Below are 57671 nucleotides of genomic sequence, written 5' to 3' on the forward strand. Positions count from 1 at the left end.
TTCTTGCCCAAAGTTTTGCTGAAGATTGCTTAACCCGCAATAGTGGCGATGTGGATGTATTCATTGGCATGAATGACGGTACAACGGGTGGATCGGTTGCCGCGCTGATTAGCCAAAAATTCAAGCCAGGCGATAAATTAGTGACCGGCGGCCAAGATGCAACCGTGGAAGCCTTACGCTATGTCGCACAGGGCTGGCAAGACAATTCCGTGCTTAAGGATCTTAAAGTAGAAGCCACCTATGCCGCAAAAGTAGTCAGCTCTGTTCTTAAAGGCGAAGGCGTACCCAAAGATTTGGTAAATGGCAAGGTGAATAATAAATTCATGGATGTGCCCGCTGTATTCCTACCTGTCTCTAATATCACCCTTGATAACTTGGGTGATGTGGTAACTGCCGGAGTGTGGACTTGGAAAGAGATTTGCCAAGGCATTGAACAGACTGAAGTTTGCAAAAAAAATAATAAGTAATCGGGAGAACACTATTCCCCCATCCCCGACCCTTCCCCCTTGCGGGGAAGCGACGGCTTAATCACCAACCCAGAAGGCAATATGGATGGATATGGCTTCCAATAACCTAGATACCCGCACCCCATTGATTTCGATGCGAAATATTCGCAAATCGTTTGGCTCATTACACGCTTTACAAGGTGCATCCATTGAAGTTTATCCCGGTGAGATTGTTGCATTAGTGGGTGACAATGGCGCGGGAAAATCCACCTTAGTTAAGGTAATGGCCGGTGTACATAGTTTTGACTCAGGTGATTACGAGATCGAGGGCAAGCCTGCCAATATTAAAACCCCCTCCGATGCTAACGAACGCGGTATTGCCACAGTCTACCAAGACTTAGCCTTGTGCAATAACCTAGATGCCGTACAGAATCTGTTTCTCGGGCGTGAATTAACAGGCTCATCGTGGTTTGGCAAACGCATCAATCGAGCCGCTTGTGAAGTTCGTGCACGTGAAGTACTCACTAAGATGCGTTTGGGTAATCTGTCATTAACCCGCCCTGTGGGTGCCATGTCCGGAGGGCAACGCCAAAACATAGCGATTGCCCGCTCTATTCTCTGGCAACCCAAAATCGTTATTCTAGATGAACCTACCGCAGCCTTAAGCCATTCTGCCGCTGAGCAGGTGTCTTCACTAATCCGTAGTTTGGCTGATCAAGGACTAGGCATCGTGGTAGTCAGTCATGACATTCACCATTTTGTGGTCAATGCTACCGACCGTATTGAGGTGATGCGCTTAGGGGCTAATGTGGCTAGCCTCAAATCAATGGAGGTAACGGGTGAAATGGTGGTTAATGCCATGGTAGGTGGTAATGAGAGCGTGAATTTGGCTGGCTAGATTAGCCTAAACCTACTGCTTGTTTGCCTTCACACACATCAGGATATAGTTATGACCGCACTAATGACGACGCTGGAAGCACCTGCTACGCCTAAGCTCAAACGCCGCACCTTTGGCGAGCTACTCACCACCGATTTAAGAGCATTGCCTGTTCTAGTAGGCTTGGCCTTCTTATGGATTTTCTTTACTTATCAGAGCGAGGTCTTCCTAACCGCGCGCAACTTGTCTAACCTGCTTCTTCAATCAACCGTGGTTGGCATCATGGCATTGGGCTTAATGTTTGTGCTATTAGTCAAGGAGATTGATCTATCGCTGGCAGCCATTAATGGTGTGACCGCTGTGTTAATGGCTAAACTGATTGTTGAGTTTGGCTTTTCGCCTTGGTTAGCCATTCCCTTGAGCATCCTACTAGGCGCAGCCATTGCTAGCTTTTCAGCACGCTGGGTCAGTTTTGTTGGCGTACCTTCTTTTGTGGTTACCTTAGGCTTGGGTCTCGCTCTCAATGGTATTCAATTGCTTTTGCTACCACCAACCGCACGTTATGGACTGATGGGTACAGGTATCGAGCATATCGCTCAAACTTACATTACTGGACTATGGTCGTGGACACTAGTCACTATCGGTATAGCCCTCTATGCACTACTTATTTTTTCGAATATGCATCGCCGTAGACAGTTGGGGCTGCCAGTTGCGCTATTAACTTCGGCGATAATGCCGCTTTTAGGGGCTGCTTTATTAGGAGCCATCTGTGTTTCTATTTTTAATCAGCATAATGGCATCCCGCTCCCGGTGTTAATCTTTGTGGTTTTATTAGGTCTTGGCGGCTACCTGCTCAAAGAAACACAGTTTGGCCTAAGCCTTTATGCCATCGGCAATAATGATGAAGCCGCTCGTAGAGCAGGCATCAAAGTTCCTGTCATCCGCATGTATGCCTTCGCAATTGCCGGCGGTGTGGCCGCAATCGCTGGCATTATTTCTGCCTCACGCACCTTGGGGGTTGGTGTGTTTTCAGGTGGCGGGGTTGGCGGTGGAACGCTGCTATTAGAATCCATTGCCGCCGCCGTGATTGGCGGTGTCAGTTTGTTTGGTGGTCGTGGTGCGATTTATGCCGCACTATTAGGGGCTTTGGTGATTGGCACAGTGCAGAATGGCTTGAACTTAATGGGTGTGGAAAATGAAATTCGCTTAATTGTGACAGGCGTTTTATTGATTGTTGCGGTGTCCATCGACAAATTAATTGAAAAGTTTACCGGCCAAAAAAGTTTTTAAAGGCTAGTGGGGCTTGTAAAGGTTTTTTTCGGGTGCTCCTCCAGAGTATGGGGACAAGTGAACTTGTCCCTGTGTCTTTTCCTCATTATCCTATCTGTCTTCAATAGATTGGTTAGATTTGAGTGAGTTGCGTTTATCGCGTCACTAAGTCAGTACGACAAGGCATTAACAAGGTAGATTAGCAATGCAGACCAAAAAGAAAACCAGTCAAGCCACAAAGGTACAAGCACCAAATGACTATGAAGCATTTATCAAGTTAATCCATGATCAATATGACTTGCTTAGCAAAAGTTATAAAGGCATCGCGGTTTACTTAACACAAAATCCTAATGATGTGGCGGTACTTTCTGTCAATGAAATTGCCAAGCGTTGTAATATTCACGCTTCTAGCTTTGTGCGCTTTGCTCAGTCTTTCGGTTACGAGGGATTCAAGGACTTACAAACCCTATTCCAAAAACGTTTATCAACCGCGGCTCCGGGTTTTGAAACACGCATTAATGCGCTGGAAAAAGAACTCAGTGAACATACTGATCATACGGACATGGGTTTCCTACGTGATTTGGTCGTGAGAGATATCGCCTCTTTGCAAGAATTACTGGAGAACATGGACAGCAATGCTCTAACACAGGCGGTAGAGTTGCTGCAGCAGGCTAATATTATTTATCTGGCAGGGCAGTTACGTTCTTCACCAGTGGTGGAGTTGCTACGTTACATCCTCACCATGTTGGGTAAACGCTGTATTTTGCTCGACCCCAGTGGGGGCTTAGCCACGCATATGGCGCGCAACATGCAGACAAGTGATGTATTAGTCGCCGTTTCTTTCCGCTTTTATGCTAAAGAAGTGGTCAATATCGTCGAAGAAGCATCCACGCACCAAGTTCCGATTATTGCCATCACCGACAGTACTTTATCGCCAGTAGCAAAATCGGCCAAGGTGTTATTTTCGGTGCCCGAACATGAATATGCTTTCTCGCGCTCATTGGCAGCCCCTATGTGTTTGGCACAGGCTCTCACAGTCGCCTTGGCTAACCGACTCCAAGTTGGAGAGACGGATCAACCTGCCAAGATTCGCACCGTGACGAGATAAGCTAAAAAACTAAGATTTTTTATACTGTTTAATGTAGATGAAAACGAGCGTCTTTAGATAAGGACTCAGTATTAACAGCCGAACAAGCCACCAGACTCATAGAGGCTTTACCTAGCCATATAGCGTTAATCATATGCTTCTCCTTAGCCACTAGACTAAGACAACGGAAAGAGTGATCACAAGTAGATTTCGAAGGGATGGTAGATGGCCTGATCTAAGGCATACGTGAGCTTCATGGCATGTGCAAGTAAGCCCTTGCACGTACTCCAAGAGCTTGGTAGCTGGGAAAGTGTAGAAATGGTTAGGCACTACGCACACTTACGCGTAGAGCATCTAGCTAACTATGCTGAGACAGCATGTCATACATGGCACAAATTCGGCACAGTACTAGAAAACAAATGAGGTGTCTTAGAAAGACAAAAGCCCTGTAAACTATTCATTTACAAGGCTTTAAAGGTGGTGGGTCGTATGCGATTCGAACGCATGACCACCTGATTAAAAGTCAGATGCTCTACCGGCTGAGCTAACGACCCGTCGAGGCGTGCATTCTACACAATCAGAGATAGGTTTCAAGCATTTTTTTAACTGAACCTCTAATTAACTTAAGTTTTCCTGTAAATGGTTAGTTTATGCAGTTAAACCTAAACCTCTAACACCGGCTCGTTCTGCAAACAATGAATGGTTTTTGCTACCGCTACACCTTCAGGAACTTCCTGCATAGTCACCCAAGCTTGTTTCAAGTGTCCGAGTGTCGCTTCTTGCAAACTTTGTAAAGCGGCTGAAGTGCGTTCAGCATCAAAAAATGCAAAGGGTTCATCCAAGAAAATAAATTGGCTTTCGGTGTCATTGCTCTCGACCAGAGAATTCCCCAAAGCCATCCGCATCGCCAAGCTAATTTGCCGCTGAGTCCCAGAGGAAATTTCATCGAAATCGAGATAGTCACCTTTCTCATCCGAGAGAACCCGCAGAGCAAAATCATTATTGATTTCTAAACTATTGTAATGGCTATGAGTGAAATCAGAGAGCAAACCTTGGCAACGCTGCTGCACAATTTGATTAAAACGGGCAATCGAAAACTGTGAAGACTGGCGAAGTAATTCAGAAGCCTTAGCCTTCACTTTCAGCTCCTGTTGATAAGCTGTCATTTGTGCTGTTTGCTCAGCAGCTTCGCGATTCAACGACATAAACTGATCAACCAAACTACGTTCCTTGCTCACATCTTCATCAAGGCTAGTCATACATTGACCAAAGAAGCGCCCACGCTGTTTTAAGTCCTCACTAATGGTATTGCCGGTATAGCGCACTTGATCCGGCAAAGCCGCATATTCGCGGACTTGTTTGGGCATATCAGCTGATAAGGATAAATCACTCGCTAATTTACCGACCTCAGGTACTTGCGAGAATAAATGGCGCTCTTGTAAATACTGAGTGGATTTACCCCCTAACATCGCATCGATTGAAGTATTCGCTTGTTCCCAACCCGTTTGTAGGATGTGACTAAACTGATTGGCTTGTTCGCGCAACGGTTGTAAGCGATAACGCTCTACATACCAACCTCTGAATAAAACAAAGCTAGTAATAATCGCAATGCCTACCCCAACCCATAGTAGTAAGCGCGCAAAGAACGGTTCGTGGGTAAAATCAGGTCGATGAATCCCATCCAGCCATTGAGGCACTAAAGTCAAAATAGCCCAAGCTGCTAACACCAGCAGCAGACTAATCATTCCCAACATACTCCAACGCCCTAGCCAGCGACTTTTGCGCCGATAACGCTGATAGGAGGCATGTCCAGCCAGATACTGTTCACTACCAGTTGGAATGGCACTGACTAAAGCTTGGCTTTGCTTTTGTCGATCCTCTAAAACTTCACGGACTTCTAATAAATCCGGCAAGCGTTGTGTATCCACACTAATCGCTGCTTGAGCAGCTTGAGTCGCTTTGTGATCAGCTTCAAGCTTATCAAAAGACTCTTGAGCACTTTGTAGCTCTTGCTGTAATGCATCATCTAGCTGTGCATAGGCTTTAATGCCTGCCATTTTGTGCAGATTGGTAATATCCGGCTCGCGCTCAGTACCTAACTGCTGACTCCAATAAAAAGTTCGGCTAAAAGTTGAATAATTAAATCCCACTAAGCGCGTTAAGAATTGATCCACTGCTGTTGGTGTAGAGGCAAGTACCTGCTGTTGATCATCCAATAAAGAAGCCTGCTGACTTCCCAGTTTGCTGACCCTACGTTTTAAATGATAAGTGTTGCCAGCATGGACAAAACTCACTGTAATACTCGCCTCTTCAGCCCCCCAATGAATTAATTTATTGGTACGATCTGCAGTTAAATTATCAGTCCGCCCAAATAAGCCAAAACTTAAAGCTTCACCAATACTACTTTTCCCTGATTCATTCCTCCCGGTGACTAAAATCAAACCGAGTTGGGGTAAGTCTTTTAAATGCAGCCGCTCATATTTACGGAAGTTCTCCGCAATCACTTCCGTAATAATCATCCCTGATCTCCTGTGTTAGCCGCTTGCTCTAAGCGCTCAATCACTAATTTCGCTGCTTCTTGATAAAGATTGGCATCAAAATTCTCTTGATTAGCTACCACTGCAAAATTTTGCTGACAAAACTCAGCAAAGCGACGGGCAGCAGTACTTTTTAGCTGTGAAGTATTAAGCCATTCGGCTCGTACGGGTTCAGATGACACTCTTTAGCTCCGTTCCAAGATAGGTTTGTTTAACTATAATGCAAAACCACAAAAAAAGGCGGATTCATCCCTGTTGCCTTTGGGGTCAGCCCTCTAAATGACAGCTCATCGGTTAGATAGGTCGCTTTAGCGGTGAGAAACGTTTAAAACATGACAGCCTCACCTAAATCACTAAGATACTGGCGCTTCCACGGACAAAAGGACCTGTCATGATGGCTAGAATCTTAATCATTAATCTGAATTCCAAACTCACTTACCCTGACTTATCCATTGCTTATTTAGTCACGCCCTTACGCGCTGCCGGATTACAAGTAGAGGTGAAAACCCTAACGACCGCCACCCCTAGTGAACCACCTACAAATCAAAGGCTTAAGCATAACCTTAGCCAGCCTGAGTTGAATCTGACAAATATCCAAAAATATTTAGAGAATACTCATCCTGATCTAATTTTAATTCCTAGTTATTTAAACCATTATGCAACTGTTCAACACTTAGCTAACTACGCGGCTGATTTAGAGCTACCACTGATTTTAGGTGGAGCTTGCTTAACAAGCTGTAGCAGTGAAGACTTACCTTTGTGGTTAAGTTTAAGGGGTATCACTGCGGTTTTCGTGGGTGAAGCTGATTGGGTTATTGTTGATGTGGTAGAGACCCTCCTGCGTAAACAAGATTTAGCTGTATGGCCAGGTATTTGCCAGTCAGGGCTAGAATTGGAAACTTTCAGTGCACCACCGTTACAAGATTTAGAATTATTGCCGTTACCGGATTTATCAGATTTTGCTTGGCAGACGCATCGCTCAGCTTTAATCCCTATCCTTACAGGACGCACGACTCGATTAGAAAATAAGCAATATGTTTATAGCAGTCGTCCGGTACAAAGCGTTTTAGAAGAACTACAGATTCAGGCCGAACGTTATCAGTGCAAAGATTTTATCTTCCTCGATACTAGTCTCAATACCAACTTAGCCATGTGGCATGGTTTAATTGATAATATCCAAGCTGTTGTTCCGGGTTGTCGCTGGCTGGCGACGATTTATTTAGATGGTAAAAATCCTTTAGGCCTCGATTTGAATACTTTTGTTGCAGCTCGTGCAGCTGGCCTAAGGCATTTGAACATTAGCTTAGATACTGCCCAAGCCCTCAGACAAGGCAAACTCTTAAATGCAGCGATGGAACGCAATCGCGAGTTAGTGGCACATGCTTATCAGGCAGGTTTAAGCGTGCATTGTTTGGTGAAAAATTATACTACGCACAATAGCCTTGCCGAGTTACCCAATACAAATGATTTGATACTGCGCAAATTAGTAGAAAATGAGCAAGCGAAACAGGTAGCTAGCCTCCAAGGCAAACACGTTAGCTCAAGCAAAATAGAAACTAACTCTCAGCCCAAACAGAACTCAGCAAAAAGAACTCGCCAAGCTTCAGTTAAAACGCTTAGTACCCCACCAGCAGCACCCACTGCCAATGACAATTTTTGGCGACGTTTCAAAAAAACCTTAGTCCTCCCAAAAGCCCGTAAAACATCTGAAGCAAATCAGCTAGTTTAGAGTGATTTGTATAAATCATTTTAATTAATCAGTCACCGTTCAGGCAGAAACTGCGAGGATGCGCAAGGAGCGGGCAGCTCGTCGGGTAAATTTAAGCAGCTTTGTGAATGATTTTATATTTGGATGACAAATCCTAATAATAAAAACAACGAACGGCAACGACTAATGAAAAAACAAAATCTATTTGCACTGGCTGCAATTGCAGGTATGGGCCTGTCTGCTTGTAGTCAAAATCCCCAAGCGATTCCTGAAGCGGATGCATTAGTAGGTACGTCTGTGGTACGTCCACCATACGCACAACAAGCTGTACGTGTTCCGAAAGACCAACAGCTAGGCTATCAACGCAATATTCCGCATGCTTATCCAAAACCGAATATGAATTACCAAGACCCACAGGGGGGTTATGGTATTCCTTCAATTCCACCGCAAATGGTTAGCAATAATCAAATGCCCCGTTTGTCTAGAGCAGAATTACGGGCAATTGGCGATCAGATTTTCAACAATGAAGGTGGTGGAAATTTAAATAATCTAGTGCATTGGAATGATGGTGAAGACTTTGCTTCCATGGGGATTGGTCACTTCACTTGGTATCCAGCAGGTCGCCGTCAGAGCTTTGGTAATACCTTCCCCGGTTTATTGGATTATATGGCACAAAATGGAGTTCAATTACCCGGTTGGTTACAACAAGCACGGGTACAAGGTGCACCTTGGTCTACCCGTGAAGAACTGATGGCACAGAAAAACTCGCCCCAAGTTCAACAGTTACAAAACCTTTTGTACAACACACGCGAACTGCAAGCTCAATACATTGTAGACCGTACCCGTACAGCCATGCCTAAACTTGTGAAAGCCTCTAATCAACAGTCCACCGTAGCACGTAATCTGAATGCAGTAGCAAATACGCCCGGCGGCTGGTATGCACTCATTGATTATGTGAATTTCAAAGGTGAAGGCCTAGGAAACGGTGGCTATCGTGGCCAAAACTGGGGTTTACGCCAAGTGCTTGAGGAAATGCGTCCGACTGCGCATGGTCAACAAGCACTCCATGAATTTGCTGATGCAGCAATGCGCGTCTTACAACGCCGTGTACAAAACTCAGATCCATCTCGTAACGAAGCACGTTGGCTACGTGGCTGGCAAAATCGGGTCGATACTTATCGCAATCCGATTGTTTAAAGTATAAAGATAGCTAGTAGTATTAGGCTGCTAGCTATTATCTATTGCATGACGGACTTGACGCTGTTTGCGTGCATCTGTACCTGCTTGTTGTACCACTCTTTGGCGCAATCCCGGCACAAAGGGAATCTCACCTTTTTGCCCACTCCGCGCATAATCTAATAATAATTGCTCCGTAAAAGCTTCATCTAGCCCCAAGTCACTTAAAGCAATTTCGTGTACCAATTTAAATAAACGTGGCAAAGCAATTTGATGGGTTTGCCCAGAACGTTGATGAAGTTGCTCACTCAGAATCCAAAAACGTGCAAACGGCGTTTCACCAAGTAGTAAATCCAAACTATGCTCGAAACGCCCTGAATTACCGATTAAATCCCAATAACGCGCAAAGCGATTCATCTTTTGCATAGTGAACGGATCAATCCGATCAGTCGCCAGAATGTTATAAGGCGGATAGGGATTAAAGATGAGGCCGAAAGCTTCCGTATGGCGAATAATCGGTGCACCCCGTAGACGCTTGAGAATTCCTACTTGAATCTCATGTGGATGCAAAGCCACTAACTGATCAAAGCCTTGAGCAAAGCTTGCCAGATCCTCACCTGGTAGCCCAAAAATTAAATCCGTGTGTAAATGTGCAGTACTATGCTGACGCAGCCAGCGCAGGTTCTCAATAGACTTGACATTATCTTGCTTACGACTAATTAACGCTTGTACTTCAGAGTTGAACGTTTGGATACCGATTTCAAACTGTAAGCTGCCAGCTGGAAAACGCTGAATGCATTCTTTTAAAGCATCCGGCAAATGGTCAGGCACTAGTTCAAAGTGTAGGAAGGTTTCAGCATCCAAACGTGCAAGGAAAAACTCTAAAATAGTTTGGGTAGTAGCTATTTTTAAATTAAAAGTGCGATCAACAAATTTAAAATGGCGTAAACCGCGTTGCCACAGTTGTTCCATTTCAGCTAAAAACCGAGTTAGCTCAAAAGGATAAGCGGTTTTATCTAAAGCCGACAAACAAAACTCACATTTAAAAGGGCAACCCCGTGAAGCCTCTACATATACAAACCGTTGCTTAAGATCGGTATCCGTGTAGTAATCATAAGGTAAATTTAGCTGGGCTAAGGGAATCAGTGGGCTTTGAATAAATTTTTCTTTTGGTAACTGTCCATTTAACAGCTGAGTGCATAACTCGCGCAAACTTTGCTCAGCAGCTCCACTAATCACATAATCAGCTTGTTGACTAATGTTTTGCCCTTTAGCTTCATAACTGACTTCTGGCCCGCCTATTATAATGATTAATTGAGGCTGCAGCATTTTTAGCAAACTCACTACCGCCATCGTTTCCGCTACATTCCAAATATAGACCCCGAAACCGATCATTTTAGGCTGTTTGACCAAAATCTGCTCGGCGATGTCTAAAGGACGCATGGCGATAGTGAACTCTAGTAGTTCACTCTGAGCCTGTAAACTGCCCAAATTCGCAAATAAATATCTTAGCCCTAGGGAGGCATGGGTATAACGTGCATTAAGCGTAGAAAGCAAAATTTCGGGCATATAGATTAATGATGGGGGAAGCGAAGCGCAGTCTAGCACAAAATGGATAACGAATCTGATTTTAGGGTTGTTGTAAAGAGATAAGATGTAGTTTTAATGCGACATTTATCGCAACATTTAGTTCAATCAATCTATTTTTTAGATAGTTCATTTTTTTAAGAATCATAATTTTTTATTTTTGTCAAGAGAGGCTGCAAGCCTTATTTTAACTGGCTTCAGTGTTTTTTTATCATTACATAAAAAAAATAAATAAGCATAAAAATCATCCATTTATCGGACAAACTACCATCCAAAAAATGGCGACTTAGCCTATTCATCCTTACAGAAGCACGTGTTACAGTTCGCCCCGATTCATAGCCCAGTCGTAAGACTAGCCATGAATTACCTTTATAAACAAACTGTTAGGTTATTGTTATGACTTTGTTTAACCATTTTCTAGCTTTGCTAGTAATGGCGCTTGTTTGCTCAAGTCCAGCGCTAGCTGCCGGAAAGAAGGAGATGACAATCAGTCTTCGCGTAACTGCGACTGCTTATAATTCTCTACCGAGTCAAACGGATGGAAATCCAGACCTCGCTGCTTGGGGTGATCGTTTACGCCCAGGCATGAAAGCCATCGCTGTATCTCGTGACCTGCTCTATAAATATGGATTAAAACGCAAAGCTAAGGTACGGATCAGTGGGTTTGATGGCGAATTCCTAGTGCTCGATAAAATGCATGAACGCTGGGAAAAAAAGATTGATATTTACATGGGGAAGGATCATCACAAGGCACGGCGCTTCGGGCGCAAGAGTGTGACCATTAAGTGGTAATTCATTAGCTCCAAGGATGGACACAAGCCCGCGTTATGCGGGCTTTTTCTTATCCATACCTATCAAGATTTTCTTCTTTCGCAGAAAAGATGGTTTTGCATAAGTACTTGAATGTAAAACCCCTACTGCAGATACGATCATTTTAACTAAAGAATTTGGATAACGTTTATTAACTGGCAGATCAGTGGTTTGTAGTTAGCTAAACAACAAACGCCCTATAGTTTAAGTTAACAACCAAAGCCCACCTTATCACCCTAAACCCTCGATTAACAAGTTGGACTGATTATTTCTACTTATTAAATAAATATTATTTAACTATAAATTAAAAAAATAACTATTTAGTGAATATCTCAAAAAGTACAAAATGAATAATAAATATGCTTTATCGGTGGGTTCAACTATTGCCTTAGCAACTTGCACAAGTTCTATTCATGTAGCTTATAGTCTAGAGGCTGAACGGCACGCCTTGATTAATCAAAATAGCCTTAACGGCACCTCGAGCATGCCCGAGCTTTGCGTGAAAATGCTAAACAATGATTTCTCCCCCTAAGCAGTCAGTTTTAAATCATTTAGGTTAAAGGCATCTTAACTGAGATGCCTTTTTTCTTAATGCGCCTCATCCCAATGAGTACCAATGCCAGTTTCTACCAATAATGGTACTGATAAACTAACTGCATTAGTCATAAGCTCAGCAATTTTTGGCTGCACTAAACTTAATTCAGCTTCAGGGACTTCAAAGACTAATTCATCATGCACCTGCAGGATCATTTTGGTCTGCACTTGGCTAGTGCGTAACCAGTGATCGACAGCGATCATGGCTTTTTTAATAATATCTGCCGCAGTCCCCTGCATTGGTGCATTAATCGCCGTGCGCTCTGCGTATTGGCGAGTGGCTGCATTACGCGCTTTAATATCAGGTAAGAATAAGCGGCGTCCAAATAAAGTCTCTACATAACCTTGGGCGCGCGCTTGCTCACGAGTATTTTCCATATAGGCTTTCACGCCAGGATAACGCGCAAAATATAAATCAACATAAGCCTGAGCTTCGCGCCGATCCACATTTAATTGCCGTGCTAAGCCAAAGGCAGACATACCATAGATCAAACCAAAATTAATAGCCTTGGCAGCACGGCGTTGTTCAGTGGTGACTGTTTCTAAGCTCATCCCAAATACTTCAGCTGCAGTAGCGCGATGCACGTCCAAGCCATGAGCAAATGCATGGAGTAAGCTTTTGTCACCTGACAAATGCGCCATAATACGTAATTCAATTTGTGAATAATCGGCAGCTAATAATTTACAGCCCTGCTCAGCAATAAAAGCTTGGCGAATCCGCCGTCCTGCTGCAGTACGAATCGGGATATTTTGCAAGTTCGGCTCAGTGGAGGAAAGTCGCCCCGTTGCAGCTACCGCTTGATGATAGGAGGTATGTACGCGCCCTGTACGGGCATTAATCTGCTCAGGCAACCGATCGGTATAAGTCGACTTCAATTTACTTAAACCACGATGCTCCAAAATTAAAGCCGGCAATTGATGACCTAAATCGGCCAACTCCTCTAATACATCCTCGGCGGTTGAGGGCTGTCCTTTCGGGGTTTTGCGTAAAATTGGTAAGCCGAGTTTATCAAAGAAAATTTCTTGAATTTGTTTAGGTGAAGCTAAATTGAATTCTTGACCTGCGGCTTGGTAAGCCTCTTCAACTAATTCCTGCATGCGCTTTTCAAGTTCAAGACTTTGCTTGTTAAGCATTAAAGCATCGACTTTCACCCCATTCCGTTCCATCGTAGACAGAATCGGCACTAAGGGAATTTCCACTTGCTCATATAATTCACGTTGCCCATCCAAGGCTTGCAGTTGTGGCCAAAAATATTGATGCAAACGGAGAGTATAATCAGCATCTTCTGCTGCATACGGGGTAGCTTGCTCTAAAGCAACTTGATTAAAAGTCAGTTGGTTTTTACCTTTACCCGCAATATCTTCGAAATGAATCGTTGTATGCTGTAAATGCTGCTCACAAAGCGTATCAAAATCATGGCGGCTAGCGGTTGAATCCAATACATAGGATTCCAGCATCGTATCCTGCTTAATGCCATTCAAAGTAATGCCATGATTAAGTAGGACATTGCGGTCATATTTCAGATTTTGCCCAATCTTGCCCAAACTTGGGTTTTCTAATAAGGGTTTGAGTTGGGCTAAGGCAACTTCACGATTTAACTGTACCGGTGCACCTAAATAATCATGCGCCAGCGGTAAATAAGCGGCTTCACCAGCCTTCAGAGCAAAGGACACTCCCACAATTTGCGCATCCATATAACTCAAACTAGTGGTTTCGGTATCAAAGGCAAACTCACCAGCCGTTTGTAGGCGAGTAAGCCACTGATCCAACTCAGCTTGGGTGAGAATGGTCTGATACTCGGTGTCAGTGATAGCTTTAACAGGCGGTAAACTTAAGTGCAAAGGCAAGGAAGAGGGTACAGAGACGGAATTGACCGCATTAGGGTTAGTTGACTTAGGCGGCTCTAATTTATCTAAAGCATTCAAGCGCGAGCGGAATTCATAACGTGTATAAAGTTCACGTAAAGCCTCTAGATCTGGTGAGCTAAAGGCTAAATCCTCTGGGCTTAGGTCTAAGGGCACATCACATTTAATCGTGACTAATTCATAAGACAAAGGCAAATGCGCCAAAGCTGAGCGCAGGTTTTCACCAACCTTGCCTTTAAACCCTGCAGCACCCTGCATGATCCGTGCAAGGGAGTCATATTCTTCTAGCCATTTAACCGCAGTTTTTGGCCCCACTTTATCCACACCCGGCACATTATCCACTGCGTCACCCATCAGGGCTAAATAATCACGAATTCGCTCTGGGCGCACACCGAACTTCGCTACCACACCGGCTGGATCTAGATAGGTATTACTCATCGTATTGATTAAATGTACGCGCTCATCGACTAGCTGTGCCATATCTTTATCGCTAGTCGAAATCACTACAGGCCCTGCATATTCCTTAGCAAGTGTACCAATCACATCATCCGCTTCTACACCTTCAACCATCAGTAGGGGATAGCCGAGTGCTTTCACCATATCTAAAAGCGGCTGAATTTGATTGCGTAAGTCATCTGGCATGGGTGGACGATTAGCTTTATAAGCAGGGTAGAGTGCATCACGGAAAGTGTTACCCGAAGCATCAAAGACGACTGCCATATGCTCAGGTTCATAATCCTTCCGCAGCTTATCCAGCATATTTAAGACCCCATGTATCGCACCGGTTGCTTCACCTTTGGAATTGGTTAAAGGCGGCAAAGCATGAAAAGCGCGAAATAGATAGGACGACCCATCCACTAGAATTAGGGGTTTGCTAGGGGAACTCATGGTTTAAGCTCATGGAAAATTTAGAGCCTTAAGGTTAGCGTGCTTTCAGAATCGGAGCGAGTAGAATTAATCAGCGCTAAAAACAAAGCCCCTTACAAGGGGCTTTGCAAAATACACATAAAGATTTAGCTTATAAATCAGCCATAATATTGGCACGACCGACAATCAAAGGATCAATAGATTGGATATTGCGTAGATCTTTACCGGTGTAGTGAACTTTGTGCAGGATATAACGCATCGCATTTAAACGTGCACGTTTCTTGCAATCAGACTTCACTACTGTCCAAGGCGCTTCTGCGGTATCCGTGTGGAAGAACATCGCTTCTTTGGCGGTGGTATAAGAATCCCATTTATCCAAAGAAGCTAAGTCGATCGGACTGAGTTTCCATTGCTTTAAAGGGTGTAACTTACGTTCTTCAAAACGACGACGTTGTTCCGCACGACTTACTGAGAACCAGAATTTAATTAAATGCACACCACTGCTAGCTAAATGACGTTCAAACTCTGGAACTTGGCGTAAGAAATCATCATATTCTTTGTCAGAACAAAAACCCATAACACGCTCAACGCCTGCACGGTTGTACCAAGAACGGTCAAATAAAACAATTTCGCCTGCAGTTGGCAAATGTTGGACATAACGTTGGAAATACCATTGACCACGCTCAGCCTCAGTCGGTTTTTCTAAAGCAACAACACGCGCACCCCGCGGATTGATATGCTCCATAAAGCGCTTAATCGTACCTCCTTTACCGGCTGCATCACGACCTTCGAACAGAATTACAATCCGCTGTCCGGTTTCTCTTACCCACATTTGCATCTTGAGTAATTCAACCTGTAAGCGGAATTTTTCTTTTTCGTAATTTTTGCGTGACATGCGATTTTTATAAGGATAAACCGCAGAGCGCCAATTATCGACTAGCTCATCATCCTTATTCACTGTTGCTTTCGGTGCATGCGTTTGCCAACGTGCCAAAGCAGCTTCTAAAGCTTCTCTGTCATCTGGTGAAGCACCATCAAGCATCACTTGTAAACGTTTGAGCATGGCGGCTGCATCGGCAGGACTCGCCTGTTTAGCTTCCTCCAAGATTTCAGTTGCTGCTGAAATCTGTGCATCTTGAGCTGCATTCACTGCTTGAATAGCACTAAATGCCTCAATGCCAGCCTCTGTACCTGTAGTTAAACTTTCTTCTTTCGTATCCATATGAACTCCAGCTTGCCTTAATCTGTCATAAGACAAGCGTATGTTATTTGTCAATTGAGTTGCGTTGATGAATGTCAAAGGATTTCGAATGCTATAATGAAATTCTTACGCACTGATTATTATAGTGGAGACTAAACGATGAGTTTAAAATTCGGACAGTTTGTTGTTTTAGCGGTAGTGGCTTTATTGGCAAGTAATGCTAATGCAGCAGGTGCTAAAGCAGGGCAACGTTTTGGAGATTGGGGGGTTAAATGTGAAACAACCCCTGATAAATCCGAAGTATGCTATGTCCAACAAGTTTTATCTGAAAAGGGCAGCAAACAGCCTTTAATGATTACTGTTTTAGGTTATGGCAAAGGCAAACCTTTCCCGACCGCAATTTTCGAATTGCCGAAAGGAGTAGATATGAAACAGGGTGTACAATTAAAAGTCGACAAAAACCAAGCGGTCGCCTTCCAAGGTAAATGCGACCAACAAGGCTGCCGTGCAGGCTTTACTTTAGATAATGCCATGATGCAGCAGATTTCTAAGGGGCAACGCGCCTTACTCGCTTATCGTCCAGGCCCTAATAAAGAGCCAGTGATTTTCCCCATTTCATTGAAAGGTTTAGCACCCGGCTTAAAAGCAGTTAAATAAATTAAAGTGTAGAGAAACAAGCTTGCATATACCCCAATCTTTTAACCATTATTGGGGTATATAGATGAAGGTTTACTTTCCAATACAGAAGGAACTAAAAATTTCGCCTAATAAATCATCAGAGGTGAATTTACCTGTAATTTGCCCTAAAGCATCTTGTGCTAAGCGCAACTCTTCAGCCATTAATTCACCTGCATTAAAAACCAGTAATTGCTGCTCAGCTCGCCCCACAGCGGCTTGGGTAATCTCTAACGCTTGTAAATGACGCCGTCTTGCCATAAAGGTATCTTCGCGTTCCCCTTGATAGCCCATGCGTGTCTTTAGTTCTGTTTTAAGTACATCTAAACCTAAACCTTGTTTAGCTGAAATATACAGATGCTGCCCTTGCTTGCCGACTGCTTTACCAGTTAGATCGACTTTATTATGCACTGTTAGTACTGGAATAGTGGCTGGAAGCTTGTCTAAAATCGCATGATGCTCAGCACTTTCTGACTGCGTATCATCGACTAGCATTAACACCAAATCAGCTTTTTCAACTTCACGCCAAGCGCGTTCAATCCCAATTTTTTCAACCGGATCATAACTTTCCCGTAAGCCTGCGGTATCAACAATATGTAAAGGCATACCTTCTAGATTAATTCGCTCACGTAAGACATCACGAGTCGTGCCTGCAATATCGGTAACAATAGCGGTTTCTTGGCCAGCGAGCGCATTTAATAAACTAGATTTACCAGCATTAGGCCGCCCTACAATGACTAGGTGCATACCATCACGCAATAAACTGCCTTGTTGTGCTTTTTGAAAAATTTCCGCTAACTGTTGCTTAATGTTGGTAAGACGTTGGGTGATGGCTGAATCTGCTAGAAAATCTATTTCCTCATCAGGAAAATCTAAGGCTGCTTCTACATAAACACGTAGTTCAATCAGAGCTGTGAGTAAGTTATCCACAGCTTTAGAAAAATCACCTTGTAAGGAACGCAACGCAGAACGCGCTGCCTGCTCAGAGCTAGAATCGATTAAATCGGCAATCGCCTCCGCTTGAGTGAGATCCAATTTATTGTTTAGAAAAGCGCGTTCGGAAAACTCACCAGGACGGGCTAAGCGGGCGCCTAACTCTACGCAACGCTTCAGCAGCATATCCAGCACGACTACTCCACCATGCCCTTGTAGCTCTAAAACGTCTTCACCAGTAAACGAATGTGGTGCAGGAAAAAATAAAGCTAAGCCATCATCTAAAATACTGCCATCTTGAGCACGAAATAAACGGTGGCTAGCGGCACGTGCAGGGGGTACTTGGCCAAGCAACTGCTCAACCAAGGATTTTAGATTTGAACCAGAGAGACGAATAATACCGATACCCCCTCGTCCAGGCGGAGTTGCCACCGCAGCAATGGTATCGGTATTCATCTTTGTCTTAAGCGTGCCCTACGATCTTTTTATTAATAAACCATTGTTGTGCAATGGATAAGACGTTGTTCACAACCCAATACAACACTAAACCTGCAGGGAACCAAAGGAACATAAAGGTAAAGATCAATGGCAAGAATTGGAAAATTTTCTGTTGTACTGGATCCATTTGTGGAGGATTCAATTTCTGTTGTAGGAACATACTTGCGCCCATTAACAGCGGTAGTACAAAGTAAGGATCCATAATCGATAAATCCTTGTACCACAGAATCCAAGGTGCCTGACGTAACTCAACGCTTTCTAAAAGTACCCAATACAAGCCCATGAATACCGGAATTTGAATCAAGATCGGTAAACAACCACCTAGGGGATTAATTTTTTCCTTCTTATACAGCTCCATCATCGCTTTTTGTTTAGCTTGTGGATCACCCGAAAAGCGCTCATTAATCTCCTTCATCTTCGGTGAAACGGCTTTCATTTTAGCCATTGATTTATAGCTAGCAGCCGAAGGCCAGAAGAATAAGAGTTTAATAAATAAGGTCAGTAGGATAATAGTCCAGCCCCAGTTCCCCACAAATGAATGAATCGCCTGCATCAGCCAGAAAATAGGTTTAGAGACAAAGGCAAAAATCCCATAATCAACCGTTAAATCTAAGCCTTTAGCAATCTTTTCCAAATCATCTTGAACCTTAGGGCCAATCCAAATCTGGCTTTTAAAAGTATCCACACCACCTGGTACAATTTCTTTAACTGGGCTGCGTACCCCTAAGATATAGTTAGGCGTACCATTCTGTTGCAGCTCCATACTGTAATAGGTGTTTTGCTGATCTTGGGGCGGAATCCAAGCACTAATAAAATAATGCTCTAGCATACTAACCCAACCACCAGTGGCAGTTGCGGTCAGTGGCTCTTTCATATCTTTGAAGTTCAGCTTTTTATATTTGTCATCCGCATAATAAGCACCCCCTACGAAAGCTCGAACTCCACTGGTGAGCACATTATTGTCTACATGACTCGGCCCATGTTTGAGCTGACGATATTCCGAGCCTACCCAAACTTGGCTAGAATTATTCTTAACCTCTTCTTCTAAACTAACATCGAAACTACCTTTTTTTAGGCGATAACGTTTGGTGACTACCACACCATTTGGCCCTTGCCACACTAAAGGCACCACTACTTCAGCTTGATCAGCACCTAAGGCATATTCAGTTTTTTCGACGCTAAAATCAGCTAGATGATTAGGTGCTAAAGTATCTGCTGCTTGGCCATTAACCGCTTGATGTTGCAAACCTGACTGAGCGACATAACTGCGCCCATTTAAATCTAGAATACGAACTGGCTTATTTTTTTCTTCTAAACTAATGGGATAAGTTAATAAATCTGCAGCGACAATATCGCCACCTTTGGTACTAATTTGTAGATCTAAAACATCAGTTTTAACACGAACAATTTGCCCAGCTCCGGTGGTAATACCACTCCCATTTGGAATAGCAGGTACCGTTTGAGATGCACTAGATGCACTGTTAGCCGTTTGACTAGGCACTGAGCTAGCTTCTGTACTGGTTTGTGTTGTTGGTGTAGGTAAAGGCTTAGGAGCGTGATCTTGTTGCCAGCTAGTCCATAACAAAAACCCCAAGAAAATTAGGGTCAGGTATAGAAACGGGCGTTGGGAATCCATCATGATTCAATCCAATATTGGGGAGTTAAAGCTTTTAAAGGGTCATTTTGGCTTGAGGAGTCGTTTTTAAAGCAGGATATAACCGACTTAATTGCTCCCATAAGATTACAAGCTGCTGCAGTATAGCAGCGTTGTTAAGTTGTGCCACCTCAGACTGTGTGATGATCACAATATCTAATTTAGGTAGGTTTGCACGATGCAGACGAAAACTTTCTCGTACTAAACGCTTAATACGATTACGATCAACAGCGTGTTTTAAAGAGCGTTTTGATAAAGCAAACCCTAATCGAGGCTCGCTACGGGAGCTTTCGCGCACACGGGCAAATAAGCCTTGAACCTGAACTCGTCGATGCAAACCACGCTCAAAAACACGCTGGAATTCGCTAGGCCGAGTCAGACGACAGGTGCGCGGATAAGCAGCCACGCTAATTCTAAAATTATGGAATTAGGTTTTTGCGACCTTTTGCACGACGTGCACTCAGTACTTTACGCCCATCAGCAGTACTCATACGAGCACGGAAACCTTGTTTACGCGCATGACGTAAATTGCTAGGTTGGAAGGTTCTTTTCATTGCAATACACCAACAAAAATTTGAATTAAACGCAGTTTTGCTTGGGTTAAATGCAAAAAGATGCCTTAGCCCAGCCGCTAAAAGGTCAGGCAAATTACTTGATAAGCTTAGTTTTGTCAAGTGAAGAGCTTATCCACAAACAAAGTTCTTAAGCTTGTGGATAACTTCCTGCAGGCTCTATAATAGCCTGATCCATTCTAATCATATTTTCCTGTTCACCACCACGGGACGCTCGTTTATGCTTTGGCAACAATGCCTAACTCAACTCGAACATGAATTTCCTAGCCAAGAAATCAATACGTGGTTAAGAAGTTTACATGCAGTTGAGAAACCTAAAGCCCTGTATCTACTTGCCCCGAATCCAATTGTTTTACAACATATTCATGAAGTTTTTCTGCCGCATATAGTTCGCCATGTACGGAATTTGTCAGGGGATCATAGCTTTGATGTAATGCTGCAAATTGGCTCACGTAGTGCACCTAAACCTATACCTAAAGCAGCCTCACCTGCCCCAGTTGTAGAGCCGTCTATAGCAGCGCCTGTGCTAGCAACACCCCTGCCACTAGCAACGAATATAGCTAACTCTATCGACTTTAGCGCAGCAACCCCAGCTCCGGTTTCAGAACGCTTTGTTAATGCTTTAAATAGCAAGATGACCTTCGAAAACTTTGTAGAAGGTAAATCTAATCAATTAGCACGTGCTGCTGCGTTACAGGTAGGTGAGAATCCAGGTACTTCCTATAACCCTTTATTTCTCTATGGTGGAGTTGGTTTAGGAAAAACTCATTTAATGCACGCGATCGGTAATTGCATTCTCAAAGCTAATCCTGAAGCCCATGTTTTATATGTCTATGCTGAACGATTTGTAAACGATATGGTAAATGCTTTACGTACTTCACGCATTGAAGAGTTTAAACAACATTATCGTAGTGTAGACGCCTTATTAATCGATGATATTCAATTCTTCGCAAATAAAGATCGCTCGATGGAGGAATTTTTTCATACTTTTAATGCTTTATTAGAGGGGCAAAAGCAGATTATTTTAACCAGTGATCGCTATCCACGGGATGTAGAAGGTTTAGATGACCGTTTGCGCTCACGTTTCAATTGGGGCTTAACGATGCAAATTGAGCCACCTGATTTAGAAACGCGAGTAGCTATCTTACGTAAAAAGGCTGAGGATCACGAATTACATTTACCTAAAGATATTGCATTTTTTATTGCTAAACATTTCCGTTCGAACATTCGGGATTTAGAAGGCGCCTTGCAACGTGTGATTGCGAGTATGCGTTTACGTTGTATTTACGAAATCAATATGGACTTCGTGCATGATGTGTTGCGTGATCAGCTAGCGAGCCAAGATAAAATGGTATCGATCAGTAATATTAAAAAGCTGGTTGCTAAACACTACAATGTACGCGCTACGGAAATGGACTCCAAACGTCGCACACGTTCTGTGGCGCGTCCACGTCAGGTAGCAATGGCTCTGGCGAAAGAGCTTACTAGCCACAGTTTGCCTGAAATTGGTACAGAATTTGGCGGGCGCGATCATACTACGGTACTGCATGCTTGTCGGAAAATAGCTGAATTACGCGAGTCTGATCCTCGCATGGAAGAGGACTATCGGATTCTCATACGGAGTCTAACAAGTTAGGGATAAGTATAAGGATAGTTATGGGGAAAAGCTGTGGATAACTTAGAGTGTCAAAACCATCCACATCTTATCCACAGGTTGTTATACAGTTCATTCACCTAGTTTTTAATTAGCTATTAAGCTTTAAATTCAACTAGATAGAGGACTTATCCACAGATTTTGTTGACTCTATTATTATTATAGTAAAGATTTATATATCTAAATGAAATTAATACAAACTCGTGAAACCTTACTCGAAGCCCTGCAAGCAACTCTAGGCGCTATCGAGAAACGTAATACATCAGCGATTTTAGAAAACGTGCTACTGACAATTGCTAACAGCCGTAGCTACTGGCGTGGTACTGATCTTGAACTAGAGATTGCAACGTCTAGTTTTCTAGTAGATGCAACTGAAGGCTCAATTACTCTACCTGCACGTAAGCTTGCTGATATTTGCAAGTCTTTACCTGCTGAAAGCTTAATCGCCATTGAAGTTTTGGATAATCAGCGTGTTTTGGTAAGTTGTGGACGTAGTCGGTTTGAATTAGCTACTTTACCAGCCGAAGATTTTCCTAGCCTTGAGGATATTGGTGAAAGTTACCAATTAGAACTACCTGAAGCAGATTTAAAGGTTTTACTTGATAGCACAGCCTTTGCAATGGCGAATCAGGATGTACGTTATTATTTGAATGGGCTCTTGTTAGAGTTATCCCCAACTTATTTACGCACAGTCTCAACAGATGGACATCGACTTTCTTTGTATACTTATCCACAGGAATTAAATATTGTGGATAAGTCAGTGCAGTTTATTCTGCCGCGTAAAGGTGTAATTGAATTAACTCGACTATTGCGTAGTGACGCTAAAACGCCAGTCAGTTTGCAAATTAGTCAAAATCATTTAAGAGTACAGCTTGATAATTTACAATTTACTACCAAATTAGTCGATGGCCGCTACCCAGATTATCAAGCTGCTGTTCCTGCTAAAGGGCGAATTAGTATTGAAGTGGATCGGAAAGCTTTTAAAGACATGCTGACACGGGTTGCAATTCTTTCTAATGAAAAATTTAGAGGTGTACGGCTAAACTTAAAACCGAATACACTAACGGTTCAATCGAATAATCCAGAGCAAGAAACAGCTCAAGATGAATTAGATATTTATTATCAAGGCGAAGAGTTTAATATCGGTTTTAATGTCAATTACCTTTTGGATGCGATTAATCATATCAATAACGATACTATTGTTTTACAACTTAATTCACCTGAGAGTAGTGCTTTAGTAACCGACCCTCAAGATGAGGCAATTCGTAATGTCATCATGCCCATTCGTCTATAGGTAAAGTTTTTGTCTGTTTGGCTGCAGCACATTGCTATTCAAAATTGCCGCTTAATTCAGCAAGCTGATTTAAGCCTTTCACCTACCGTTAATTTTTTAACCGGGGCGAATGGTTCAGGCAAGTCTAGTTTTTTGGAGGCTTTGTGTGTTTTATCGCGAGGGCGTTCATTTCGTACCCCTCGCATCAATGAGGTGATTAGCCAGCAGGCTGACGCTATTACAGTAACGGGCAAGTTGTTTAACGAGGAGTTGGAAAGCAGTTATCGCTTAGGTATTGCTAAACAATGCAACGGCCAAACACGGATTCGCATTAACCATGCAGATATTAACCAACAAGCAGAGTTGAGTAGTCATTTACCCCTGACCTTGATTCATCCGGATAGCTTAGATCTAATTGCTGGCTCCCCAGTGCATCGACGTAGTTTGCTAGATTGGTTAGCTTTTTATCGTGAGCCTGATTTTCAGTTGGAGTGGAAAAACTATCAACGCATCCTCAAACAACGTAATGCTTGTTTGCGTGATTCGAAACAACGCTACGCTCTAACCGATTGGACCAAACAACTGATTCAAGCTCAACCTAAGCTTTATCAATTTAGATTGAGGTCGACTAAAGCTTTAATTGCAGCTTTGGATTCCGTAAGTTTACTTTATCAAGCTATTGGTCAAGTCCAATTGAAATTACACACGGGTTTCCCATCGCAGGTCGATCCTATGAATCTCCAAACTCTCCAGGAGTTTTACCAAGAACGACAAGATCAAGAGTTGCGTTATGGGATGAGTTTGTATGGTGCTCATAGAGGTGACCTATTGATTACGATTAATGGCGAGCCAGCGGTACGTCGAGCTTCACGTGGGCAGTTGAAGTTATTAGGTATAGCCCTATTACTTGCACAGAATGAGGCTATCAGCACAAACGAGGCAAAACGTGGTATAATAGCCATTGATGATTTAGCTGCTGAACTAGATGTGGATAACCAATCTCTACTGGCTCAAGTCTTACAAAAAACTCAGAAACAATTGATTATCACCGGCACACGTCAACCTTTACCCGAATTTCTACCTGCAGATGCTCACTTGTTTCACGTGGAACAAGGTCAAATTCATCTGTTGAATACTTAGGATTAGTCATGAGCGAGAACCAATACGATTCCTCGAATATTAAAGTATTACGTGGCTTAGAAGCAGTACGTAAACGTCCTGGCATGTATATCGGCGATACGGATGATGGTACTGGTTTGCACCACATGGTATTTGAGGTGGTGGATAACTCCATTGACGAAACATTGGCCGGCTACTGTAAAGAAATTAAAGTAGAAATTTTTAGCGATGGTTCGGTCAAAGTCTCCGATGATGGTCGCGGTATTCCTGTGGATATTCATCCTGAGGAAGGTCGTTCGGCAGCTGAAGTGATTATGACCATTCTGCATGCAGGCGGTAAATTTGATGATAACTCCTACAAAGTGTCTGGAGGCCTTCATGGTGTTGGTGTATCAGTAGTCAATGCTTTATCAGAGCAACTTGAATTAACGATTCGTCGTGATGGCAAATTACATCAACAGATTTATAAAATGGGTGATCCTGTTGCACCTTTAGCAGTGATTGGTGATACCGAAGGCACAGGAACTTCAGTACGCTTTTGGCCAAGTCATACTATTTTTACCCAAACCGAATTTCATTACGATATTCTGGCAAAGCGTTTACGTGAGCTCTCCTTCCTGAACTCCGGTGTGCGGATTCGGTTAGTGGATCGCCGTGGCGAAGGGCGTGAAGAGATTTTTGCGTATGAAGGCGGAATTCAAGCCTTTGTTGCTCACTTAAATAAAAACAAAACACCGATCAACCCAAGTATCATTTATTTTTCTACCGAACAAGATGGGATTGGTGTAGAAGTAGCTTTGCAGTGGAATGACTCCTATCAGGAAAATGTTTACTGTTTTACGAATAACATTCCTCAACGTGATGGTGGAACGCATCTTTCTGGGTTCCGTGCGGCCTTAACACGTACCTTGAACAACTACATTGAAACTGAAGGTTTATCAAAAAAAGAAAAAATTAGTCCAACTGGGGATGATGCGCGTGAAGGTTTGACAGCAGTACTTTCCGTGAAAGTACCTGATCCAAAATTTTCTTCACAAACTAAAGATAAGCTAGTTTCCTCTGAAGTGAAAAGTGTAGTCGAAGCTACGATGAATGAGCGTTTGGGTGCTTTTCTCTTAGAAAGTCCTCAAGAGGCTAAACTGATCACAGGGAAAATGATTGAAGCAGCACGTGCTCGCGAAGCAGCACGTAAAGCTCGCGAAATGACTCGCCGTAAAGGCGCTTTAGATATTGCCGGTTTGCCAGGTAAATTAGCCGACTGCCAAGAGAAGGATCCTGCTTTGTCAGAGTTATTTTTGGTTGAGGGTGATTCTGCGGGTGGTTCTGCTAAGCAAGGTCGTGATCGCCGTACCCAAGCTATCCTTCCGTTAAAGGGTAAAATCCTAAATGTGGAAAAAGCACGCTTTGATAAAATGCTGGCTTCTCAAGAAGTTGGAACTTTAATCACTGCTTTAGGCTGTGGGATTGGGCGTGAAGACTATAATCCTGACAAGCTTCGTTATCATCGTGTAATTATCATGACGGATGCGGATGTAGATGGTTCGCACATTCGTACCTTGCTACTTACCTTTTTCTATCGGCAAATGCCAGAGTTGGTTGAGCGTGGGCATATTTATATTGCTCAGCCTCCGCTCTATAAAGTGAAGCGGGGTAAACAAGAGCAATATGTCAAAGATGAAAATGAAATGGAAAACCATCTCATTCAACTCGCTTTAGATGGGGCGCAATTACATCTCTCTGCGGAGGCACCTGCTATCAGTGGTGAGGCCTTAGATTCCTTATTAAAGCAATACAATTCAGCTCGGCAGATTATTGGCCGTTTAGCCCGTCGTTACGATCAAGATGTACTTACTAGTTTATTGTTTGAACCGATGCTGGCTTCTAGTGAAGAGCTAGTGGCCGATCAATACTTCGCTTGGGTTAAAAATGCTATTGAGCATTTAAACATGACTATGAATGGCGAACGCTTATATAAAGTTGCCTTCCGCAAAGAGGATGACAAGCAGTGGTCGATTGAAGTGAGTCGTCGGCAACATGGTCTAGATCATATCTTAGTGTTGGATCAAGGCTTATTCGCTACACCTGAATTAAAGTTACTCATGCGGGTAAATCAAGAGTTGGATGGTTTATTAGCTGCTGGTGCTTATATTCAACGTGGCGAGCGCAAACTAGAGGTGCAGCGTTTTGATACCGTTGCTCATTGGCTGATGCGTGAAGCGAATCGTGGTTTAACGATTAGCCGTTATAAAGGCTTGGGTGAGATGAACCCTGATCAGCTCTGGGAAACTACAATGGATCCTGCAGCTCGTCGTTTAATGCAGGTAAAGATTGAAGATGCTATTGGAGCAGATCAGATTTTTACGACTTTGATGGGTGATCAAGTAGAACCACGTCGTGAATTTATTGAGACAAATGCCCTAGCAGTGGAGAACTTAGATATTTAAGTTCCACGTGAAACATTGAGTAGTTCAGCACAGATAACATAACAGGTACACGTATGCATAATCCATTATTACAAACAGACGGGTTACCCCAATTTAGTGCCATTCAAGCTGAGCATGTAGAACCAGCTTTGGAGCAAGTACTTAAGGATAATCGTGAGTGGTTGGCTAGGCGCTTAGCAGCACCTATTCAGGCCTCATGGGATAATTTGATTTATCCTTTAGATGAAGTAGGTAATCGCCTAGAACGAGTCTGGTCGCCTGTGAGCCATTTAAATGCAGTGGCGAATACTGAGTCTTTACGAACGGCTTATAATGCTTGTTTACCTAAACTAAGTGACTACCACACTGATATGGGGCAGAACCAAGCCCTGTATGAGGCTGTTAAAACCGTTGCTGATACTGAACAAAACTTAGAGTTAAGTCAAAAGCATGCCTTAGCAAGAAGCTTGCTATCCTTTCGCTTGAGTGGAGTCGCGTTACCTGAAGATAAAAAGCAACGGTATCGTGAAATTAGCCAGCAGCTTTCCAGCTTAAGTTCGAAGTTTTCTGACAACATTCTGGATGCCACTAATGCCTGGTTTAAGCAGATCACCGATCTAGCCTTGCTAAATGGTATTCCCGAGTCTGGTTTAGACATGGCTCAGCAAGCAGCTCAGCAACGTCAGCTAAGCGGTTGGGTATTTACCTTAGACTTTCCGAGTTATTATTCGGTTATGGCCTATGCTGACAATCGAGAACTGAGAGCAGAGCTCTATCAGGCTTATACCACGCGTGCTTCGGATTTAGGTACTAATCTTGCTTGGGATAATACCCAAACGATGCGTGATATCTTAAGACTTCGTCAAGAAGAAGCTGAATTACTCGGCTTTGCTAATTATGCGGAAGTCTCATTAGCCATGAAAATGGCAGACACCACTCAAGAAGTAATCGATTTCTTAGCAGATTTAGCCAAGCGTAGTAAACCTTTTGCAGAGTTGGAGTTTGCTGAGATAAAGGTTTTTGCACAAGAGCAGCTAGGCCTTAATGATGTGCAGGCTTGGGATGTTACCTATATTAGTGAAAAAATGAAGGAAGCTCGCTTTGACTTCACGGATGAAGATTTAAAGCCCTATTTCCCTGTGGATAAGGTGATTCAGGGGTTATTTAGTCTAGTAGAACGTTTATATAATGTACGTATTCAACAATCGACAGCAGTGGATATTTGGCATCCTGATGTGACTTTCTATCAAGTCTATGAGGTCGATGGGAGTTTGCGTGCAGAGTTCTATTTAGATCTTTATGCCCGTCAGCATAAGCGGGGTGGTGCATGGATGAGTGATTATTGCGGACGGTTTAAACGCAAAGATGGCTTACAAATTCCAGTCGCTTTTATGACTTGTAACGGTACCCCTCCAGTGGGTGATAAGCCTGCACTTTTTACTCATGATGAAGTAGTGACCTTGTTCCATGAGTTTGGGCATGGTTTACACCATATGCTAACTAAAGTGGATTACCCTGATATTGCAGGTATCAATGGCGTGGAGTGGGATGCAGTCGAGCTACCCAGTCAATTCATGGAAAATTGGTGCTGGGAGCCTGAAGTGCTTAATCTGATTTCCGGCCATTGGCAAACGGGTGAACCCTTACCCAAGGATTTATTTGATAAAATGCAGGCTGCACGCCACTTCCAAACTGCCATGATGATGGTGCGCCAATTAGAATTTGCCTTATTTGATATGCGCTTACATATGGATCCACAAGCATCTGAACCTGGGCATGTGGAACAAATACAAGCGGAAGTACGCCAACAAGTAGCTGTAGTTCAGCCGCCTGCCTTTAATCGCATGGCTCATAGTTTCTCGCATATTTTTGCAGGTGGCTATGCGGCAGGCTATTACAGTTATAAGTGGGCAGAAGTACTCTCAGCCGATGCTTATGCACGCTTTGAAGAAGATGGTTTGTTTTCAGCTGAGGTAGGCCAAGCTTTCTTAGAAGAGATTTTACAAGTAGGTGGTTCGCGTCCAGCGATGGAGTCTTTTGTGGCTTTCCGTGGGCGAAAGCCACAAATTGATGCATTGTTACGGCATAGTGGTTTGGTGCAAGCTGCTTGAAAGCTGTTACGCTGCTGTTAGTTATTTTTATTTTAGGAGTGGGTGGCTATCTTGCTTTACAAGCTTGGCCACCTTTTCAATCAAACTCTCCCAAACGCATTACCCTCATTTCTTCAAAAAATTGTTGGCTGAACGAAAGTATTTGTACAGCAGAACATGAGAGTGTACAGCTTAGCTTAGAGCTAGCTCCACATCCAGTACCGTTAATGAAGCCAGTGCAGGTGACAATGCAGTTAAAGGCCGTAAATAATCTAGAAAGTGCCAGCCTTAAAATTGAAGGCGAAAATATGTATATGGGCTTTCAAAACGTACTGTTGACTAAACAAAATGACAGTGAATGGCAAGGAAATTTTAGCCTACCTGTTTGTAGCGAAGCTGAGATGCATTGGCGGGTAACGGCTACACTGAACGCTTCACAACAAGTCTATCAAGCTAGCTTTAAGCTAGCCACTCAGCGCTAATTCAATTTAATCTGAACCCTAGCTGAGCTATTTCTAAGGCTCAAGCCGTCAGGCGTATAAACCTGATTCCCCATCGGTTTTTGGTAGTCACCTTTCTGAAAAATTGCTTAGATTAAGCTATACCAACGACCCCACAAAACGAATGATTACAAAAATAATGGCCGCAGGCGGGTTTTGCCATGCTTTCAAGCTGTCTAAATTTTCCAGAATAATTTTTTATCTCAGCCTAAGTAGTAGTGGATTAGCCAGTTTTGCTGCGCTTGCTGCCCAACAAATGACTAGTCCTGATCTTAACTTAAGTATTCTTGATCCACGCTTTTCTTCACTCAATGAGCTGACTGCGGCGGAGCAAAGTAATTTACTTTTACAGGCACAACTTCCGGATGGTGTTGAACTACCCTTAACAGCTATTAAGTGGCGCATTGATAACAGTAAAGGTGTACCGGTACGGCAACTGCAAGGGCAAGAGCAAGCTGTACAATTAGATGCAGGCACTTACAAAGTGCAGCTTAGCATTGGTCAATTTACTAGTACTAAATTATTAAGCATAAAAGCAGATGTACTGAGTAAGCCTTATTTTAAGGCCAATATCGGACATCTTGTGATTGAAGCCAACCATTCAGCAGATTGGTTAATTACTAGTTTAAGCACCGCCAATCCTAGTTTTGCTGTGAAAGCAAGTCAAGAAGTAGACACTTGGGTCCCAAGTGGATTTTATGAGGTTACACCCGCACATAGCGGTGTAACACGTCGTCAAGTGGTGAATGTACTCGCCGGTGAAGTCAATACCTTAACTATTGATATCCCCTTAGTTGAAGTCAATTTAATCGCAGTGGAAAACAATCAACCTTTATTTAAGCCAGTCGAATGGGCGGTATTTCGCTTAGAAAAAGGTGAGCGTCATTATATAGGCAGTTATTATCAACACTCACAAGGTATTACCGTTCCAGCAGGGTATTATGAAGTGGTAGCGACTCATGCTTCAACGGTACGAAGTCGACAATTCTGGGTGAAAGAAAATACTAGCAATAAAATTATTCTAGCGATGGACTAAGGTCAAGGCAGCAGCTTTATGAAGCTGCTGTACGTTGCGCTAGTTTGACGTAGTAATTGGATGAATAGGTAAAAAAGGCACGCTCTTTATCAGTAATGGGTCTGAGTTGCTTAACGGGGCTACCCGCGTATAAATAGCCGCCTTCAAGTTGTTTACCGGGTGGTACTAGGCTACCTGCTGCAATAATAGTTTCATCAGCTACTACTGCACCATCCATCACAATCGCTCCCATACCAATCAAGCAGCGATTACCAATGGTACAAGCATGTAAAATGGCTTTATGCCCCACGATCACATCATCACCAATAGTTAAAGCAAGGCCTTCGGGGGTTGTAAAGGGTCCGCCATGCGTGACATGTAATACTGAGCCATCTTGAATATTAGTGCGTTCGCCAATGGTGATAGGATTAATATCTGCTCGAATCACTACCATAGGCCAAACAGAACACCCTGTACCTAAACGAACTCGACCACTCACATAGGCTGTTTCATCGACCCAAGTACTGGGATCAATCTCCGGGTAATGTCCTTCGAATGCTTTAATGGTCATGTTAGCAAGCCTTCTCTTCGCCCGGCGGTAATTGCAGGAAAAAGCCATTTTCTTGGATATTACGTTTCACTTCACTGGCTTCAGCCAAGACCATCTTTCGCTCGGAAGAAAGTTCGAATTCAAATGAGAATTCGGCTTCTCCGAACAGCTTTAATAAAGAGGCAGGCACTTGGGTAAAATCATCTCGTTTAGGAAGAAATAAATAAGTCTGCTGTTTACGCCGACTCCGGTAAACATAACATTGCATCAGGTAATCCTTTTACTCGCGGGTCATTACTTCGCTAGAGATTATATCCGCAAAGCTCACCTTATGCTCTACCAAGCCACCATTCAACCGTCTTTCAATGCGTAAAGAATCCCCTTCAGTACCCAATAGCTTACCTTCATATTGACGACGATCTTTTTGTGTAAGGCGAATATATTGCCCCTGATAATCCGCTAATTGCTTTGGTTCTACCGATTTATAAGACATGCTAAATAAAGCAGTTTTAGGCAGCTCTTTGCCTGTGGGTAAAGGTTCGGCCGGTTTGCTAGGATCGCTATTAGCGGTAGTACTGGCGGTTGGAGTTTGAGTATTGGCATTTGGCAATCTAACAGCGACGGTTTCTTGGTGAGCAGGTAGTTCGCCAGTAGCGACCGGCTCAGTCACTTGTTTGGAGGGAAGTTGAATGCCTGCTTGTTTTGCATATTGATAAACTTGGTTATCAGCACCCGCAAACCAAGTTGCAATTGCTAGTAACAAACCAATAAATCCAGCCATCACCCAACCATAAACTTGATGCCAGACACTAGGTAAAACGAGGACATTGACAACAGGAATAATAGCGACAATACCAGTCAAAAAATGATGCACAAAGCCTGCAATAATCACCCTTAACCAGCTGAGTAAAAATAAAAATAGCCCTATTGCAAATGCAATAATTAATAGATACTCCACAGCAAACCCTCTGAGTATTTTTAATCTTCTAAATAAGTATAACCGATTAAACCTGCTTCAATTTCACGCAGCAGCATTTTCTGACGATCGGTATTATCTACGGCAGCGGCTAGTTTTTTCCGGCATTGTGCCAACAAGTCCTTAGGTTCAAAGTGAATGGAACGTAAGAGTTCATCAATGGTATCACCACGCTCTGGTTCACTGATTTGATAGCTTCCATCAGGAAACAGTTCCACATTAATGGAATCAGTATCTCCAAATAGATTATGCAAATCGCCTAAAATTTCTTGATAAGCCCCTACCATAAAAATGCCGAGTAAATAAGATTGCTCTGGTTTGAGAGCGTGCAAAGGTAAGGTAGTTTCTAAGCGCCCATGTTCGACATAACGTTCAATCGTACCGTCTGAGTCACAAGTTAAATCTTGCAAAGTCACTCGACGTGTAGGGGCTTCATCTAACTGATGTAAAGGCATAATTGGGAAGATTTGATCAATTGCCCAAGCATCTGGCATCGACTGGAAAAGCGAGAAGTTGCAGAAGTATTTATCTGCTAAGCGTTCACGTAAATTGGTCTGAATTTCGTTTTCAAGGGAGTTGAAAATTTCAGGATTGGCAATCAATTTTTGGCTAATCGCTCGATGCAAGCTTTCAGCTTGAGCACGCTGTTGCAGATTAATTGCCCCGTGCGCGTACAAACCATGAGCCTCCCCCAACCAATAAGCGGCATCGTGATAAATCTCTGAAGGTGGCAGGGTATTTAGGTTTTGGAGTAAGCGATAAAGATTATGCAGAATAGTCGGATCGGTGTCTTGCGGCTTGTGAATGACGGGTGCTTGCTCAGGTTGTTCTGGGTCGGTATCAATCACATTGGTAATGAGCACCGCATGATGCGCCGTCATCCCTCGCCCTGATTCAGTAATAAAATCAGGTAGTGGCACATTATAATCTTCACAAGCATCTAAGACGCTGCGTACTACCGTGTTTGCGTACTCTTGTAGGGTATAGTTGATAGAGCATTCACTACGCGAGCGTGAGCCTTCATAATCCACCCCTAACCCCCCCCCTACATCGACAACGCGAATATTCGCCCCGAGTTGATGGAGTTCTGCAAAATAACGACTGGCCTCACGCATACCCCGTTGGATATCTTGGATATTCGCAATTTGCGAACCCATATGAAAATGCAAGAGTTGTAAGCAATCAAGTTTACCGGCTTGCTTGAGCGTATCGAGCATATGCAGAGCTTGCGCTGCAGATAGCCCAAACTTGGATTTCTCTCCACCCGTGTTTTGCCACTTACCTTTGCCCAAAGAGTACAAGCGTACCCGTATACCTAATAGTGGTTCGATTTGCAGTTTTTCAGCTTCTTCTAAAGTTTCTAAAAGCTCAGAAGGTTTTTCGACCACAATATAAATCTTATGCCCCATTTGCCGACCAATCAGGGCAAGACGTAAATATTCGCGGTCTTTATAGCCATTACAAACAATAGTGCAGCCTTCAGGGGCTGAACCTAGTACCGCCATTAGCTCCGGTTTACTACCCGCTTCTAAACCAACTTGCTGTTTGCCACCAGCGAGAATTTGCTGCACTACACTGCGTTGCTGATTAACCTTAATTGGGTAAATAGCGGTATAGCGACTTGAGCGTCCTGATTCAGCAATTGCTTTATTAAAAGCAATTTGCAGGCGTTGTACGCGGTCATGTAAGACATTTACAAACCGTACCAACAGGGGAAAACGCATGCCATTTTCTTGATGCACACGCTGAGCAAATTCATACAGATCCACTTGTTGTTGACTATGCGGTAAACACATAGCGACATGACCTTGGTCATTAATATCAAAATAACCATTGCCCCAATTACGAATTCGATAAAGCTGGCGGGCAGAATCCAGATTCCAAGTGCTGTCTGTACGCATATTAATCCTGCTAAGTTTGAAATTATTCGCTGCAATTCGCGCAGAATACTCGCAAAGTTTCTTAGAGGCTATCTTCGTTATTCACTCTAAGGTTTCCAAACCAAAATTAGCTCAAAAGCCAAAATTATTTTTGCTGAAAAACATCTTGTGCTAAGCACCAAAATCCTTATGATGCTGGAGTATCCTGTACAACAGACACACACAAACTTCACCTCTTCTGCTGATTTTCAGAGCCAAGCTAACGGATAGGACGAGACTTATGGGCACACCCTTCGCTGTTGATACCACCGATCAATTTGATCCCTTAGAACTACAAACAAATCTCAATAAAGCTTTTGGACTTTGGCAACAGTTTTTACTGCGTGCCACGGGTGCTGCTCTCAAAGCTAAACCACGGGTTTCTGCGGGTGATATGGCTTTCCAAAATTCAGCGCTGCGTTGGGCTGCCAATTTAGTCTGGCATCCGTTTGCAATTGCTCAGGCCAATTACCAGTTTCTGCAAGATCAGTCACAACTTGGGCAAAGAATGGGCATGCGTATGCTCGGTTTTTCTGGGGTGAAGATTAGTGATGAAGCGAGCCTCAAAGACCGTCGTTTTAAAGACCCCGCTTGGCGCGAAAATCCAGTTGGCGAAACTTTAATGCAGTCCTATTTAAATATAGCTGACTATTGTAAAAGCCTGATCCATCTCACCGATGGATTACCAGAGCACGAAGCTAAAAAAGCGGTTTTCTTTTTAAATAGCCTGGTAGATGCACTCTCACCTAATAATTATGCTGCCACCAATCCACAGGTCTGGAAAATGGTGTACGACACCCAAGGTGCTAATTTAGTGAAGGGTATGGAAAATCTGTTAAATGATTTTCAAGATGGTGAACTACGTATTCGTATGACGGATATGAAAGCCTTCGAACTAGGTAAAGATATTGCAACCACACCGGGTAAAGTGGTGTTTCGCAATGATTTGATGGAGTTGATTCAATATCATCCTAGCACTGATAAAGTTCGTAAACGCCCACTCTTAGTGGTTCCGCCGTGGATCAATAAGTTTTATATTCTTGATCTGCGCGAGCAAAACTCTTATGTGAAATGGGCGGTTGATCAAGGCCACACTGTCTTTATTATCTCTTGGGCTAATCCCGGTTCGGCACAACGTAACTTAAGTTTTGATGATTATCTGCAATCCGGTACTTTAGCGGCGCTAGATGCAATTGAAGCGGCGACGGGCGAGCGTGATGTGAATGTTGCGGGTTATTGCTTAGGGGGTACTTTAACAGGGGCAAGTTTAGCTTGGCTGACCGCGAAGCATGATGATCGGATCAAAAGTGCTACCTTCTTTACGACGCTATTAGATTTTTCTGAGCCAGGTGAAATTGGTGTTTTCTTAGATGAACCACAAGTTGCGGCTTTAGAGCAACGCATGGAAGATAATGGTGGCTATTTAGATGGCAAAAATATGGGTTCTGCCTTCAATATGCTGCGCGCCAATGATCTGATTTGGTCTTTCTTTGTAAATCTCTATTTATTAGGTAAAGACCCCATGCCCTTCGATTTATTATTCTGGAATTCAGATAGTACTCGGATGCCCGCAGCCATGCATAGCTTCTATTTGCGCAATATGTATCTGGAAAACAAACTTTGCCAACCGAATGGCATTCAGCTGCTGAATACCCCGTTAGATATTACCAAGGTGAAAACGCCGGTTTATTTCGTATCGGCTTACGATGATCATATCGCCCCTTGGCGCAGTACTTATGATGGTGCACAGCTATTTGCTGGCCCTGTACGCTTTGTCTTAGGGCAATCGGGGCATATTGCTGGAATTATTAATCCAGCTTCAGCGGATAAATACGGTCACTGGGTGAATGAGCAACTGCCTGCCTCTGCTGAGGAGTGGTTTAAAGAAGCGCAACTAGTGAAAAAGTCTTGGTGGCATGATTGGGATCAATGGGTTTCGCAATACGCTGAGGGTGAAGTTGATGCGCGTGTACCTGGTTCAGGGCAATTAAATCTACTCGGTGATGCCCCCGGCACTTATGTACGTGTCAAGGCGAGCTAACATGAGTGAAGCTTCTAATCGTCGTCTAGTTTATAGCTGTACTCTGCCAGTACGTTGGGGGGATATGGATGCTTTCGGGCATGTGAATAATGCGATGTATCTGCGCTATTTAGAGGAAGCGCGGGTACAGATGCTAGTGGCTATGCTCGGCAATCAAATCACTGAGGGTGATTTCGCCACCGTCGTCATCAATGTCGGTTGTACCTTCCTCAAACCCATTACTTATCCAGATAGTGTACGTATCGATTGTTATGCGGGTGAACTGGGGCGCTCTAGCTTTATGACTTGGTATGAGGTAGTTGCTTTATCTGCGCCAGAGCAAATGGCTAGTGAAGGTTATGCCAAAGTTGTATGGATGGATCGCCGTAGTGGTAAGTCTGCCCCTTTACCCGAACATATTATCAAAGCAGTAACAGGCTAAACCAAACTTGGCGCTTAAGCTCTTAACTGGTTTAAGCGCGCCCTCTTTCTTTTAGAGGCTTGACCCTCAGAATGAATTAGTGATCATATGCCCCTTTTAGCCTAAGCTTCAGGGGTTATATGGATATTCAAGCACAGCATCAGTATCTCCAACAACAAATTGATGCCTTGACGACTGTCCTGCCGATTCAAGCCCCCTTACCCGATTTTGTCCACTTTAATCCACTGATGCACTATGAGCAGCTCCCCTTCGCGGCTGCACTCAAACAGGTTTATCAGCGTACCGGTGCACTTGGCTACTTGAGCCAAAACGAATACAAACGCTTTTATGAGCAAGGCCGAATTAATGATGCTGATCTACAAGCAGTGCTTAGTACAGAGGTTGATTTCAACTCTCAAGAAGTTGTAGTAGAAGGCTGGACAGCACGTGAACTCAGCCAACTGATACTGCTGAATCCAATCAAAAAACTTAGTTATCGCCAGGTACGTTGGAAGATTGAAGAAGAACAGGCTCTCGAACGATTCCAAGCAGAGGTTTCGCCATCCAGCCAGCAGCGTTTATTAAAAGCGGCGGGTTTAGATGCCAGTCAAACTCAACAAGCTCTCAATAATTTATGGCAAGCGACTTTGCGAACTTTAGATGTGCATGAAGATTTTACTCATCCTGAAGCAGTCACTTATTTAAGTGCAAGCAATTTAAGCCATCTTTGGCAGGAGATTAAGGAAAGTGCACATTTAGATGAAGCAGATATGGAGCAGCAGGTACAGCACGCCGGGCATGAGCGCTTACAAGGTTTAATGGATTTAGTAGGGCCAGTGACTACCTTACGCGGTTTTTTGAAAACACTGACCGGTGAGGATGTCTTGCATGAACTCTGTCCTTTATTGTTTCGCCAATTAGGGCAATGGCTCGATTTAGAACTATCGGGTTTAACGGAGAAACCCGATAGCTTTTTGAGCTATTGGAAGCAGTTAGCACTCAACGATCATTTCCCAGGGTTCAGTGAATTAGACCCTTGGCATGATTACATTATTTCTCTAGATGATAATCCTCTAGTGATTATTCGCACTGAACTGATGCGGATTGGTATCGCGCGTGAAAATTGGGGGGCTTATTTACGTAGCTTAGCACTCGAAATCCCAGGTTGGTCAGGGATGGTGAATTGGCGAGTACAACACCCTCATTATGCAGAGCAAACCAATTCCATCGTAATGGCGGATTATTTAGCGGTACGTTTAGTTCTAGAGCACCTACATTGCCGCAAAGTAACACGTGAGCATTGGAATATTGAAGCTTCTCTGCCGGAATTGCGAGGCTACTTTAATCACAATTTATCTGAGCTATTAGTGCGCTTTTATGCTTGGCAAGCCCGTCTTCCTGAACACCTACAAATGCTGGCTTCAGGGGTATTAAGTGGGATTGGCGATGAGGTCTCACGTACTGAATGGCATCAGCTTGCCCATATGATTATGACTTGGAAGTTAGCCGCAGGTACTACCCTACCGGTACGCATGGATATGTACCAAGTCGTGTGGCGTATGTTTGTGTTGTCCCAGCATTTAGGTCTCAGTGCACAGCAATTAGAAAGGGTCACGCGTGAGCAAATTGGGCGTGTAAGTTTATTAATGCAGGCGCTAGACGAGCCTAATCGACGGGGGCATTTATGGTTGCGTGCATATGAGCGCCATTATCGTTTGCAAGTCTTCAATGCACTTATGAGTCCTATCCAGTTACATCTCCCAAAAAAGCCTTTAGCACAAATCTTGTTCTGTATGGATGATCGCGAAGAAGCTATGCGTCGCCATTTAGAAGAAATTGAACCACGCTTTGTGACTTTTGGAGTAGCAGGGGTCTTTGGCTTGCCGAATAATTGGCGAAGTTTTAATAATCCGAAAATGCTTAAACTAGCCCAACCGGTAGTTACCGCTGTGCATGAATTCCGTGAAGTTCCTGATGTACAGGAGACACCCGCTGCTATTCAAAGCTATCGCAAAAAAGCCAGCTGGTTAGAACAGTTAAGACGATTTAAGAGTCATGCACTGCGCCAAAGTGGTTTAGAAGCTTTCCTCAGCTTGCCAATGATGAGTAGTTTCGCCTTGAGTGAATTAGTGGGGCGTAATCTAGCAGCTGGGCGCTATCAACAGCTGACACAGAAGCTAAACGAACAGGTGTTAAAGCCTGTGCAAATGAGGGTGCAGTACACTGCCATTGAAGCTAAGGCGGCGCATGATTCGATGCAAATCGGTTTAAGTTTGGAGGAAAAGGTCGAAAAGATTGCTGCCTTTATCAAAGCAGCTGGGTTTACCCAAAAGTTTTCCCGCTTGATTTGTTTATTAGCGCATCGTGCGCAACATTTGAATAATCCGCATTTACTGGCCTATGGTTGTGGGGCTTGTAGTGGGCGTTTTGGTGGACCGAATGCGCGAGCATTTGTGGGCAGTATTAATGAGCCAAGCGTGCGCGCTGCTTTAGCCATTAAGCATCAAATCCATATACCCTCCGACTGTTGGTTTGTTGCTGCGGAGCATGATACGACGAGTGATGAGATTCGTTGGTTCGACACCGATTTGATTCCAAACAGTCATCAGGCAGAGTTTGCTCATCTGCAAACTCAGTTGACTAAAGCTGCACAGGCTTCTGCTCATGAGCGCTGCCGTAAATTTGCTACGGCTGCTTTAAATATTACGCAAGCACAGGCTTTCCAACATGTACAAGCGCGTGCCGCTTCTCCTGACCAAGCGCGTGCCGAGTTAGGCCATCAAGGTTGTGCGGTTGCCTTTATTGCAAAACGTACTATGAGTCAGCAGCGTTTTTGGGATCGTCGCTCTTTCTTAATTTCTTATGATTATGCTCAAGATCCTGATGGGCATTTATTAGAAGGGCAACTTTTAGGAAACGGTGTAGTTGGGGTAGGGATTGCGCTCGATTATTATTTTTCTCGGATTCAAAATGGCTATTTGGGTTCAGGGAGTAAAGTGCTGCACAATTTAGTCGGTGGTTTTGGGGTTATGGAAGGCACTGCGAGTGATTTACGCACGGGCCTGGCTCAACAGATGACTGAATTACATGAACCCATGCGTTTATTAGTGGTGGTGGAGGCTTTAGTGGAAACGGTGACTGCGATTTATCAACGCCAAGCTTATTTAAAACAGCTATTAGATAATGAATGGTTACAGTTGGCAGTAAAAGATCCTAAAGCTGATGCACTCTATGAGTTTATTCCGCATAAAGGTCTGATAAGATGGGAGAATATTACCTTGCCTTTGCCAGTGACTAGTAGCTCTCTGGATTGGTATTTGGGTAAACGAGATTATTTACCCCCCGCCCGAATTATGAGTGTCGCTGCCTAGAGTGGAACTATTCCATTCAAACTGAGTCCATAATGGGTTTAGGGAAGCAATCAATCTAAGACTTTATGGAGGCTCTAGATTAAGATGAAACCGATTGTATTGTTATTTGGGTTCTTAGGTTTAGTGACCAATCTAGCCTTAGCCGACACCAGTAGTCTTTTGCCGGTGCAGGATGCCATGGCGGCGGAAGCAACGCTGGTCGATTCAGATAGTAAAAAGCTCATGCAGGAATTGTGTGAGAGCTATGCTGATGATGAGGGGTTAAAAGATGCTGCCCGTGAGAGCAATATCAAAGATTGTTTGGCGAGTATGACTACCGATCTCTCAGACATGGAAACGACTGCGAGTTCTTCAGCAGAGCCAGCTGATCAACCGATAGATGAAAATGCGAGTCATCCAGAGGCGCTAATTGCGAATGAATTGGCAGAAAAACCTTTACCAGGTGCTGAAGAGCTAGTACCAAAAACCCCCTTGAAAACCGAATAGCTATTGACCTCCTAGAAAATAACTCTTAAGGTGTTTGCATAAATATATCAAAGACCTAAGGGTTAGGGTCTATACACGGGGGCTTAAATGTCTGGCAATCCAATCCTCTTTGAGGATGCAAGCGATCTCACTAATAACTTGCCGCAAGCGCAAGCATTTGAGGGTGGACGCTTTTTATTAGAGCAAGGCGTTAAAGGCGATTTAGCTAAATTAGAGCAAGTCGCGCAAAACTTTGATAATGATCCTTTAACTTTACGTTTACTCAGTACTTATTTACGTCGCTGGTATGCTGGGCGCTTAAATGGTTTAGAAAGCATTCCAATCCTCTTTGATCAACGCCCGACAGGACGGGCGCTACGTCGGTTATTAGCCGCTTTTGAAATGAAGCTAGCGGGTGCTTCAGATATCACCTTGTTATATCTGTTAAGCTTAAGTGATCGACCTGTGCCACAGCAGCCAATGAAGTTTATCTTCCGCTCCACTTTTGTGGAACGTTGGTTAAGTCGGCGTGATGATTATGTACGTTTTTTAGCTCCGCTCGGGCGCTTAAATGAAGATCATTGGCATTGGGTGCTGGAAAATCTCCGCCGCTTAAATTTGCTAGAACCACCGATTGAAGGCCATCAGGATTTGCTGTTAGTGCCTGAGCGGATTCGCCTGTATTTGCGTGAAGAGCTGCGCATAAAAAATCCAGTCGCCTATAAACAAGGCAGATTGGATATGGACAAGCTCTTCCGCGAAAATATTGTGCCACTTGCGATTCTTGAGCCGGAAGTCGTTGAAGAAAAGCCTAAACCTGTTTTGTGGGAAATGAATGAATTGGATTCTGCGCAACAACAAGTCTTGGCTTTACGCTGCTCATTAGCTTCGTTGCGTCAGCATAGTCATGATCTGAACCAACACTTATTGAGTATGCGTACTGCCAATTTGATGACGGCAACTCAGGAAAATAATCCTATATCAGCCTAGTCAGGTGAAAAGCGAGCTGAGATAATCCGCCGCATGGCATTATTACATCTACGCAATATTCACCTCGAAAACGGGGATAATCGTCTGTTCGATGGCATTGAACTGCAAATCGAAGCAGGTGAACGCTTATGTCTAGTGGGACGTAACGGTACAGGCAAATCAACGCTCATGAAGCTCTTGTGCCGTGAGGTACTGGCAGATGACGGCGAAATTATCCACTCGCCTGATTTAAAAATTGCTCGTTTGCAGCAAGATGTACCACATGGCAACAGTGCTAAAGTCTTTGATATTGTGGCTGCTGGCTTCGGGGACTTGCATGCTGAAGAAGAGTGGCAAACTCAATGGCAAATCGAAGCAGTGCTAAGTCGCTTAAATTTGGATGGTGATCAAGCCTTTGATGATCTATCTGGTGGCTGGAAACGCCGGGCTTTATTAGCTCGCGCTTTAGTGGCTAACCCTGATCTGTTACTGCTGGATGAGCCGACTAACCATTTAGATATTCCCGCTATTGAATGGTTGGAAAACTTCCTTCTGAGTTATAAAGCAACGCTGCTTTTTGTCAGCCATGATCGGGCGTTTGTGCGTAAATTGGCGACGCGGATTATTGAGTTAGATCGTGGGCGTTTAAGCAGTTGGACAGGTAATTTCGATAAATATGTCGAAAATAAACAAGCGGCTTTAGATGCTGAAGCTCAACAGGCGGCACTATTTGATAAGCGCTTAGCGGAAGAAGAGGTGTGGATTCGCCAAGGGATTAAAGCCCGCCGAACACGGAATGAGGGACGGGTGCGGCGCTTAGAGGCAATGCGTGAAGAATATCGGCAGCGGCGTAATTTACAAGGTAAAGTTCAAGCCCAAATCGGCCAAGCGGAAGCTTCCGGTAAAGTAGTTTTAGAAGCTAAGCAAATCAGTTATGGGTTTGAGCAACAGCCTTTAATTAAGAACTTTAGTACTACCATTTTACGTGGCGATAAGATCGGTATTATTGGTTCAAATGGTGTTGGTAAAACGACCTTAATTAAATTGTTGTTAGGCGAACTGACTCCTCAAACTGGCGAGATTAAGCAAGGAACCAATTTACAGATCGTCTATTTTGATCAGCATCGCTCTCAATTCGAGGATGAAAAGAACCTGCGTGAGAATATTGCTCCTGGTTCTGATTTTGTGGAGATCAATGGCCAACGCAAACATGTGATTAGTTATCTACAGGATTTTCTCTTCACACCTTTGCAGATTCAAAAGCCAGTTAAAGTCTTATCGGGGGGTGAGCGCAATCGCTTATTATTAGCCCGTTTGTTTGCTCAGCCTTCCAATTTATTGGTGCTTGACGAACCTACTAATGATCTAGATGCAGAAACTTTAGAGCTTCTCGAAGAGTTATTGATTGATTATGCAGGTACTTTAATTCTGATCTCGCATGATCGGAGCTTCCTGAATGCGGTAGTAACGCGCAGTATCGTGTTTGAAAATGACTCAATCTGTGAGTACGCAGGTGGTTATGACGACTGGCTCATACAACGTCCTGAGCCGCTTGCTGAAAAGCCTACCGAAAAAGCAGTGCCCAAACCGAATACAGCTGCTAAAGAAGAAGCTAAACCAGCTGTGAAGGCTAAGAAGCTTAGCTATAAAGAACAGCGTGAGCTTGAGCAATTACCGCAATTAATTGAGCAACTTGAGACCCAGATGGCTGAATTACAAGCAGTGATGGGTACTGCGGAGTTCTATCAGCAGGATACGGCTAAAATTACCGCAAAACAGCAAGAATTAGAGCAATTAGAAGCTCAACTTGAAACAGCCTTTGCGCGTTGGGCAGCTTTGGAAAACACTTAATAAAGCCACCGCCTGTCGCTTTTTTGCTTTTATATCAATAATTAATTGTGCCTGAAAGAGGCTTTTGCTAATTTAGCTCTAGCCCTCAACTCATAAATAAAAATAATCATTAGGCATGAATCAGCTCAAGCCCCTTATCTGCTTTTTAGCTAGTCTTAGTTGGCTAGTTGCCCCTAGCGTGCAAGCAGCTCAATCGGTACAGCCAGTGGTGACTACAGTATTTGCTGATTCGCAGGCTACTGTGCCAGTGAATCTGAGTTATACAGTCACTAGTCCTGATACTGAAAATACAGTTGGTTTAGCGCTGCGGGTACATTACAACTCCACCGCTTTAGATTTTGTCAATCAAACGCCGTATGCGAGCCAGTTACAACCCATTGGCACACTAAGTGATGATACGCAAAATTTGGATGGTGATCTAAGTACTGATAAGTATTGGGTGTTAGCTTGGGTGGATATTAATGCCACTTGGCCAGGGACAGGTAAAACACCCTTAAATTTACTTAGTAGTAACTTTAAAACCAAAGCCGGTTTTGCTGGTTCAACCGCTGTGCGTTTGACTGCAGCAAGTACCGCAAATAATACGAATTTTCAAACAAGTCCTTTAGTAATTTGTGCTAAGCCAACCGTCTCTATCAGTGCCTCAGATGCGCTTGCCAATGAAAAAAATACCAATACCGCTAGTTTTCAAGTGAGTCTCGCAGCGGCTCTACCACTGGAGTGTGGCAACTTAAAAGTTAATTATCAGGTAACTGGTACCGCTACAGCCGGTAGTGATTATACGGCTTTAACCGGTAGTGTGACGATTCCAGCAGGTAGCCAGCAAGCGACTATTCTAGCGACGCCACTTGCGGATAGCTCAACGGAAGCCGATGAGTCGATTATCCTAACTTTACAGACTAATAATAACTATCAGTTAGCTAGTAGTACTCAAGCGAGTGCTATTCTGCAAGATGCAAGTGTTAGCTCTTTACCAACCGTCACATTAACCAGCGCCAAAACGCAAGTGCTCGAAGGCACTGATACGAGTCTGAATCTTACGCTAACGCGTCAAACCAATGATCTTAGCCAAGCACTAACTGTTTATTTACAAACCAGTGGTTCAGCTACTGTTGGCAGCGATTACCAAGCCTTACCTAGTTCAGTCACTATTCTTGCTGGCCAAACACAGGCGAATTTGGTTCTAAATCTATTGAACGATACTCAGCAAGAGCAACAGGAAAGTCTAAAAATTAACTTAACAACCAATTCTGCTTATCAGTTAGCTGATCTGAGCCGTTTAGATTTAACGCTCCTAGATGATGAAACTTTGAGTAATACGGATTTAGCTTTAAATTCAAACAACGCTCAGTCTATTCCCAGCTTAAGCCAATCAATGTTGATCGTATTAAGTACACTCTTAGCGCTATTAGCCTTTACCCAAGCGCGGTTGCGCCAGCGTTTAAAGCTAGGAGCCAAGGCATGAGCAAACCCCTTTTGCAAAGATTGGCCTTAGGTTTAAGCGTAGTATTTAGCCTTCTGCAGCCAAGCGCAGCGGATGAGCTAGTAGAACCAGAAATTTATCAACCAGCGCCTTATGCTTTGTCTGCTAAGCAAGCTCAACTCAAGCTAACCAGCTTAAACCCTGCTCAGCGTGGTTTAACTCGCTTACTCTTCCCTGCGCAGTCGATGCATTTGGGTAAACCTAGTGCAGCCGAGCTAAGTGCACTCACTCAGCAAGATACGCAACATAGAGCTTTAAAAATTGGCATTGAACGCCCCGTACCAGCTTTACCTGCGGTACAAGATTGGGTGTGGCAGCCGGTTTTAGGTGGGCAGGCTGCGCAATTTATGCTTAGCTCGGAAGGAGCTGCTAGTTTGCGTGCTTTGATTCAGTTGGAACAAGCCTTACCGACTGGGGTAGAGCTACGCATCTTTGCTCCCGAACAAGATGATGAGGTTTATGGCGCTTATCAATCCAGTGATTTTAAAGTATTAGAGGGTGCTAAACAGCTTCAACTATGGACACCTACTATTAGCGGTAGCCAATTAGGTGTAGAGGTGTTTGTACCTGAAGGGGTTGATTTAACCCAGATTCAGCTCAGTATCCCGCAAATTTCGCATATTGATTATGACTTTAAAACCGCCCAATTTAAGTTAGCGAATGAGGCTATTTTAAAGTTTTCCAGTTGCGATGTGAGTATGGCCTGTGCACCGACGGCTTGGCAGCCCACTGCCCAAGCCGTAGCACGCTATATTTTTACGAATAGTACAGGTAGCAGTTTTTTGTGTACCGGTACACTCCTGGCTGATAAAGATACAGGTACACAAATTCCCTATTTTATTACCGCAGCCCATTGTATTAATGAGGCTACTTCGGCAGCTAGCATGGACTTTTACTGGTTCCATCAAGAAACTAGTTGTGGCTCTGGTACTTCATCTTGGGTACGTACCACAGGTGGTGCTGATTTATTAGCCTCAAGAACTGAATTAGATAGTACCTTAGTGCGTTTACGCACTTCCCCACCAGTAGGGGCGATGTTATCCGGTTGGGCTTTAAGCAGTTTGGCAGCCAATGCTCCTGTAGTGGGTATTCATCATGGTTCAGGTTATCCCAAGCAGTTTAGCCAAGGCAATTTTGTAAGCTATGCGAATGTGAGTACCACTACGAGTGGCTTTATGGTGACTAAAGATCCAGCCGGTAGTTTCACTCAGGTAGCTTGGACTCAGGGGATTACGGCACAGGGTAGTAGCGGTTCTGGTTTATGGACAACTATCAATGGAACACCCTATTTAAAAGGCACTTTAGTGGGCGGTTCATCCAGTTGTACTACGCCCAATTCGCCCGATGAATATACTCGTTTGGAGCGTTTTCATCCTTATGTGACAACTTGGCTTGAGGCTACGGGGGGCACAGTAACGAGTTTAGTCAATCCTAATCAACCTTTAACGGCTTTAGTGGATGGCGTGATTATGGCACGCTATTTAGCGGGGAAGCGTGGTGCGGAGTTAACTGCCAATGTCACAACGGCTAGCGTTGATTATACTCAGCTTGAAACTAAACTCGATTTACTGAAACCAACCTTAGATTTGGATGGTGATGGTTTGTTGGAAGCAAACAAAGATGGCGTTTTAATGGTTCGCTATCTGGCAGGATTAACCGATGCCGCGCTAATTGGGCAATTTGATTTTACTAATTCGAAAAGAAAAACCGCTACAGAAATTAAACAATATATTGAAACGATTTTATTTTGAGCGAAATTAATTAATGAAAATACGGCTCGGATTCAAGTTAATGTTTCCGAGCCAGAATGCGCTACAGGTTTAGTGCACCGTAGCTAGTTTCCTCACTAGCGGTTGAGGAATGAAAAACTGATAAAGTGAAGTGTCAGATCTAGACTTGAGTGTAGTCAAAAAATTGTAGAAGTCAAATCTATCTTACCCATAAAGCATTGATTTCAAATATTTTAGTTTATTAGTGAATTCTAAAATATCGAAGCTTTAGTAATTCCACTATACTAACCGATTCCTTTCTCGCAGTAGCACTCATGGCCGAATTTGAATACATTGATAAATCAGAACAATTAAATAGGTTTTTAGAAAAAGCTCAGTATTCTGAGTGGATTGCCTTAGACACTGAATTTATTCGAGAAAAAACTTATTATCCGCGTCTTTGCTTAATTCAATTGGCTACTGCTGATGATTTAGTTTGTATTGATCCTTTAAATATTGAGGATTTATCGGTTTTTTTCATGTGGTTACAAAATCCCAAAATGCTAAAAGTCTTTCATGCGGCTTGGCAAGATTTGGAGATTTTGTATCATCTCAGCGGTCAAGTTCCCGCCCCTATTTTTGACACACAGATAGCGGCAGCTGTGCTCGGTTTGGGGGATCAATTAGGCTATGCCCGTTTAGTGGAGGAGTTATTAGGCATACAGTTGGATAAATCGCAATCGCGGACTGATTGGGCACGACGCCCCTTGACTCATCAGCAGCTCGATTATGCGATTGATGATGTACGTTATCTACGTCAGATTTATCCCTTGCTTAAACAGCGCTTACAAGAAACTGGACGCTTAAACTGGCTGAATAAGCCGTTTGAGCGCTTAGCTGAAGCAAGCGAATATACACCTGATCCTTGGCTGAGCTGGGAACGGGTCAAGGGTGTGCAGCTCTTAAAGCCTAAACAATTAGCTGTGCTACGTGAGCTTTCAGCTTGGCGCGAAGAGTTAGCTATTCAAAAAGATTTACCCCGCCGTTGGTTATTAACTGATGAAGTGCTAGTGGATATGGCACGGATGAAAAATCGCGATTTGCATGATTTTGCGGATATTCGTGGTTTAAGTACTGAGCAAATCGCTCGTTATGGACAAGTTTGGCTAGATTTAATTCGGCGTGCGCAAGCTTTGCCTGCAGAAGAATGGCCGGATTTACCTCGTCGGCGTAAATTGGATGCTGAGTTATCCTTAGTGGCGGATTTATTGATGGTGATCGTTAATCAGCAGGCCTTAGCTCATAATATTTCCGCAGCAATGCTTGCGAGTCGGGCGCAAATTGAAAAAATGCTCACCGAAGGTCGCACACAGCTCTCAGATGATTGGCGAGGCAGTTTAGTGAATGATTTATTCGCCCGTATTTTAAGTGGTAAAGCTTGTGTGCGAGTACAAGATCAATCCTTAACGATCGACACCTAATCTTCTGCAGAGCTGTGTTAAACTGCGCTTTTAGCAGTTTGAACTTATAGGCGATGGTATGACCGAGCGTATTGCTACCGTAGAGCGAAATACTTTAGAAACTCGTATTTCTGTGACCGTCAATTTAGATGGCACAGGCAAATCTAGTTTTAATACAGGGATTCCCTTTCTGGAGCACATGCTGGATCAAGTAGCACGGCACGGCATGATTGATCTCACCATTACTTGCCAAGGTGATCGCCATATTGATGACCATCATAGTGTGGAAGATATTGGGATTACCTTAGGTCAAGCGCTCAATAAGGCAGTAGGTGATAAGAAAGGCTTGCGTCGTTATGGTCATGCTTATGTACCCTTGGATGAAGCTTTATCTCGGGTAGTGATTGATTTCTCTGGTCGACCCGGCATTGAGCACCATGCAGATTATCGTCGCTCCCACATTGGTCAATTTGATACCGACCTCTTCTTTGAGTTTTTCCAAGGTTTTGTCAATCATGCTTTAGTCACGCTGCATATTGATAATTTGCGCGGACATAATGCGCATCACATTGCTGAAACGATTTTTAAAGCTTTTGGCCGTGCCTTGAGAATGGCGCTAGAGCTAGATCCGCGGATGGCTGGGATTATGCCTTCGACTAAAGGCAGTTTGTAATGAAAGTAATGAAAGTTGCGATTATTGATTACAATATGGGCAATCTGCATTCCGTTGGGCGTGCAGTGAAGCATGTAGCTCCCGGCGGTACTCAGGTCGAAATTACCGCAGACCCTGATTTTATTCGCCATGCAGATCGGATCGTTTTTCCAGGACAAGGTGCAGCACGTGATTGTATGCGTGAGCTTGAAACCCGTGGTTTAAGTGAAATTGTGCGTGAAGTTGCTAAGACCAAACCCTTTCTAGGTATTTGCATGGGTATGCAAGTGCTGATGGAATTCTCAGAGGAGAATGCGGGTGTGGAGTGTATGGGCGTTTATGCAGGTAAAGTGAACTACTTTAAGCACTTAAATATTGCGCATTTAAAAACGCCACAAATGGGTTGGAATCAAATTCAGCAGAAAACGGCGCATCCACTCTGGACTGGGATTAAAGATGCTGCACGCTTTTATTTCGTGCATAGCTATTATGTGGAACCAACCGATCAAAGCTTAGTGAGCGGTGAAACCTTCTATGGTTTGAATTACGCTTCAGCCATTGCGAAGGATAATGTATTTGCGATTCAGGCTCATCCTGAAAAATCGGCAGAGGATGGCTTACGGCTGCTTGCAAATTTCATGCAGTGGCAGCCGTAATAGAGTGGGTTTAGACCAGCTTATCGTCGAAATCCCACATGACTGTTTCTTTTTGTTTAGCTGCTTTCTTAAGCAGCTCAAGCACCGGATAAGCACGACGGTTAACAGACACCGTTTCTTCTTCATCCTCATGCTGCTTCGGTGCAAGATGCTGATTTTCTTGTTTAGCCGCTTCGGTCAAACCTGTTTGAAACGTCTGCAAGGTTTTTTCTATCTCAGTACCTAAAATGGCTCCTGGAATCGTGTCGCTATGCCCCATGAGCTTGATCATATGGCGTGCATCCTTTTCAAACATGGAGAAGGTACCGACTTTGCTATCAAAACGAACTAACATGGTTTAACTCCTTATCAAGATATGCGTGGGCTATTTCTGACAGATCAGGCCTTTCAAATAATAGCCCTCAGGAAAAGCTAAACGGGTGGGATGATCGCTCGCTTGATCCAATTTACGAATGATTTGTGCATCACAACCCGCATCAACCGCAGCATCCGCTACAATTTTTTGGAACAAATTGCTATCCATTAAACCAGAACATGAGAACGTAAATAGTAGCCCATTCGGCTTCAATAACCTAAAGCCTAGTAAATTTATGTCCTTATAGCCACGCGCTGCTTTCTCAATTTGGCTTTTATTTTCGGCAAATTTGGGTGGGTCTAGAATGATTAAATCAAACTGTCGACCTTCATCTCGGTATTGGCGCAATAGCTGAAATACATCGCCTTGAATATTGTCCATTTGCTCAGGATTAAAGCCATTGAGTTGAGCGGCTTGTGCCGCTAAATCCAAAGCAGGTTGGGAAGCATCAATATTAATCGCTTTGATTGCTCCCCCTTTGAGAGCCGCAATTGAAAAGCCTCCAGTGTAGGAGAAGCAGTTAAGAACCGTTCTACCTTGCGCATAGTGCTCTACAGCGGTGCGATTGTCTCGTTGATCTAAATAGAAACCAGTCTTATGCCCATTGAGCACATCAACGCGATAGTGACGACCTTCCTCAAGAATATCGATAAAAGCTGGTGGCATTTCTCCAAGCAATAAACCTGTGGTTGTGCTTAAGCCTTCTTTCTTGCGGATCTCTACATCGGAGCGTTCATACACCCCTTTGCAGGCAAGCTGCTCCATTAATAGCTCGGCAATCACATGCTTCCAATGCTCAGCCCCAGCGGTAAGTGCTTGCATAATCAGCCAATCACCAAACTTATCAACAACAACACCTGGTAAACTATCTGATTCAGCATTGAGTACACGATAAGCAGTGTTACGTGCGCTAATTCCTAGACTTTGGCGTTGCTGTAAAGCGGCTTGAATTTTTTCAGCGAAAAAAGCACGATCAATCGTTGCTCGCCCCACCGCCCATAAGCGTACTTGAATTTGTGATTGTGGCGACCAAGCGCCCATGCCGAGTAGATCGCCATGTTCAGAGCGTACTTCTACCGTTTCCCCTAAAGCGGGTTCACCTTTGACACTAGCAATCGCACCAGAAAAGACCCAAGGATGGCGGGCACGAATATTTTTATCCCGACCACGCTGTAACACAACTTGTGGATAAGAGGGGCGAGAAGTAGCAGATTTGATAGTCAAAACGAGGTCTCCGATGCACAGCTTGCTTGTTATACCTGCACGCTTTCCCTTTGGTCAAATAAGATCGTATCAGCTTTTTGTAAGTCGCTAACTTGCTCTCGTTTGAACTGAGGCGTAGAGTGCTTTTTTGTAAATAGCAAGTTAAATCATGTCTGAGTTTCTCGCCTCTTTGGCCTTTTCCCTGAATGTCACTGGCCCCATTTTTCTGATTTTAATGCTGGGCGTGTATTTAAAACGCATTGGCCTTTTAACTGATGCTTTTGTCGAAGCAGGTTCACGCTTAGTTTTTAATGTAACTTTACCAGCCCTATTATTTATTAGTGTAAGTAAAACGCATATTAGTGAAAGTGCTAATTTTGGGTTGATTGGTTTAGGTGCCTTACTAAGTATTATTACTTTCCTTATCTTAGAAATATTTGCTTATTTTACGGTAAAGCCAGCTGAGGATCGCGGTGTGGTTGTACAGGGTGCTTTCCGTTCCAATATGGGGATTATTGGTCTAGCCTATTGTGCGAATGCTTATGGGGAAGCTGGAGTAGCGGCTGCGTCTTTGTATTTGGGCTTGATCACGATTCTTTTTAATATTCTTTCAGTGATTACCCTGAGCCGCTCTCTGCACAAAAAGGGGCAAGGGATTATGCCGATTCTGAAGGGTATTGCGAAAAATCCACTAATCATTGGTATTTTGCTCGCCTTACCCGTTTCCTATATGGAGTGGAAACTACCAGAGATGGTTCTGAAATCGGGCGAATATTTTGCCCAAATGACTTTACCCCTCGCCCTACTGTGTACCGGTGCTTCCTTGAGTTTTAAATCCATGCGCCAAGATATGCACAATACGGTAAGTGCCAGTTTAGGTAAGTTAATTTTTATTCCCCTCGTGTTTACTGCCTGTGGGATTTGGGCAGGATTTAGTGGCATTGAATTAGGTGTTTTAGTCTTAATGTCGTTTGCACCAACCGCCGCAGCTAGTTATGTGATGGTTAGAGCGATGGGGGGGAATAGTGCGCTGGCTGCAAATATTATTGCTTTAACCACAGTCGGTTCGGTGTTAAGCACGAGCATTGGTATTGCAATCGTGAAGGGGTTGGGTTTGATGTAAATCAGGTTTAGACGGTATCGTCGACCTGCAAGGTAAAATCTCGTTACAATAAGCGACTTTCTGTTTAAGTGAACACGAGCATTCCACTATGACCCAACCGAATATTGAAGCGGTTAAGCGCTATTTACTGGCTTTGCAAGATGATATTTGTGCGCAACTAAGCGCTGAAGATGGTCAAGCCCCATTCGTTGAAGATGCGTGGGAGCGTCCAGGTGGCGGCGGTGGGCGTACTCGAGTATTAGCGGGTGGTGCTGTCTTTGAACAAGGGGGAGTGAATTTCTCTCATGTCTTTGGTTCAACACTGCCACCTTCTGCTACAGCGGCTCGACCAGAGTTAGCCGGGCGTAGTTTCCAAGCAATGGGCGTGTCCTTAGTGATTCACCCGAATAATCCTTTTGTGCCAACTTCGCATGCGAATGTGCGCTTTTTTATTGCAGAGCATCCTACAGAGGCGCCTGTGTGGTGGTTTGGTGGTGGTTTTGATTTAACTCCATATTATGGGTTTGAAGAGGATTGCATTGCTTGGCATCAAACCGCTAAAAATGCTTGTGATCCGTTCGGTTCTGAGGTTTATGCTAACTATAAGCGCTGGTGTGATGATTACTTTTTCTTAAAACATCGCAATGAACCACGTGGTATTGGTGGCCTCTTCTTTGATGATTTGAATGAATGGGGTTTTGAAAAGACTTTTAACTTTATGCAAAGTGTGGGTAATCACTATATTCAAGCGTATCGCCCCATTGTGCAAAAGCGTAAAAACTTAGCTTTCAATGCAGTTCAACGGGATTTCCAATTATACCGACGTGGGCGCTATGTAGAGTTTAATCTGGTCTATGACCGTGGCACCTTATTCGGTCTACAGTCAGGTGGTCGCACCGAATCGATTCTGATGTCGCTGCCGCCTTTGGTGAAATGGCGCTACGATTGGCATCCCACACCAAATTCCGCCGAGGCTCGTTTATACACTGATTTCTTAAAGCCTCGGGATTGGTTGAATTTAGACGGCAGCTAAAGTGACTTGCAGGACTCACCAAGATTTTTCGCCGGGTTGGGGTTTATGATTCGATAGTTTCATAAACTTCCAAAACAGATAAGCAAGAAAGCCTAAAATGAAAATAATGGTAAGGCTCGACATAAACAGAATGCCAGTTAAACTGCTGAAAAAGCTCGACATAACTTGTCTCCTAGTGGACTTATGACAAGTTTAATTTTGAGCTTAGCCTAAAAATCCACTTTGATTTCAATCAAAGGCCAGATGCCCAGTTGCAGGTTTATTGGCTTATATCAAGTTTTGGTGAATTAAATTTTAATGCGCAGCACGCAAGGCGGCTAAGGCACGATCTACATTGACTAAGCCGTAGCCATAATCATTATCGCGACCCTGAAGACCTAAATCGATAGCAGTTTGTTCTAGCAGTCGAGGTGTAACACCCTGCTTATTCACTGAGAGTAGCAGCGCAATGAGGCCAGTTACATGTGCAGTTGCCATTGAAGTACCTGTGGCTAAATCAAAGGTGCCTGCGGGGGACGTGGTAAAAATATTAACCCCAGGTGCTGCGACATCAATATAGGACCCACGGTTAGCCCGTCCAAAGATACTTTCTTGTTCGTCGACAGCGGTGACTGCTAACACATTATCAAAAGCAGCCGGATAAGCCGGCTCAGCATTAGGGCCGCCATTACCTGCTGAAGCCACCACAATAATATTGTTTTCGACCGCTTTCTGGATCATTTTGCTTACTAAGGGATCCGTTTTACCCGCAAAACTAAGGTTCAGTACATCAACCTTTTCTTGAATACAAAGATCAATCGCTTTGGCTACTAAACCTGCGGTACTGCTACGGGCATTGGGATTTTGCTGATCAGAACTAAAGGCGCTAACCGCATATAAAGAGGCTTCCGGCGCAATCCCAATCCGTGGATTTTGCCCAATCAAGACACCCGCAATCGCTGTACCATGCTTTTGATTATTGCTATCTCCAGCAGGGATCAACTCAACACGTCTAACCTTGGAGTTGTCTAAGGAACGATGCAAAATATCGATTGGCGTATCCACCATGCCAATTTTGACTCCAGCGCCCTTAGTAAATTGATGAGCTTGAGCAATACCTGTTAAATCGAGCGGATAACCGATTGAGCCTACTGCATTAGTGTTAGCACTTGCTGCTGTAAAGAATAAATGACTTAAATTCGCTTCAACTTTATCTTCCTGTTTATTAATGGTATCTACTAGGGACTTGGGATCTTGGCCATTAGTAGCTACCGTGAGCATTTTGGTACGGACAGCTAATAGCTCATCGGTACGTTTTTGTGTCAAGCGATAACGCTGCAGTACCTCTTCAGCAAACCGAGCTGACTGCCCAGCATCATATAAGAGGAGTAATTCGTTCTGTCGATAGTCACGGTTATTATCAGGTAGGTTACCTACACACCAAGCACTAGAGATTTGGCAAGCTGGCGAGTCATAGCTAATCTTTTTATCCGCTGGCGCTGCAACTACTAAACTTGCAGTACTTAAACCTATCAGAATAAAGCCAAAACGCTGAGCTTTCCGTTTTAAAGCCTCAGCTACTTGGAAGGCAAGTCTAGTCACTGTGGCGTTTTATCCTCAAATTGTGGGCCTAAAAATAATACAGGTGAACTTTGCTGAGCAGTCTGCTGCATAATGCTATCGGCTAAGGCAACTTTATCGATATTGGGAGCTACCGGCATTTCAATCGTAAAAATGCTTTGAGCATTTGGCCCTGCAACAATATGTGCCTGCCATTTATTTAAGAACTCACAAACTTCTTGGTGCTTAGCATTGTCGGCAAATTGCACTAAGAAGCGGCTCAGTGCAGTTTTACCATCAGCAGTAAAGTTCACCGTATGCGGAGTTTCCACACTGGCAACTGTAAACTGGGAGTCAGCCTTGGTATTAAACTGGTTATAAGCCAAGACAGCAACTTGGGCAATCACTAAGCTTGCGAACACTGCATTCGCTGGAGTGAACCACTCAAGATTAAATAAGGGTTGGCGCCATAAAAAATCGAACCAGTTTTTCTTAATTTGAGTTTTTGGCTGATTCATAACTGAAGTGTTATGACTATTCGAAGCAGGCCTAGTCGCTTGGCTTGGAAGAGGTTCAGGCTCAACTACTAATTGAGTCGCTTCAGTAGGCTCCTCCAGCTTTTCGTCAGCACGGTCAATGCGTACTAACAGTTTATTTAAACGTTGCTCAGTGGTATCAAGTGCGGACAACTCTAATAGGCTTGTATTGGTGCGCACGATCCGCATCATTTTTTCTTCTTGTGCAAGCTCATGTTGCAGCTCTGGATATTGCTCCAAAGCTTGATTAACTAATCCCTGTTCTGCTTTGCTAAGCTTATCGGTGAGATACCACGGAAGTAAGCGGCGCGCTTCTTCTAAGAGTTTATTGGACTCAAGATTACTCATAAAGATGACCAGTTTATATATCGAATTCCATGATTCCAGCTTTTTCAAGCATTTGACCTAAACGCTTGCGAGCATAGAACATGCGTGTTTTGACGGTGTTCTCGGAGATGTTAAGAAGATCAGCTACTTCTTTGACTGACTTATCTTCAAAATAAGTGAGCTTTAATACATCTCGATGTTCATCTGTCAAATGGTTCATCATGCGCAGTAATTGATCCTTCATGTCTTCCTCAATCCGGAGTTCTTCTGGATTGGGAGCACTATCTTCCATCGCCAACATGAGAGCATCATCATCTAAAGTGACTTCAGATGTTTTTCTTAGCCAAGAAATGAGCTTATTACGGGTAATAGAATAAATCCATGTAGACGCTTTGGATTTACCTTCAAACTTATCAGCGGATCGCCATACATCAAAGAGTGCATCATCAACAATATCTGCCGCTTGTGCGACATCATCTTTCAGTAAGCGAGCACAATAACTCACTAGTCGAGGTTGATATTTCAAATACAAACGCCTAAACGCTTGTCGATCCCCTTGAGCAATTTGGCTTAAAAGTTCCTCGTCGCCAACATTCCTAATGTTTTGCTCTGCACTATTGCTATCAGTTTCTTGGTGCTTGATTGAACCGTTCATAAGCTTCGTCGCCCTGAATCATTATTTGGTTTGAATTTCTTGTAATTTTTTCTTGCAGCCTGAGCTAGGTAGAAAAAACAAATGAACCGACGGTTGTGATGGCACGACAGAGAGTCATTAGCTGCACACTATTGTAGAACTGAGCGTTCTACCAAACAACACCTCGGCTTCATAGAACAGTGGCTTACATCCTAATCAAGGATCATTACACACTCGAACTAGTCATCATAAAATTATAATACTCCCTCGCAAATCTATCGGGCCTTCGGGCCCGAGTTTTTTACACCGATTGATCTATATCGTTGCATAAAGGCAAGCTGCTATTATTCTTGAACATTCATGATCGGGCAAGGTTGTTCTGTCGCCTCGCTCATTTAGCGATTTTTATTCTGTTTTAGGATTACTTCTATGTATCAAATTGGTACAACACTCACTCAATATATTATTGAAGAACAACATACTTATGAGGGAGCTAGCGGGCATTTCACCGGGCTATTAAATGATATTGCGACCGCTTGTAAAAAATTGTCTGGTTTAACCAGAAAAGGTGCTTTAGTCGGGGTATTAGGTGCGGCTAGTTCAGAAAATGTCCAAGGTGAAATTCAAAAGAAAATGGACATTATTTCCAATGATGTTTTTATTGAAGCCTTAGAAAATAATGGGCATGTAGCTGCTTTGGCGTCTGAGGAAATGGAAACCGTTTATAACCTCAAAGAAGGTAAACGGCGTGGCGGGTATTTAGTGACCTTCGATCCCCTCGATGGCTCTTCAAATATGGATGTGAATGTGTCGGTGGGGACCATCTTTTCTGTGGTCAAGGCTCCCAAAGGTGTATTAAACCCCACTGCAGAAGACTTCCTTTTGCCCGGTACTAAACAAGTTGCTGCTGGTTATTGTCTGTATGGGCCTTCTACCATTATGGTGATTACTACCGGGCGCGGTGTCAGTATGTTTACCCTCGACAATAGCTGTGGTGAGTTCATTCTGACCCGTGATGATGTGAAAATTCCCGAAGATACCAAGGAATTTGCTATCAATACCTCTAACCAACGCCATTGGGAAGCACCCATCCAGCGGTATATTCAAGAATGTGTGGCTGGCAAAGAAGGTGTGCGCGGTAAAGATTTTAATATGCGCTGGGTGGCCTCGATGGTAGCAGAAGTCCATCGGATCCTGTCCCGTGGGGGAATTTTCATGTATCCACTGGATGAAAAAATGCGTAAATCCGGTAAGGAAGGCAAATTACGCCTACTTTATGAAGCTAATCCTATGAGTATGGTAATTGAGCAAGCCGGTGGTTTAGCTAGCACAGGGCGCGAACGAATTTTAGAGATGCAGCCTTATGCTTTGCATCAACGTGTACCAGTGGTGTTAGGCTCGAAGAATGAAGTCCAACGTGTGATTGATTATCACCTACTCTAATTAACCATAGTTGCCCATTAGTGGAGTAGGCTGCGAGCTTGCTCCACATCCAGTTTAATCTGTTGTTTGAGTAACTCAAAAGATTCAAAACGCTGTTCAGGGCGAATGAAGTCAGTTGGCTCAATCGTCCAATGCTCACCATAAATTTGCTCAGAAAAATCAAATAAATGAACTTCTAAACGGCTTTCTAAACCATTGACCGTAGGGCGTGAGCCTAAGTTGGCAATTCCTTTTACCTTTGCTTCAGCCGCTCGATAAGCCTGCACTGCGTATACACCTTTACACAATGCAATATTTTCTGGAATCCGCAAATTTAAAGTGGGGAAACCAATCGTCCGACCCAATTTATTCCCATGTCGCACGCGACCCGATAAAGAATAAGGTCGCCCAAGTAAGGTTTTAACTGTGGTTAAATCGGCCTGAGCTAAAGCTTGGCGTACCCAAGTACTGCTTACGCGATCATTAGTATGTAATAAAGTTGAGGTTTGAATGACCTCCATACCTTGTTGAGCACCCATAGCTTGTAATAGGTTATAATCCCCGCGGCGCTTGCGGCCAAAACGGAA

Annotated in this window: 49 protein-coding genes, 1 tRNA gene and 1 pseudogene (2 of these 51 running past the window's edge); 30 read left to right on the plus strand and 21 right to left on the minus strand. The window is 43.7% G+C overall.

Annotated features, from left to right (window positions below; genetic code table 11):
• The 5 genes and pseudogenes from Q0230_RS09865 to Q0230_RS19690 form a co-directional block, all read left to right on the plus strand.
• A protein-coding gene (locus Q0230_RS09865; RefSeq protein WP_298609820.1) for a sugar ABC transporter substrate-binding protein crosses the window boundary here: on the plus strand, positions 1 to 467 show its end. The gene continues 616 nt to the left of window position 1, outside the view; the window shows 467 of its 1083 coding nt (coding positions 617–1083); its start codon lies off the left edge, out of view; its stop codon occupies positions 465 to 467.
• An 85-nt stretch (positions 468 to 552) separates the two neighbouring features.
• Complete coding sequence (locus Q0230_RS09870) at positions 553 to 1344, plus strand: ATP-binding cassette domain-containing protein (RefSeq protein ID WP_298609821.1); 792 nt, start codon at positions 553 to 555, stop codon at positions 1342 to 1344.
• Positions 1345 to 1395: 51 nt separating this feature from the next.
• Entirely contained in the window at positions 1396 to 2613 is a 1218-nt protein-coding gene (locus Q0230_RS09875; protein ID WP_298609822.1) for a hypothetical protein, read from the plus strand.
• A gap of 184 nt (positions 2614 to 2797) precedes the next feature.
• Positions 2798 to 3700: a MurR/RpiR family transcriptional regulator gene (locus tag Q0230_RS09880; protein ID WP_298609823.1), complete on the plus strand. Its 903-nt coding sequence runs from the start codon at positions 2798 to 2800 to the stop codon at positions 3698 to 3700.
• Between the two features lie 196 nt (positions 3701 to 3896).
• Positions 3897 to 4102: pseudogene (locus tag Q0230_RS19690) on the plus strand (tyrosine-type recombinase/integrase); the annotation flags it as partial.
• 55 nt (positions 4103 to 4157) lie between these two features.
• Here Q0230_RS19690 and Q0230_RS09885 read toward each other — a convergent pair.
• The 3 genes from Q0230_RS09885 to Q0230_RS09895 form a co-directional block, all read right to left on the minus strand.
• Positions 4158 to 4233 (minus strand) — tRNA-Lys (locus Q0230_RS09885).
• Between the two features lie 108 nt (positions 4234 to 4341).
• Positions 4342 to 6198 carry an AAA family ATPase gene (locus Q0230_RS09890; RefSeq protein ID WP_298609824.1) on the minus strand — a complete coding sequence of 619 codons (1857 nt, stop codon included), beginning with the start codon at positions 6196 to 6198 and terminating at the stop codon, positions 4342 to 4344.
• Positions 6195 to 6398 (minus strand): hypothetical protein, encoded by a 204-nt coding sequence (locus Q0230_RS09895; protein WP_298609825.1) that lies wholly within the window; start codon positions 6396 to 6398, stop codon positions 6195 to 6197. Before Q0230_RS09895 ends, Q0230_RS09890 begins: the two co-directional genes overlap by 4 nt.
• A 209-nt stretch (positions 6399 to 6607) precedes the next feature.
• Between Q0230_RS09895 and Q0230_RS09900 the strand changes: the two genes are divergently transcribed.
• Both Q0230_RS09900 and Q0230_RS09905 read left to right on the plus strand, forming a co-directional pair.
• A complete protein-coding gene (locus Q0230_RS09900) occupies positions 6608 to 7945 on the plus strand; it encodes a hypothetical protein (protein WP_298609826.1) in 1338 nt (445 codons plus the stop codon).
• 165 nt (positions 7946 to 8110) lie between these two features.
• Positions 8111 to 9121: a hypothetical protein gene (locus Q0230_RS09905; RefSeq protein WP_298609827.1), complete on the plus strand. Its 1011-nt coding sequence runs from the start codon at positions 8111 to 8113 to the stop codon at positions 9119 to 9121.
• Positions 9122 to 9151: 30 nt separating this feature from the next.
• Here the strand turns inward: Q0230_RS09905 and Q0230_RS09910 are convergent, their stop codons facing one another.
• Complete coding sequence (locus tag Q0230_RS09910; protein WP_298609828.1) at positions 9152 to 10669, minus strand: DUF4080 domain-containing protein; 1518 nt, start codon at positions 10667 to 10669, stop codon at positions 9152 to 9154.
• Positions 10670 to 11167: 498 nt separating this feature from the next.
• Here Q0230_RS09910 and Q0230_RS09915 point away from each other — a divergent pair, with 498 nt between their 5' ends.
• Positions 11168 to 11479, plus strand: a complete 312-nt coding sequence (locus tag Q0230_RS09915) for a hypothetical protein (RefSeq protein WP_298609829.1) — start codon at positions 11168 to 11170, stop codon at positions 11477 to 11479.
• 606 nt (positions 11480 to 12085) lie between these two features.
• Here Q0230_RS09915 and polA read toward each other — a convergent pair.
• Positions 12086 to 14845: a DNA polymerase I gene (gene polA / locus Q0230_RS09920; RefSeq protein ID WP_298609830.1), complete on the minus strand. Its 2760-nt coding sequence runs from the start codon at positions 14843 to 14845 to the stop codon at positions 12086 to 12088.
• 130 nt (positions 14846 to 14975) lie between these two features.
• Positions 14976 to 15719 carry a polyphosphate kinase 2 gene (ppk2, locus tag Q0230_RS09925; RefSeq protein ID WP_298609976.1) on the minus strand — a complete coding sequence of 248 codons (744 nt, stop codon included), beginning with the start codon at positions 15717 to 15719 and terminating at the stop codon, positions 14976 to 14978.
• A gap of 465 nt (positions 15720 to 16184) precedes the next feature.
• On the opposite strand from ppk2, the gene Q0230_RS09930 reads away from it, so the two are divergent.
• Positions 16185 to 16682: an invasion associated locus B family protein gene (locus Q0230_RS09930; RefSeq protein ID WP_298609831.1), complete on the plus strand. Its 498-nt coding sequence runs from the start codon at positions 16185 to 16187 to the stop codon at positions 16680 to 16682.
• Positions 16683 to 16754: 72 nt separating this feature from the next.
• Here Q0230_RS09930 and mnmE read toward each other — a convergent pair whose 3' ends face one another.
• Genes mnmE through rpmH form a run of 4 tightly spaced genes read right to left on the minus strand, consistent with a single transcriptional unit; the run spans position 16755 to position 20339 of the window.
• On the minus strand, positions 16755 to 18089 hold the full coding sequence (gene mnmE, locus Q0230_RS09935) for a tRNA uridine-5-carboxymethylaminomethyl(34) synthesis GTPase MnmE (RefSeq protein WP_298609832.1): 1335 nt from the start codon (positions 18087 to 18089) through the stop codon (positions 16755 to 16757).
• 7 nt (positions 18090 to 18096) lie between these two features.
• The gene (yidC, locus tag Q0230_RS09940) at positions 18097 to 19770 is read right to left on the minus strand and encodes a membrane protein insertase YidC (RefSeq protein ID WP_298609833.1); all 1674 of its coding nucleotides are present in this window, start codon (positions 19768 to 19770) and stop codon (positions 18097 to 18099) included.
• A gap of 31 nt (positions 19771 to 19801) precedes the next feature.
• Positions 19802 to 20191 (minus strand): ribonuclease P protein component, encoded by a 390-nt coding sequence (gene rnpA / locus Q0230_RS09945; RefSeq protein WP_298609834.1) that lies wholly within the window; start codon positions 20189 to 20191, stop codon positions 19802 to 19804.
• A gap of 13 nt (positions 20192 to 20204) precedes the next feature.
• Positions 20205 to 20339 (minus strand): 50S ribosomal protein L34, encoded by a 135-nt coding sequence (gene rpmH / locus Q0230_RS09950; protein WP_298609835.1) that lies wholly within the window; start codon positions 20337 to 20339, stop codon positions 20205 to 20207.
• Positions 20340 to 20577: 238 nt separating this feature from the next.
• Here rpmH and dnaA point away from each other — a divergent pair, with 238 nt between their 5' ends.
• The 7 genes from dnaA (at position 20578) to Q0230_RS09985 (ending at position 30452) form a co-directional block, all read left to right on the plus strand.
• Entirely contained in the window at positions 20578 to 21993 is a 1416-nt protein-coding gene (gene dnaA, locus Q0230_RS09955) for a chromosomal replication initiator protein DnaA (RefSeq protein ID WP_298609836.1), read from the plus strand.
• Between the two features lie 202 nt (positions 21994 to 22195).
• Positions 22196 to 23305, plus strand: a complete 1110-nt coding sequence (gene dnaN / locus Q0230_RS09960) for a DNA polymerase III subunit beta (protein ID WP_298609837.1) — start codon at positions 22196 to 22198, stop codon at positions 23303 to 23305.
• A 9-nt stretch (positions 23306 to 23314) separates the two neighbouring features.
• Complete coding sequence (locus tag Q0230_RS09965) at positions 23315 to 24424, plus strand: DNA replication/repair protein RecF (RefSeq protein ID WP_298609838.1); 1110 nt, start codon at positions 23315 to 23317, stop codon at positions 24422 to 24424.
• An 8-nt stretch (positions 24425 to 24432) separates the two neighbouring features.
• Entirely contained in the window at positions 24433 to 26847 is a 2415-nt protein-coding gene (gene gyrB, locus Q0230_RS09970) for a DNA topoisomerase (ATP-hydrolyzing) subunit B (protein ID WP_298609839.1), read from the plus strand.
• A 53-nt stretch (positions 26848 to 26900) separates the two neighbouring features.
• On the plus strand, positions 26901 to 28937 hold the full coding sequence (locus Q0230_RS09975) for a M3 family metallopeptidase (RefSeq protein ID WP_298609840.1): 2037 nt from the start codon (positions 26901 to 26903) through the stop codon (positions 28935 to 28937).
• On the plus strand, positions 28934 to 29398 hold the full coding sequence (locus tag Q0230_RS09980) for a hypothetical protein (RefSeq protein ID WP_298609841.1): 465 nt from the start codon (positions 28934 to 28936) through the stop codon (positions 29396 to 29398). The genes Q0230_RS09975 and Q0230_RS09980 overlap by 4 nt, the downstream gene beginning before the upstream one ends.
• A 274-nt stretch (positions 29399 to 29672) precedes the next feature.
• Complete coding sequence (locus tag Q0230_RS09985; protein WP_298609842.1) at positions 29673 to 30452, plus strand: hypothetical protein; 780 nt, start codon at positions 29673 to 29675, stop codon at positions 30450 to 30452.
• A gap of 16 nt (positions 30453 to 30468) precedes the next feature.
• Here Q0230_RS09985 and Q0230_RS09990 read toward each other — a convergent pair whose 3' ends face one another.
• From Q0230_RS09990 to speA, 4 genes are read right to left on the minus strand one after another with little or no spacing between them, the layout of a single operon-like run.
• On the minus strand, positions 30469 to 31002 hold the full coding sequence (locus tag Q0230_RS09990; RefSeq protein WP_298609843.1) for a gamma carbonic anhydrase family protein: 534 nt from the start codon (positions 31000 to 31002) through the stop codon (positions 30469 to 30471).
• 1 nt (position 31003) lies between these two features.
• Positions 31004 to 31249, minus strand: coding sequence for a YcgL domain-containing protein (locus Q0230_RS09995; RefSeq protein ID WP_298609844.1), 246 nt, complete (start codon positions 31247 to 31249; stop codon positions 31004 to 31006).
• 12 nt (positions 31250 to 31261) lie between these two features.
• Positions 31262 to 31939 (minus strand): hypothetical protein, encoded by a 678-nt coding sequence (locus Q0230_RS10000; RefSeq protein ID WP_298609845.1) that lies wholly within the window; start codon positions 31937 to 31939, stop codon positions 31262 to 31264.
• A gap of 20 nt (positions 31940 to 31959) precedes the next feature.
• A complete protein-coding gene (gene speA / locus Q0230_RS10005) occupies positions 31960 to 33858 on the minus strand; it encodes a biosynthetic arginine decarboxylase (RefSeq protein ID WP_298609846.1) in 1899 nt (632 codons plus the stop codon).
• A 259-nt stretch (positions 33859 to 34117) separates the two neighbouring features.
• On the opposite strand from speA, the gene Q0230_RS10010 reads away from it, so the two are divergent.
• From Q0230_RS10010 to hisH, 11 genes are all read left to right on the plus strand, one after another.
• Positions 34118 to 35917 (plus strand): class I poly(R)-hydroxyalkanoic acid synthase, encoded by a 1800-nt coding sequence (locus Q0230_RS10010; protein WP_298609847.1) that lies wholly within the window; start codon positions 34118 to 34120, stop codon positions 35915 to 35917.
• A 1-nt stretch (position 35918) separates the two neighbouring features.
• Positions 35919 to 36338, plus strand: coding sequence for a thioesterase family protein (locus tag Q0230_RS10015; RefSeq protein ID WP_298609848.1), 420 nt, complete (start codon positions 35919 to 35921; stop codon positions 36336 to 36338).
• Between the two features lie 119 nt (positions 36339 to 36457).
• The gene (locus tag Q0230_RS10020; RefSeq protein ID WP_298609849.1) at positions 36458 to 39688 is read left to right on the plus strand and encodes a putative inorganic carbon transporter subunit DabA; all 3231 of its coding nucleotides are present in this window, start codon (positions 36458 to 36460) and stop codon (positions 39686 to 39688) included.
• Positions 39689 to 39772: 84 nt separating this feature from the next.
• Positions 39773 to 40174, plus strand: coding sequence for a hypothetical protein (locus Q0230_RS10025; protein WP_298609850.1), 402 nt, complete (start codon positions 39773 to 39775; stop codon positions 40172 to 40174).
• Positions 40175 to 40261: 87 nt separating this feature from the next.
• Positions 40262 to 41143, plus strand: a complete 882-nt coding sequence (locus Q0230_RS10030; protein ID WP_298609851.1) for a hypothetical protein — start codon at positions 40262 to 40264, stop codon at positions 41141 to 41143.
• A 33-nt stretch (positions 41144 to 41176) separates the two neighbouring features.
• The gene (locus Q0230_RS10035) at positions 41177 to 42973 is read left to right on the plus strand and encodes an ATP-binding cassette domain-containing protein (protein WP_298609852.1); all 1797 of its coding nucleotides are present in this window, start codon (positions 41177 to 41179) and stop codon (positions 42971 to 42973) included.
• Between the two features lie 115 nt (positions 42974 to 43088).
• Positions 43089 to 44438 carry a Calx-beta domain-containing protein gene (locus Q0230_RS10040; protein ID WP_298609854.1) on the plus strand — a complete coding sequence of 450 codons (1350 nt, stop codon included), beginning with the start codon at positions 43089 to 43091 and terminating at the stop codon, positions 44436 to 44438.
• The gene (locus Q0230_RS10045; protein WP_298609855.1) at positions 44435 to 46207 is read left to right on the plus strand and encodes a trypsin-like serine protease; all 1773 of its coding nucleotides are present in this window, start codon (positions 44435 to 44437) and stop codon (positions 46205 to 46207) included. The genes Q0230_RS10040 and Q0230_RS10045 overlap by 4 nt, the downstream gene beginning before the upstream one ends.
• A gap of 293 nt (positions 46208 to 46500) precedes the next feature.
• Positions 46501 to 47646, plus strand: coding sequence for a ribonuclease D (rnd, locus tag Q0230_RS10050; RefSeq protein ID WP_298609856.1), 1146 nt, complete (start codon positions 46501 to 46503; stop codon positions 47644 to 47646).
• A gap of 58 nt (positions 47647 to 47704) precedes the next feature.
• Positions 47705 to 48298, plus strand: coding sequence for an imidazoleglycerol-phosphate dehydratase HisB (gene hisB, locus Q0230_RS10055; RefSeq protein WP_298609857.1), 594 nt, complete (start codon positions 47705 to 47707; stop codon positions 48296 to 48298).
• Complete coding sequence (hisH, locus tag Q0230_RS10060; RefSeq protein ID WP_298609858.1) at positions 48298 to 48933, plus strand: imidazole glycerol phosphate synthase subunit HisH; 636 nt, start codon at positions 48298 to 48300, stop codon at positions 48931 to 48933. Before hisB ends, hisH begins: the two co-directional genes overlap by 1 nt.
• A 10-nt stretch (positions 48934 to 48943) precedes the next feature.
• Here hisH and Q0230_RS10065 read toward each other — a convergent pair whose 3' ends face one another.
• Both Q0230_RS10065 and Q0230_RS10070 read right to left on the minus strand, forming a co-directional pair.
• Positions 48944 to 49267 carry a DUF1840 family protein gene (locus tag Q0230_RS10065; protein ID WP_298609859.1) on the minus strand — a complete coding sequence of 108 codons (324 nt, stop codon included), beginning with the start codon at positions 49265 to 49267 and terminating at the stop codon, positions 48944 to 48946.
• A gap of 30 nt (positions 49268 to 49297) precedes the next feature.
• Positions 49298 to 50512 carry a class I SAM-dependent rRNA methyltransferase gene (locus tag Q0230_RS10070; RefSeq protein WP_367274132.1) on the minus strand — a complete coding sequence of 405 codons (1215 nt, stop codon included), beginning with the start codon at positions 50510 to 50512 and terminating at the stop codon, positions 49298 to 49300.
• A 148-nt stretch (positions 50513 to 50660) separates the two neighbouring features.
• On the opposite strand from Q0230_RS10070, the gene Q0230_RS10075 reads away from it, so the two are divergent.
• Both Q0230_RS10075 and hemF read left to right on the plus strand, forming a co-directional pair.
• A complete protein-coding gene (locus Q0230_RS10075; protein ID WP_298609860.1) occupies positions 50661 to 51614 on the plus strand; it encodes an AEC family transporter in 954 nt (317 codons plus the stop codon).
• Between the two features lie 88 nt (positions 51615 to 51702).
• Positions 51703 to 52626: an oxygen-dependent coproporphyrinogen oxidase gene (hemF, locus tag Q0230_RS10080; RefSeq protein ID WP_298609861.1), complete on the plus strand. Its 924-nt coding sequence runs from the start codon at positions 51703 to 51705 to the stop codon at positions 52624 to 52626.
• 15 nt (positions 52627 to 52641) lie between these two features.
• Here hemF and Q0230_RS10085 read toward each other — a convergent pair whose 3' ends face one another.
• The 4 genes from Q0230_RS10085 to Q0230_RS10100 all read right to left on the minus strand — a co-directional run bounded on the left by Q0230_RS10085 (position 52642) and on the right by Q0230_RS10100 (position 55683).
• Entirely contained in the window at positions 52642 to 52788 is a 147-nt protein-coding gene (locus Q0230_RS10085) for a hypothetical protein (RefSeq protein ID WP_298609862.1), read from the minus strand.
• Positions 52789 to 52920: 132 nt separating this feature from the next.
• On the minus strand, positions 52921 to 54207 hold the full coding sequence (locus Q0230_RS10090) for a S8 family serine peptidase (RefSeq protein ID WP_298609863.1): 1287 nt from the start codon (positions 54205 to 54207) through the stop codon (positions 52921 to 52923).
• The gene (locus Q0230_RS10095) at positions 54204 to 55049 is read right to left on the minus strand and encodes a hypothetical protein (RefSeq protein WP_298609864.1); all 846 of its coding nucleotides are present in this window, start codon (positions 55047 to 55049) and stop codon (positions 54204 to 54206) included. The genes Q0230_RS10090 and Q0230_RS10095 overlap by 4 nt, the downstream gene beginning before the upstream one ends.
• Positions 55050 to 55062: 13 nt before the next feature.
• Positions 55063 to 55683 carry a sigma-70 family RNA polymerase sigma factor gene (locus Q0230_RS10100; RefSeq protein WP_298609865.1) on the minus strand — a complete coding sequence of 207 codons (621 nt, stop codon included), beginning with the start codon at positions 55681 to 55683 and terminating at the stop codon, positions 55063 to 55065.
• 408 nt (positions 55684 to 56091) lie between these two features.
• On the opposite strand from Q0230_RS10100, the gene Q0230_RS10105 reads away from it, so the two are divergent.
• Positions 56092 to 57105: a class 1 fructose-bisphosphatase gene (locus Q0230_RS10105; RefSeq protein WP_298609866.1), complete on the plus strand. Its 1014-nt coding sequence runs from the start codon at positions 56092 to 56094 to the stop codon at positions 57103 to 57105.
• A gap of 17 nt (positions 57106 to 57122) precedes the next feature.
• Here Q0230_RS10105 and ribF read toward each other — a convergent pair whose 3' ends face one another.
• Positions 57123 to 57671 carry the 3' portion of a bifunctional riboflavin kinase/FAD synthetase gene (gene ribF / locus Q0230_RS10110; RefSeq protein ID WP_298609867.1) on the minus strand. 363 nt of this gene lie beyond the right edge of the window, so the window shows 549 of its 912 coding nt (coding positions 364–912); the start codon falls outside the window, past its right edge; the stop codon is at positions 57123 to 57125.

It is taken from the genome of uncultured Thiothrix sp., assembly GCF_937876535.1.
Lineage (GTDB): Bacteria > Pseudomonadota > Gammaproteobacteria > Thiotrichales > Thiotrichaceae > Thiolinea.

Excerpts from the sequence above, each read along its gene's own strand:
- Q0230_RS09870 (WP_298609821.1), top strand. The coding sequence starts at position 553 with ATGGATATGGCTTCCAATAACCTAGATACCCGCACCCCATTGATTTCG.
- Q0230_RS09875 (WP_298609822.1), top strand. The coding sequence starts at position 1,396 with ATGACCGCACTAATGACGACGCTGGAAGCACCTGCTACGCCTAAGCTC.
- Q0230_RS09880 (WP_298609823.1), top strand. The coding sequence starts at position 2,798 with ATGCAGACCAAAAAGAAAACCAGTCAAGCCACAAAGGTACAAGCACCA.
- Q0230_RS09890 (WP_298609824.1), bottom strand. The coding sequence starts at position 6,198 with ATGATTATTACGGAAGTGATTGCGGAGAACTTCCGTAAATATGAGCGG.
- Q0230_RS09900 (WP_298609826.1), top strand. The coding sequence starts at position 6,608 with ATGATGGCTAGAATCTTAATCATTAATCTGAATTCCAAACTCACTTAC.
- Q0230_RS09905 (WP_298609827.1), top strand. The coding sequence starts at position 8,111 with ATGAAAAAACAAAATCTATTTGCACTGGCTGCAATTGCAGGTATGGGC.
- Q0230_RS09910 (WP_298609828.1), bottom strand. The coding sequence starts at position 10,669 with ATGCCCGAAATTTTGCTTTCTACGCTTAATGCACGTTATACCCATGCC.
- Q0230_RS09915 (WP_298609829.1), top strand. The coding sequence starts at position 11,168 with ATGACAATCAGTCTTCGCGTAACTGCGACTGCTTATAATTCTCTACCG.
- polA (WP_298609830.1), bottom strand. The coding sequence starts at position 14,845 with ATGAGTTCCCCTAGCAAACCCCTAATTCTAGTGGATGGGTCGTCCTAT.
- ppk2 (WP_298609976.1), bottom strand. The coding sequence starts at position 15,719 with ATGTCACGCAAAAATTACGAAAAAGAAAAATTCCGCTTACAGGTTGAA.
- Q0230_RS09930 (WP_298609831.1), top strand. The coding sequence starts at position 16,185 with ATGAGTTTAAAATTCGGACAGTTTGTTGTTTTAGCGGTAGTGGCTTTA.
- mnmE (WP_298609832.1), bottom strand. The coding sequence starts at position 18,089 with ATGAATACCGATACCATTGCTGCGGTGGCAACTCCGCCTGGACGAGGG.
- yidC (WP_298609833.1), bottom strand. The coding sequence starts at position 19,770 with ATGATGGATTCCCAACGCCCGTTTCTATACCTGACCCTAATTTTCTTG.
- rpmH (WP_298609835.1), bottom strand. The coding sequence starts at position 20,339 with ATGAAAAGAACCTTCCAACCTAGCAATTTACGTCATGCGCGTAAACAA.
- dnaA (WP_298609836.1), top strand. The coding sequence starts at position 20,578 with ATGCTTTGGCAACAATGCCTAACTCAACTCGAACATGAATTTCCTAGC.
- dnaN (WP_298609837.1), top strand. The coding sequence starts at position 22,196 with ATGAAATTAATACAAACTCGTGAAACCTTACTCGAAGCCCTGCAAGCA.
- gyrB (WP_298609839.1), top strand. The coding sequence starts at position 24,433 with ATGAGCGAGAACCAATACGATTCCTCGAATATTAAAGTATTACGTGGC.
- Q0230_RS09975 (WP_298609840.1), top strand. The coding sequence starts at position 26,901 with ATGCATAATCCATTATTACAAACAGACGGGTTACCCCAATTTAGTGCC.
- Q0230_RS09985 (WP_298609842.1), top strand. The coding sequence starts at position 29,673 with ATGACTAGTCCTGATCTTAACTTAAGTATTCTTGATCCACGCTTTTCT.
- Q0230_RS09990 (WP_298609843.1), bottom strand. The coding sequence starts at position 31,002 with ATGACCATTAAAGCATTCGAAGGACATTACCCGGAGATTGATCCCAGT.
- Q0230_RS09995 (WP_298609844.1), bottom strand. The coding sequence starts at position 31,249 with ATGCAATGTTATGTTTACCGGAGTCGGCGTAAACAGCAGACTTATTTA.
- speA (WP_298609846.1), bottom strand. The coding sequence starts at position 33,858 with ATGCGTACAGACAGCACTTGGAATCTGGATTCTGCCCGCCAGCTTTAT.
- Q0230_RS10010 (WP_298609847.1), top strand. The coding sequence starts at position 34,118 with ATGGGCACACCCTTCGCTGTTGATACCACCGATCAATTTGATCCCTTA.
- Q0230_RS10015 (WP_298609848.1), top strand. The coding sequence starts at position 35,919 with ATGAGTGAAGCTTCTAATCGTCGTCTAGTTTATAGCTGTACTCTGCCA.
- Q0230_RS10020 (WP_298609849.1), top strand. The coding sequence starts at position 36,458 with ATGGATATTCAAGCACAGCATCAGTATCTCCAACAACAAATTGATGCC.
- Q0230_RS10025 (WP_298609850.1), top strand. The coding sequence starts at position 39,773 with ATGAAACCGATTGTATTGTTATTTGGGTTCTTAGGTTTAGTGACCAAT.
- Q0230_RS10030 (WP_298609851.1), top strand. The coding sequence starts at position 40,262 with ATGTCTGGCAATCCAATCCTCTTTGAGGATGCAAGCGATCTCACTAAT.
- Q0230_RS10035 (WP_298609852.1), top strand. The coding sequence starts at position 41,177 with ATGGCATTATTACATCTACGCAATATTCACCTCGAAAACGGGGATAAT.
- Q0230_RS10040 (WP_298609854.1), top strand. The coding sequence starts at position 43,089 with ATGAATCAGCTCAAGCCCCTTATCTGCTTTTTAGCTAGTCTTAGTTGG.
- Q0230_RS10045 (WP_298609855.1), top strand. The coding sequence starts at position 44,435 with ATGAGCAAACCCCTTTTGCAAAGATTGGCCTTAGGTTTAAGCGTAGTA.
- rnd (WP_298609856.1), top strand. The coding sequence starts at position 46,501 with ATGGCCGAATTTGAATACATTGATAAATCAGAACAATTAAATAGGTTT.
- hisB (WP_298609857.1), top strand. The coding sequence starts at position 47,705 with ATGACCGAGCGTATTGCTACCGTAGAGCGAAATACTTTAGAAACTCGT.
- hisH (WP_298609858.1), top strand. The coding sequence starts at position 48,298 with ATGAAAGTAATGAAAGTTGCGATTATTGATTACAATATGGGCAATCTG.
- Q0230_RS10065 (WP_298609859.1), bottom strand. The coding sequence starts at position 49,267 with ATGTTAGTTCGTTTTGATAGCAAAGTCGGTACCTTCTCCATGTTTGAA.
- Q0230_RS10075 (WP_298609860.1), top strand. The coding sequence starts at position 50,661 with ATGTCTGAGTTTCTCGCCTCTTTGGCCTTTTCCCTGAATGTCACTGGC.
- hemF (WP_298609861.1), top strand. The coding sequence starts at position 51,703 with ATGACCCAACCGAATATTGAAGCGGTTAAGCGCTATTTACTGGCTTTG.
- Q0230_RS10085 (WP_298609862.1), bottom strand. The coding sequence starts at position 52,788 with ATGTCGAGCTTTTTCAGCAGTTTAACTGGCATTCTGTTTATGTCGAGC.
- Q0230_RS10095 (WP_298609864.1), bottom strand. The coding sequence starts at position 55,049 with ATGAGTAATCTTGAGTCCAATAAACTCTTAGAAGAAGCGCGCCGCTTA.
- Q0230_RS10100 (WP_298609865.1), bottom strand. The coding sequence starts at position 55,683 with ATGAACGGTTCAATCAAGCACCAAGAAACTGATAGCAATAGTGCAGAG.
- Q0230_RS10105 (WP_298609866.1), top strand. The coding sequence starts at position 56,092 with ATGTATCAAATTGGTACAACACTCACTCAATATATTATTGAAGAACAA.